This window comes from Streptomyces fradiae (genome assembly GCF_041270065.1).
GTDB lineage: Bacteria > Actinomycetota > Actinomycetes > Streptomycetales > Streptomycetaceae > Streptomyces.
Genome location: NZ_CP065958.1, coordinates 6,657,440 through 6,713,064, shown reverse-complemented (window position 1 = coordinate 6,713,064; position 55,625 = coordinate 6,657,440). Strand labels below are relative to the sequence as shown.

Genomic DNA, 55,625 nt, shown 5'->3' with positions numbered 1-55,625 from the left:
GAGCAGCAGGCTCATCGGGCACTCCCGAGGGCGGTCAGGGGGTCGACGGCGGTGATCCGCCGGATGGACAGGGCCGCGCCGAGCGCACCGAGCACGATCATCACGGCGGCCGGGCCGAGCACGGTCAGCGGCTGGAGCACGAAGGGCACGTCGCCGCCGCTGATGAGCGCGCCGATGCCGGTGGCGAGCCCGGTGCCGAGCAGGGTGCCGGCGGTGAGCATGACCAGGGCCTGCCCGAGGGCGTCCTTCAGGAGGTACGGGGTGGAGGCGCCGAGCGCCTTGAGGACGGCCACGTCGGCGCTGCGCTGGATGGTCCAGACGGTGAAGAAGGCTCCTATGACGAGCGCGGAGATGACGAAGAGGAAGCCGCGCATCAGCTGGAGCGAGCCGTTCTCGGCCTGGTAGGACCCTATGGCGCCGAGGGCCTCGTCGGGCATCTTCGCCGAGGTCTTCAGCTCCGCGTCGCCGGCCGCCCAGTCGACGGTGGTGCCGGAGGCGGTCAGGGCGATGACGGTGGCCTGCTCCTCGGGCGTGGTGCCGCTGTGGCCGAGCTTCTGCCAGTCGGTGAGGGAGGTCCAGACGACGGGGGTGTGGCTGTACGAGGCGTCCCCGGCGACCGCCGCGACGGTGGCGTCCAAGGTGCCGAGCCGCACCGCGTCCCCGGCCCCGACGCCCAGCTCCTCGGCCGCCGACTCGGACAGGATCACCCGGCCCGGGCCGAGCTTCGCCCCGGCGCCGCTCTCCGGCGCGAGACCCGAGCCCGGCTCCGTACCGAAGGCGGAGAGGGCGGCGGTGCGGTCGCCGGCCGCCGCGTTGAGGGTGCGGATGCCGAGCGGCGCGGCGCCGTCGACGCCGGGGCGGGAGGCCCAGGCGCGCCACTGGGACTCGGTGACGGTCGAATTGGTGAAGGAGACCGACTGGCCGGCGGGCGGGGCGGCGAAGGCCAGCCGGTCCGCCGGGAGGCCGGTGATCGCCGAGATGTTCTCGCGTGCGAGCCCGGCGGTCAGTCCCGAAAGAAGTCCGACGAGCAGCGTGATCAGCACGATCACGGTGCCCATCAGGGTGAAACGCCCCTTGGCGAATCTCAGGTCTCTCCATGCCACGAACATGGGACCCAGACTGCTCGGCGAACGTGCCCCCGGGCATCGCGCCACGGATGGCTCCGTCATCAAACTTTCGGTTGACCGGCCGGAAGGGGTCCGCCCGGTCTCCGCCCGCCACTCGATCGACACCTCGACGACTACGTGAGTCGACGCCTACTTGATCAGTGCGTTGGCGACGGCGATCGCCAGACCGATCGTCGCGTCGGCGAGACCCACGAGCACGGCCGAGGTGCGCCGGTAGCCGGATTTCAGCGCGACGAAGGTGCCCCAGCCGCCGAGCAGCAGGGTGTTGAGGGCGAGACCGGCCGTGCTGACCGGGCCTTCGCTCCAATCCGCCGCCCCGGCGAGCAGCAGGAGCGCCACGGTGGGCAGGACGGCGACCACCAGCGGCCACTCGTCGCCCAGCGCGGTGAACAGGCGTCGCCAGCGCACGGCGGCGCTGCCGGTGCGATGGACGGCCATGTGGTGCGCGTATCCGTGCACCAGGCCGGCGGCGACCGCCGTGACCAGGATCCACAGCGCGTCGTAGACCGGCGTGAAGCGTTCGCCCTCGCTCTGCAGCGCCGCGAGCAGCGCGCTGGCCAGCACGGTCCCGTAAATTCCGCCGAACATCCGGTTTTCCATGATTTCGCACCGTACGGCAGATCTGTCCGGCGCCCGAATCGGCCCGTTATCTCCGGCTTACGCGAGACATGACGGGTGTGGGGGCGTGACTGTTTCCAACTTTCGGTTGAGTCCGGATTGTCCGGACCGGTCTCCGGGGCCGCCTACGCTGGACGGGTCATGGATCCGCGTCACCTCACCCCCGCCCTCCGCGCCCTGCGGCTCTGCCTCCACCTGCTGATGGCGGGCCTGCTCGTGCTCGCCGCGCTGCGCGCGCACACCGCCGCCGGAGTGGCGGCGGCCGTCGTCACCGGCGTCGTCTACGCGGCGGGCTCGTTCCTGCCCGCCGTACGGGAGTCGCAGCGGGCCGCCGCGGTGTGGCTGGGCACGCTGTGCCTGGCGTGGCTGGTGCTGCTCTGGGTGACGCCGGACGGGCTGTGGATCGCCTTCCCCCTGTACTTCCTCCAGCTGCACCTGCTGCCGGTGCGCTGGTCGCTGCCGGCCGTCGGCCTGACGGCGGGCGCCGCGATCCTGTCGTACGTGCGGCACGGCGCCGCGCTCAACCCGGGCGTCTTCATCGGGCCGCTGCTCGGCGCGGCGGTCGCGGTGGCGACGGTGCTCGGCTACCAGGCCCTGTACCGGGAGAGCGAGCGGCGCCGGCGGATGGTCGAGGAGCTGATCGCCACCCGGGCCGAGCTCGCGGCGGCCGAGCGGCACGCGGGAACCCTCGCCGAGCGGGAACGGCTCGCCCGGGAGATCCACGACACCCTGGCCCAGGGCCTGTCCTCGATCCAACTGCTGCTGCGGGCCGCCGAGCGGGCGCTGCCGGAGGGCTCGCCGGCCGCCGGGCACATCGACGCGGCTCGGCGGGCCGCCCAGGACAACCTGGCGGAGGCGCGCCGCTTCGTCCGCGCGCTCACGCCGCCCGATCTGGAGCACGGTTCGCTGGCCGGGGCACTTGAGCGGCTGTGCGGGACGGCCGGTCCGGACGGCCCGCGCGTGCGGTTCTCCGTGAGCGGCACGCCGGTGGAGCTGCCCACCCCGTACGAGGTGGCACTGCTGCGGATCGCGCAGTCGGCGCTCGCGAACACGGTCCGGCACTCCGCAGCCTCACGGGCCGAGATCACGCTGTCCTTCATGGGCGGCTCGGTGACCCTGGACGTGGTGGACGACGGCAAGGGGTTCGACCCGGGCGCGCTGCGGGCCGTACGCCCCTCCTCCGAGGGCGGCTTCGGGCTGCCGGCGATGCGCTCGCGCGCGGAGTCGCTCGGCGGTTCCTTCACCGTCGAGTCCGCCCCCGGCCAGGGCGCCGCCGTCGCCGTCTCCCTCCCCCTGCCCCTCACCCTCCCCGCTGGAGCCGACGCATGACCGTCCGACTGCTGCTCGCCGACGACCACCCGGTGGTACGGGCCGGGCTGCGCGCCGTCCTCGACACGGAGCCCGACTTCGCCGTGGTCGCGGAGGCGGCGACCGCCGAGCGTGCGGTCGAGCTGGCCGCCGCCGGGGGCGTGGACGTGGTCCTGATGGACCTGCAGTTCGGCGCGGGGATGCACGGCTCGGAGGCGACGGCGGCGATCACCGCCGTACCGGGCGCGCCGCGGGTCCTCGTCCTGACCACGTACGACTCGGACGCGGACATCCTGGCGGCGGTGGAGGCGGGGGCCTCGGGCTATCTCCTCAAGGACGCCCCGCCGGAGGAGCTGGCGGCGGCGGTACGGACGGCGGCGGCCGGCCAGTCGGCGCTCGCCCCGGCGGTGGCGCACCGGCTGATGGACCGGATGCGCACCCCGGCGGAGGCGCTGACCCGGCGCGAGCTGGAGGTGCTCCAGCTGGTCGGCGAGGGTCTGTCGAACCAGCAGATCAGCAAGGCGCTGTTCCTGAGCCAGGCGACGGTGAAGTCCCATCTGGTGCACATCTTCGCCAAGCTGGGCGTGGACTCGCGCACGGCGGCGGTGGCGACGGCGACGGCCCGGCGGCTGATCCGGCGCTGAAGCGTCCGGACCGGCGGCCGGGCCGTGGGGCCGTGGCCCCGCAGGGTCACCGTGCGGCGCGGGCGCGTCTGGCCCGGCGCTTGGCGCGCTTGCCCTTGCCCTTGCCCTTCGGTTTCGCGGAGGTGCTCTTGGGCTTGGCGGACGCGGCCTTCGGCTTCGGGGCCTTGTCCTTGGGCTTCGCGGCCTTCGGCTTGTCCTCCTTCGGCTTGTCCTCTTTCGCCTCGGCGGGCGGGGGCGCGGGGGCGGCGGACTCGCCGCCCGTTCGCCATTTCAGTTCGAGCTCCATCTCGATCTCGTCGCCGTCGACCTCGATCTCGACCTCGGTGCGGAAGCCTTCGGGGACCTTCAGGCTCAGCGTTCCCCCACCGAAGGCCAGCTCGGCCTCCTCGCCCTTCTTGAACGCCTTGGCGAGCGAGGCCAGCAGGTCCGCCGCCTCCTCGTGGCTCAGCGAACGCTTCTGCTCGAACTTCAGGTCGTTCACGACAGGCTCCCGCCGGAGGCGGCGCCGGTGTCGTCCTTGCGGCTGACGCACAGGGCCCAGATGACGAATCCGGACATCGCGATCATGATGACGGACCACACCGGGTAGTACGGCAGCGAGAGGAAGTTGGCGATGATGACGAGCCCGGCGATGGCCACGCCGAGGACGCGTGCCCAGGTCTGGGTCATGAACAGTCCGGCGCTCACGAGCACGGCGACGATGCCGAGCCCGAGATGGACCCAGCCCCACCCGGTCAGGTCGAACTGGAAGACGTAGTTGGGCGTGGTGACGAAGACCTCGTCCTCGGCGATCGCCATGATGCCGCGGAAGATGGCGAGCAGCCCCGCCAGGCCGAGCATGACGGCGGCGAAGGCCGTCAGCCCCTCGGCCCAGGCGTAGCTGGCCGAACTCTTCCGTGACGTGTGGGTGGAGGCGTGTGCGGTGGCCATCTCGGTTCTCCTTTCCGTCCTCCCGTGACTCAGCTACGGGAGGCGCCGCCGGTGTCTGCCGTGGTCGTGGACGCGGACGCGGACCCCGACGGGGCGTCGTCGCCCAGGACCAGTGCCTTGGCCCGGCGGAACTCCTCTTCGGTGATGTCGCCGCGGGTCCGGAGTTCGGAGAGCCTGGCGAGTTCGTCGGCGTGGCTGCGGGCGGCGCCGCCTCCGGCGCCACCGCCGGAGGCGGTCTCACGGACGTAGTCGTCGAACGCCTTCTGCTGCGCGCGGGCGTGCCGGAGCTCCCGGCCGCCCATGGACTTGCCGCGGGCGATGACGTACACGAGCACGCCCAGGAAGGGCAGCAGGATCACGAACGCCAGCCAGCCGGCCTTGCCCCAGCCGCCCATGTCGTCGTCGCGGAAGATGTCGACGATGATCCGGAAGAGCAGGATGAACCAGAGGATCCACAGGAAGAGCCACAGCATGGTCCAGAAGGCGCCCAGCAGCGGATAGTCGTAGGCGAGATACGTGCCCATCTCTTGCTCCGTTCCGAATCGTCTCCCCGTCACTCGGGCAGGCGGCGCAGTTCCACCACGTGCAGTCCGAGCGACTGGAAGCGGGCCAGCAGTCCGTAGAGGTGCGCCTCGTCCAGGACGGGGCCGTACAGCACCGACTCGTGCGAGATCACCACGTGCTCCAGTTCGGGGAACGCGCTGATCAGCGGCTCCGACATGTGCCCGTCGACGCGGATCTCGTACTGCATACGGCGATCGTGCGCCGCGCGGGGTGTCATCCGCCTCACCCTTCAGGGGTGACCTGGGAGTCCCGGCCGGAGTCCCGGGTCCTCGTGGTCCGGCTCCCGGCAGGGAGTCCGCGGGTCACCAGGAAGCTCGCGAGCGTGATGCCGCCGGTCGCGAAGATCGCCGCCTTCAGGCCGTTCAGCTGCGCGGCGGCGTACGACTCCGTGACGGCGTCCACCTCGCGCGGGGGCAGCCCGGCCTGCTCGGCGGCGGTGCGCACCTGGTCGGTCGAGACGAAGCTGACCCCGGACTCCAGGGCGATGCTCGTCTGCTGCCGGGCCTCCTCCGACAGGCGCGGATTCTCCTCGACCTTCGTGGTGAACGCCTGGACCAGGGCGCCGATCAGGATCGAGCCGATCAGGGCCGTGCCGAGCGCCGATCCCAGGTTCTGCGCGGTGAACTGCAGGCCGCCGACCTCGCTGCGCTCCTCCTCCCCCGCGCTGGACTGGACGACGTTGCCCAGCTGCGAGGCCAGCATCCCCATGCCCAGGCCGAGGAGCGCCATGGCCCCGAAGAACTGGCCGTCGTCGATGACCGGGTCGATGGTGGCGAGGAGCCAGACGATGGCCGCCACGAGCAGCACCAGGGCCACCCGCACGACCCGGCGCGGGCCTGCCCGGCGGCCGAGCCGGGCGCCGCCGAGGGAGGCGACGAGCATGGTCACGGAGACCGGCAGCAGCCGCAGTCCGGTCTCGAAGGCGTCGAAGCCCTGCACGACCTGCAGATACAGCGGGATGGTGAAGAACAGGCCGAGCAGGATCAGGTTCTGGCTCAGCAGGGTCATCAGACCGGACCGCAGGACGGGTCTGCGGAGCAGGGTGAGGTGGACCAGCGGGTCGCGGCCGCCCTCCTCCCGCCGTCTCTCCCAGGCCCGGAACAGGGCGAGCAGCGCCACCCCGGCGGCGACCACGAACAGGGTGGGTGCGAAGCCGAACACCGTGAAGGGCGGATCGCGCGGCGCCACCCAGCCCCAGGTGGTGCTCTGCAGCACCCCGAGGACGCCGATGGCCAGGCCGGCCGCCGACAGCACGGCGCCGACGACGTCCAGGCCGGGGCGCGGACCGGGCGCGGGGTGCTCCTCGATCGCCCGCCGGAAGAGCAGGACGGCGAGGACCACGACGACCTCGCCGGCGAAGACCAGCCGCCAGGTGAGGTACGTCGTCACCCAGCCGCCGAGCAGCGGCCCGACCGCGATGCCGGCGCCGGCGAGGCCGCCGATGACGCCGTACGCGACGGAGCGGTCCTTGCCGCGGTACGACTCGGCGACGAGGGCCGCCATCGACGGCAGCACCAGCGCGGCGCCGAGTCCCTCGACGACCGACCAGCCGACGGCCAGGACCCACAGGGTGGGCGCGACGGCGGTCAGGGCCGAGCCCACGCCGTACACGCCCATGCCGATCAGGAAGACCCGGCGGCGGCCCAGGATGTCCCCGATCCGGCCACCGATGATCATGAAGGCGGCCATGACCAGGGCGTACAGGGTGATGACGGCCTGGATGGCGGTCACCTCGGTGTCGAAGTCCTCGACGAGCTGGCTGATGGACACGTTCATGACGGAGGTGTCCAGGACCATCAGGAACTGGGCCGTGCCCAGGACGATCAGCGCGCGCCACTGTCTCACCGTGTCCACCTCTTCGTGTCCACCCGGGTCGGGCGCCCCCACGCTGCCATCACAGCCGAAAGGCCGGTCCGGTGCCTCACCCGCGGCGGGTGAGGCGGGCCTGGTGCGAGTGCGTCAGAGGAGGCCGAGGTCGCGGGCCCGGCGCACCGCTTCGTTGCGCCGGTGGACCGACAGCTTCCGGTAGACGCTCTTGAGGTGGGTCTTGACCGTGTTGACCGACACGTAGAGATCGGCGGCGATCTCCTCGGTGGACATCGTCCGGGCGAGCCGGCTCAGTACGTCACGCTCGCGGGCGCTCAGCGGCTCGACGGGTGCCTCGGGCACGGGGGCGGGGGCGGGGCCGGGTGCGGGCCCGGGGGCGAGCCAGCCCGCGGCGAGCGGCCGCAGCGACGGCGCCGCCAGGAACGGGGCGATCCAGGGCCCGGCCTCCAGGAACGGGCGCCGCAGTTCCTCCGGCCCGGCCTCCCGGAGGGCCCGGCCGAGCAGCCGGTGTACGGAGGCGAGGTCGCCCTCAAGGCGCGCGACCCGGGCGCGCACCAGCGCGGCACGCACGGACACCGCCGGGCCGGTGTGCCCCGGTCCGGGCAGGCCGTCGAGGAGGCTGAGGGCGGTGGCGCGGTCCCCGGCCGCGAGGTACGCCCGGGCGGCGGCGATCCGGCACAGCGGCTGGTCGTCGGCCACCGCCCGCAGGACCTCGGCGGCGGCTTCGGGGCTGCCTGCCGCCAGATGGGCGGCCGAGGCCGTCAGGGCGGCGTGGCCCCGGTCCCACGGGGAGTCCTCGGCGGCGGGAATGCGTCGCGCCGCGGCGGTGAGGGCGGCCCGGGTGTGCCCCCGGGCGAGGAGCAGCCGGGTGGTGGCGAGACGACGGCCCGCGGCCGTCACGGGGTCGGGGTCCGGGTGCGGGTACGGGGGCAGGTCCGGGGTCGGGTGCGTGTCCGGGTCGCGGTCCGGGGACGGGTGCGGGCCGAAGGTCAGGTCCGGGGTCCGGTGCGAGGTCGGGTCGGGGTACGGGTCGAGGGTCGGGTCCGATGCCGGGCGCGCGTCCGGGTCGGGGTGCGGGCCGGAGTACAGGCCCGGGTACGGGCCGAAGGGCAGGTCCGGGGTCGGGTGCGTGTCCGGGTCGGGGTACGGGCCGAGGTGCGGGCCCGGGTACGCGCCGGGGTACCGGCCCTTGTACGCGCCGGGGTACCCGACGGTGTCCGGCTCCGGGTCCGGGGCGTCGGGCGGGCGCCGCAGCAGGGCCTCGGCCCGGCGCGTGTCGCCGCGCTCCACGGCGACCGCGGCGAGGACGAGCCGGCCGAGTCCGGTGCCGGCCGGCACGGGGGCACCGCAGCGCTCGGCGGCGGCGGTCGCCGCGCGGAGCCGGCGCTCCGCCCGGGCCGGCCAGCCGTCGAGGTAGTCGATGAGGGCCAGATGCTCCAAGGCGTCCCGCAGCGGCAGCGCCGTGGCGGCGACGCCGGGCCCGGCGGTCACGGCGGCGAGGGCGGCCCGTGCCTCGTCGAAGCGGCCGGCCCAGAGCAGGGAGGAGCCCAGATGGGTCTGGAGCAGGGCGAGGAACTCGGGGTGCTCGTCCAGGAGCGGGGCGGGCACCTGCAGGAGCAGGTCCGAGGCGGTCGCGGCGGCCCGTTCCGCCGTACGCGCCGAGCCGGCGAGGCGGCCCGCGAGGGCGGTGAGCAGGGCGCAGCCGAGCCGGGCCGCCGCGTCGTCGCGGGCGTCGTCACGGGCGTCGGCGGCGGTCAGCTGTTCCTCGGCGTGGTGGAGGTGGGCGAGGCCCCGGTCGAGGTCGTTACGGGTCAGGGCGCGCGCGGCGCGGACGAGGTCCGCGGCCGGGCCGGGGGTCCGGGCGTCGAGGCCGGCGAACAGCGCCTCCAGCTCGTCCGAGCGGGGCCCGGTGAAGAGCTGCCCGATCGCCAGGTCGTCGACCAGGGCGCCGGCGGCGAAGGTCCAGTCCCCGGCGGCGGCTCCCTGGGCCAGGGTCTCCGGCAGCGCGCCGGAGCCGCGCAGCCAGCGGGCCGCGCGGCGGTGCAGTTGGCGTTCCAGTCCGGGCGAGCGGCGGCGCAGATGGGCCCGGAGGATCTCCCGGAACAGCGGATGGAGCGCGTACCAGCCGTGGTCGAACTCCTCCACGAACGCGTTGTCGCGGAGCAGTCCGGCGAGGATCGGCGCGGCGTCGCGGCGGCCGGTCAGGGCGTCGGCGAGCTCCGGGTGGAAGCGGTCCAGGACGCTGACGCGGAGCAGCAGGTCCTGGGTCTGCTGCGGCTGCCGTTCGAGCACCTCGGCGAGCAGGAAGTCGGCGATCGTGCCGCGGTCGGCCTCGAACTCCTTGAGGTAGAGCTCCGGGTCCGGGCTGAGCCGGGCGGCCAGGGCGCTCAGCCGGAGGCCCGCCGCCCAGCCGCGGGTGCGCTCCACCAGTGCCGCCGCCGCGGCGGCGGACAGATCGAGCCCGTGCCGCGCGAGCAGCGTGACGGCCTCCTCGGGGGTGAAGGCCAGGTCGGCGTCCCGGATCTCGGTGATCTCCCCGGCCACCCGGTAGCGGTGCAGCGGGAGCAGCGGTTCGGTACGGGTGACCAGGACGAGGCGCAGTCCCGGGCCGGCGTGGTGCAGGACGAACTCCAGCTGCCGCGCCGTCTCGGGCGCGGTCATCCGGTCGAACTCGTCGATGACCACCGTCACCGGCCGGTCGAGTCCGGCGAGCTCCGCGGCGAGCCGGGCCGGCAGCGCCGGATCCCCCCGCCCGGGCCCGGCGGCCGGTCCTGCCTCCGCCCCGACCGGCATCCCGGCGGCGCGCAGCGCCTGCAGGAAGTGCGCCCAGAACATCCCGGGCCCCTGGATCGCCGCGTCGAGCGTGAGCCAGGCGGCCGGCCGGTCCAGGCCCGCGGCCCAGTCCGCGGCCAGCAACGTCTTCCCCGCCCCCGCGCAGCCCTCGACCACGGTGAGCGGAGTCCCCGGCACCCGCCCCTCGCCGCCCAGCCGCTCCGCGAGGCGCGGCCGCCGCAGAAAGGTGGTGGGAATCGCCGGCGGCACGAACCGGGTCCGGAGGAAGGGATCACCCAGCGGGTCGACGCCGGGCCCGGCCGGTGGGCCGGACACGACGGACGAGCTGTGCATGGCGGGTCCGCCTGACCGGGCGGGGCCACCCGGAACGGCAGGTCCGCCGGAGGCGGCCCGGCCTCCGGGTGCGGCCGCTTCCCCGGCCTCCTCCGGTCCGCCAGGCGCACCCGCCGCCCCGTGCGGACGGGTGCCGCGCGCTGCCGGCATGCTCGCCACCGCCCTTCCGTCGGACGGGCCCCGGGGCCCTGGTCCTCTTCAGTCTGACGGCGCAGCGGCGTACCGGCAGAGCCGGACAAACCCCTCCGGGGTACCCGAAGGTCCTACCCGGCCGGTTCCGGGCGGGCGGATCGGGGGCGGGTCAGGCGTCCGGGCGGTCGTGGCCGTCGCGGGCCGGGGGGACGGTCGGGGGGCCGAAGAGGTCGACGGCGCGGCGGACGGCAGTGAGGCCTTCGGCGAGCGCGCTGACCGAGCCGAGGGCGCCGGCGACGAGGAGCAGGGAGCGGCGCAGGCGCCACACCTCGGGGGCGCCGCCGGCGGCCATCGCGTCGAGGGCGGCGAGTTCGTCCTCGGCGATCCCCCGGTCGGTGAACTCCGGGCGGTGTCCGGCGAGTTCGCGACGGAGCCGGGACACGGCGGCGCGCAGTTCGGCCACCCTCGGGTCCACGCCGTCCGCGGTCACTCGCCCGGTCACTCGCCTCTGCCCCACGCTCCGCGACATGCTCCCCCTCGCACGACTCCGTACCGACCCGTCGGGCGGTGGTCAGGCGCCGGGGTCGCGGTCAGTCAACACCTCCGCGCGCCCGCCGCGCCAGCGGCATGACGCGATTTCAGGCGTCCGTGTGGCGGGGTCCGATGCGGTATGCAGTCCTCATGACGCATGAGACACACGAACCCCTGGTCGCCGGGCTTCTGCTGGCCGCCGGCGGCGGACGCCGGCTCGGCGGCCGGCCGAAGGCGCTGCTCCCGCATCGCGGCCGGCCGCTGGTGGAGCACGCGGTGCGGATGCTGCGCGAGGGCGGCTGCGAGGTCGTGCACGTGGTGCTCGGGGCGGCGGCCGAACGGGTGCGGGCGGAGGCGGAGCTGCCGGGGTGCGTGCTCGTGGACAACCCGGAGTGGGCGGAGGGCATGGGGTCCTCGCTGCGGGTGGGGCTCGACTCGCTGCGGGCGGCTGCGCCGGTCCCGGTGGACGCGGCGCTGGTGTCGCTGGTGGACCAGCCGGGGATCGGCGCGGCGGCGGTGGCCCGGGTGCGCGGCGCGTACGGCGGGCGGGACGCGCTGGCGGCGGCCTCGTACCACGGGAAGCGGGGCCATCCGGTGCTGTTCGGCGCGGACCGCTGGGCGGGGATCGCGGCGGGGGCGGTGGGTGACCGGGGGGCGCGGGACTATCTGGCGGCGCACCGGGATGCGATCACCCTGGTGGACTGTTCGGATGTGGCCGAGCCGTACGACATCGACACGGAGGCGGATCTGGCACGCCTGGAGTGAGGGGGGAGTGACGGGAGCGAGGGGCGCGGGCGGTCCGGGACACCGGGAGTGAGGGCGGTGGCACCGAGCGCCACGTTCTGTCGACCCAAAGAATCTCGACATCAACAAACCATTGAACTTCCACCATGAGGAAACTAGTATCCACTGTTCAGAAGCGCCTGATCCCCCGAGACGGCGCTCCCGGCCGTATCCCGGCGCCTGTGGCACCGCGTGCCACACGACGACGCCCGGCGGCCGGGCTGGCACCGCCCGTGAAGTCCGCTGAAGGAAGTGACAGTTCATGTCCGCACCAGCGCCGTCCTCCCTGGTCGTCGTCGAAGCCGAGCCCCTGCCGCGCCAGGAGGAGGTGCTCACCGACGCGGCCCTCGCCTTCGTGGCCGAGCTGCACCGTCGGTTCACCCCGCGCCGGGACGAGCTGCTCGCCCGCCGCGCCGAGCGCCGCGCCGAGATCGCCCGTACGTCCTCCCTGGACTTCCTGCCCGAGACCGCGGCGATCCGCGCCGACGACTCGTGGAAGGTCGCGCCCGCCCCGGCGGCACTGAACGACCGGCGTGTGGAGATCACCGGCCCGACCGACCGCAAGATGACGATCAACGCGCTGAACTCGGGTGCGAAGGTCTGGCTCGCGGACTTCGAGGACGCCTCGGCGCCGACCTGGGAGAACGTGGTCCTCGGTCAGGTCAACCTGATCGACGCCTACACCCGGAACATCGACTTCACCGACCCGAAGTCGGGTAAGTCCTACGCCCTGAAGCCGGCCGGCGAGCTGGCCACGGTCGTCATGCGCCCGCGCGGCTGGCACCTGGAGGAGCGCCACCTCACGGTCGACGGGCGCCCGGTCCCGGGTGCGCTGGTCGACTTCGGCCTCTACTTCTTCCACAACGCCCAGCGGCTCATCGACCTCGGCAAGGGCCCGTACTTCTACCTGCCGAAGACGGAGTCGCACCTGGAGGCCCGCCTCTGGAACGAGATCTTCGTCTTCGCCCAGGACTACGTCGGCATCCCGCAGGGCACCGTCCGCGCCACGGTCCTCATCGAGACCATCACGGCCGCGTACGAGATGGAGGAGATCCTCTACGAGCTCCGCGACCACGCCGCCGGGCTGAACGCGGGCCGCTGGGACTACCTCTTCTCCATCGTCAAGAACTTCCGGGACGGCGGCGCCAAGTTCGTCCTGCCGGACCGCAACGCCGTGACGATGACGGCCCCGTTCATGCGCGCGTACACCGAGCTGCTCGTGCGCACCTGCCACAAGCGCGGCGCGCACGCGATCGGCGGCATGGCGGCCTTCATCCCGTCTCGCCGGGACGCCGAGGTCAACAAGGTCGCCTTCGAGAAGGTCAAGGCCGACAAGGACCGCGAGGCCGGCGACGGCTTCGACGGCTCCTGGGTCGCCCACCCCGACCTGGTGCCGATCGCCATGGCCTCCTTCGACGCGGTCCTCGGCGAGAAGCCGAACCAGAAGGACCGGCTGCGCGAGGACGTGCACGTGGCCGGCCCCGAGCTGATCGACATCGCCTCGCTCGACGCCCACCCGACGTACGAGGGCCTGCGCAACGCGGTCCAGGTCGGCATCCGCTACATCGAGGCCTGGCTGCGCGGCCTGGGCGCCGTCGCGATCTTCAACCTGATGGAGGACGCGGCCACCGCCGAGATCTCGCGCTCGCAGATCTGGCAGTGGATCAACGCGGGTGTCGAGTTCGAGCACGGCGGGGAATCCGTGCAGGCGACGCCGGAGCTGGCCCGCCGGGTGGCGGCCGAGGAGCTGGCCGCGATCCGCGAGGAGATCGGCGACGAGGCCTTCGCGGCCGGAAAGTGGCAGCAGGCACACGACCTCCTGCTGCACGTCTCCCTGGACGCCGACTACGCGGACTTCCTGACCCTCCCCGCGTACGACCAGCTGGTCGGCTGACCGCACAGCGGCCGAACAGCTCGCCCTGACGGGCCGTAGGACCGACCCCGCCCCCGGCGCACGCAGCGCCGGCGGCGGGGTCTTCGCCGTTTGCACGTTTTTCGATCCATGGCGTTTCACAAGTCACGTGACGCAACCGAGATATGCAACTACCTAGCGGTAACAAGCCGGCGCATGCGAAATTCCGCCATGCCACCGGCCGGCGGCTGTCCCCCACTCACTGCGCACCGCATCCCGCAGGAGCACAGCCATGCCTTCGTTCCGCCACCGCGCGCTGCGCGGACTGCTCCCCCTGTGCCTGGCCGCCGGCCTCGTCACCCTGGCGCCCTCCCCCGCCCTGGCCTCCCCCGGCAGCGGTCCCACCGCCGTCGTCACCATGGGCGACAGCTACATCTCCGGCGAGGCCGGCCGCTGGCAGGGCAACAGCCTGACCACCAGCGGCAGCCGCACCGGCACCGACCGGGCCTGGACCGGCAGCACGTACGACCCCAGCCGGGTCTACGGCAGCTCCGAGGCCAACGGCTGTCACCGCTCCGACTCGGCCGAGGTGAACAGCGCGGGCGCGCTCACCACCGAGCAGATCAACCTCGCCTGCTCCGGGGCCACGACGAAGAACGTCTTCCGCTCCGTCTCCGGCGGCGTGTCCTACAAGGGCGAGGCCCCGCAGGCCGACCGGCTCGCGGCCGTCGCCGCCACCCGTGACGTGAAGCTGATCGCGCTCTCCATCGGCGGCAACGACCTGGGCTTCGCCGACATCATCACCACCTGCGCCACCGACTACATCGTCTGGTACTCCTACTGCCACGACGACCAGCAGGGCGTCGTCGACGCGAAGATCGACGGCGTGATGGCGAACGTCGGCAAGGCGGTCGACGAGATCCGCGCCGTGATGTCCGGCGCCGGCTACGCGGCCTCCGACTACCGGATCGTGCTGCAGTCGTACCCCTCCCCCATCCCCCGGTCCTCCGAGAACCGCTACGGCGAGAGCGGCTGGACCCGTACGAACACGGGCGGCTGCCCCTTCTGGAACCTCGACTCCGACTGGGCCCGCGACTCCCTCGTCCCGCAGATCGCGAACCGTCTGAAGGCGGTGGCGACGGCGAAGGGCGCGCAGTTCCTCGACCTCCGCGACATGCTCCAGGGCCGCGAGGTGTGCGCCAAGGCCAGCAAGCAGGTGACGTCGACCGTCCCGGCCTCGGCGACCAGCAGCGAGTGGGCCCGCTGGATCGACCAGAACGAGACCCAGGGCCCCCTCCAGGAGGACATGCACCCCAACTACTACGGCCAGCTGGCGCTCGGCCGCTGCCTGGCCCTGATCAACGCCCGGCCGACCGGGAACTTCGGCTGCCGCAACACGGCGGGCACGGGCGCGTCGGGGATGTACCTGACCACGGGCTGATCGCCGGCAGCCCGGTTCGGACGCAGGCCGCTCAGGGCACGCTGACGCCCAGCGGCTTCAGGACCCGCGCGGTCTCGTGCGGGTCCGCGGCCGTCATGGTGGCGACCAGGGCGGCCGATCCGCCGGGCCAGTGGGCGGCGGCCGTGTCGAAGGCGGTGCGGCGGAACTCCAGGGGCCCCTGCTTCGCCGGGAGGGCGTCCAGGACGGCGAGGGCGCGGGCGGAGGCGGGCACCGCGGCCGGGTCGACCGGCTCGCCGCGGACGGTCAGTTCGGCCGCGGCACGGGCGCCGGCCACCGGGTCGGCGAGGGCGGCGCGGAGGGCGCCCGACGGCACGGCGGACCAGTCGAGGAGGCCGAGCAGCGCGCGGGTCGAGGCGGCGTCGGGGGTGCGGGCGTTGACCGTGCCGACCGCGTCGAAGAGTTCGCTCCAGGCCTGCTCGGCGCCGTCCCGGGCGGTCAGCCAGGCGCCGAGCACCGGGCTCGCGGCGGCCTGCGGCCAGCCCTCGGCGGCGGCGACCAGCCGGGCGGCGTCCCAGCCGGCCGTCTCGGCGGCGTCGGGGACCTCGACGCGGCGCACGGCGAGCAGATAACGGACCGCGGCGCAGCCGCGCGCGGTGAGCCCGAAGGCGTCGCCGTTGCGGAAGACGAGTCCGGTGGCGGCGAGCCGGTCGACGACGGCGGCGAGCTCGCGGGCGGGTTTGTCGAGCCGGGCGCGGTCGGTGTCGGTGAGGCCGGGCGTGCCGAGCAGCCGGGCGAGCTCGCCGGCGGTCGGGGTGGTGTAGCCGGGGGACGCGGGCGGCGGTACGGGGACCGGCGCGTCCTCCAGGGCCGGGTCGACGGTCCAGTCCTCGAACTCGGCGGCGCGGCGGGCGACCGACTCGGCGGAGCAGCCGCGCTGGTAGAGGGTGTAGAGCAGGTGCGCGGCCTCGCCGCCGTACGGCCCGGAGTCCTCCCCGTCGGCGCCTTCGAGGGCGTCGACGGCGCCGGCGAGGAGGTCGGCGTCGGCCTCGACGTCCCCGCCTCCGGCCCCGATCGCGCCCTCGGGCGGCGGGAGCGGCACGGCGGTGTCGCCGTAGTAGTCCAGGTGCTCGTCGAGGAGGGCGTCGGCGAGGACGAGGTGGGGGAAGTCGTCGGGTCCGGGGGCGAGGTGGGCGTATTGACCGGCCAGTTCCTCGGCGAGTCCGGCGGCGGTCCACCGGTCGAGCAGCGCGGCGGCGACGGTGCCGATGCCCTGGGCCACGTCGTGGTCGCCGAGCAGCGGCCCGGCGGCCGGCGGATGCTCGGCGTCCCGGACGTAGGCCCTGGTCAGGACCTCGGCGAGGAGGACGTCGGCGAGCGCGGTGCGGCCCATGAGGTCGGCCCGGCGCATGCCGTCGGGCAGCGGCGGCCCGTCGAGCCGGGCGAGCCAGTCGCGTACGGCTCCGGGGTCGCCGGGGTCGGTGCCGTCGGCGCGCAGCAGCTGGGCGTACCAGCGGGGCCAGGTGAGGTTGCCGGGGTCGCCCATGGCGCGGGCGAAGTCGGGCTCGGCCTCGCCGATCGCCCCTTCGACGCGCCGGCGGCGCTCTCCGTCGAGCCCGGCGACCAGGGCCCGCAGGACGGCCGGGTAGACGTCGAGCTCGGCGGGCGCGGCGCCCACGAAGGCCGGCAGGTCCTCCACGAGGAGCCGTCTGACCAGCGCGGGCGTGGGTTCCGGCAGCCCGCTCGTCCGGTCCGCCCCGCGCAGCGCGAGCAGGCCCAGGACGGCGTCGGCGGCCCGGGCCGCGCCGGGTCCCCGGAACTCGGGGTGCGCTGCCAGGAACGCGTCAAGACCGGTGTTGGTGAGAACGATCTCGGCCACGCTTCCCAGCGTAGTTCGGGGCGGGGCGGCGTGCCGGGTCGGCGACGTCCGTCAGACCGTCACCACCGTGACCGGTGTCGAGAAGTCGCCCCAGGTGCCGTCGGGAAGCTTGGCGCGCAGGGTGAGGGCGTAGCGGACGCCGGGGGTGGCGGGGACGGTGAGGGTGTAGCTGACCGGGCCGGGGCCGGGGTCGGCGCCCCAGACGATGGTGGTGGCGAAGCGGCCGTTCAGGTGGAGCTGGTGCTCCTTGACGGGGGTGGCAGTGCGGGGCGGGGTCCAGGTGACGGTGAGGGTGCCCTCGGCGGCGCGGACCGTGACGCCGGTGGGGGCGGTGGCGGGGCGGTGGCCGGGGACGGCGGGGGTGGTGAGCGGGACCGCGTCGCTGTCGGGTGAGGAGTTCTCGGCGGCGTCGCGGGCGCGGACGGTGAAGGAGTAGGCGGTGGCGGGACGCAGGCCGGTGACGCGGGCCTCGGTGGCGGTGCCGGGGACGGTGTGGATGCGGGAGCCGGACTGGTAGACGTCGTAGGCGGTGACGCGGGTGTCGTCGCGGGCGGGGCGCCAGGCGAGGGTCACGGCGTCGGGTCCGGCGGGGGTGAGGCGCAGGGCGGTGGGGCGGGTGGGTGCGGTGCGGTCCTCGGCGCTCGCGGCGGGGGTGGTGGCGGTGACGGCGGCGCTGTCCGGGGAGAGGTTGCCGGCGGCGTCTCGGGCGCGGACGGTGAAGGTGTACGGGGTGGCGGGGGCGAGGCGAGTGACGTCGGTCATCAGGGTGCCGGCGGGCAGGTCCTTGATCTTGCGGCCCTGGCGGTAGACGGCGTAGCCGGTGACGGCCCGGTCGTCGGTGGCGGCGCTCCACATGACGTGGACGGTGGTGGCGCTGCCGGCGGTGGCGGTGAGGCCGGTGGGGGTGGTGGGGGCGCGGGTGTCCTGGGGGGCCGCGGCGGCGCCGGAGCAGGCGGTGAGGGCGGTCAGGGCGGCCAGGGCTGCGGCCGTGAGGGCGAGTGCGGTGCAGGGGCGGCGCATGGGGGGGTGCCTCCGTCCGGCGGGTCCGGTGAAAGGTCTGGACCTATATCCCACGGCGGGCGGAGCGGGGGCAAGAGGGCGTTGTCAGTGGGGTGCGCTTCACTGGATTCATCACTCTCCGTAGTCGAATCTGGGGGAATCGTGACGGACCGTACGACGTATGTGACGCTGGCCGGGCTGCGCGGGCGCGGCTGGAGCGACGCGATGATCGGCGAGCTGCTCGGCCAGGCCGATGTGCAGGGGCGCGACCCGCGGCGGTGGTCGCTCGCCCCGGTGCTGCTCTATCTCCTCGCGCGGGTCGAGGCGGTGGAGCGCACCCCGGAGTTCCTGGGTGCCTCCGCCGTGGCGGGGCGTGGTTCGGCGGCGGCCGGTGCGGGCGCCGAGCGGCGGCGCCTCGCGGTCCTCGCGTCGATCCGCGCCGAACCCATCGAGGTCCCCCGGCTCCCCGCCGCCGAACTGGAGCGGCGCGCGGTGCGGCACCGGCACCTGCTCGGCGCCCGCAGTCCCGGCGGGGCGGCGGGCGCGATGGTCCGCTGGCAGGTCGGCTATCTCCGGCACGCCCTCTCCCGTTACGACACGCTGCTCGACGGCCTGTACGGCGACACCGGCCGCGCCGAGGCCGAGCGGCTGCTGCGCCGCCGGGTGTACGAGGCGATCGCGGCGGCCTATCCGCATCTGGCCCGCGAGTGCGGGCGGCGGATGGCGGTGGAGCGGTGAGGGCGTGTCAGGAGCGTCGCGGGCCGGAGACGCCCAGGGCGCGGGCGATCCGGCGGCAGGCGGCCGGGATCGGGGCGACCACCGGGACGGCGAGACGCGAGCCGAGGACGTCGGCGGCCTCGCCGAGCGGGCCGCCGCCGATGACGACCACCTCGGCCCCGTCCCGTACGGCGCAGGCGCGGGCGGCGGTCTCCAGGGCGGCGAGCAGCGACTCGGGGCGGGCGGCGAGGAGTTCGGGGTCGCCGGCGGTGAAGCGGGCGCCCGTGTACGAGGCCGCGAGGCCGAGGCGGGCGACCTGGGCGTCGATCGAGCCGGCCAGGAGCGGTGTGGTCGTCGCGACGCCGAACCGCCGGCCGCCCGCGGCGGCCTCGGCGAGGGCCGCCTCGCCGATACCGACCAGGGGTACGGGTGCGGGTGCTGGCGCAAGACCGGGTACGGGCGCGAGCCCGGGTACAGGCTCGGGCTCTGACGCGAGTGCGGGGGCGGGTACGGGCGCCTGCGCGGGACCGGGGGCGGCGCACCGCCCTCGGCCTGGCCCGGGGCGGTGCGGCGGGGTCGGGGCAACCGTCATGGGCCACGGCAGCGCGCGGAGTTCCGGGACTCCCGGGTCGCCGAAGGCCGCGACGATCAGGGCCGCGCAGTCGCCCGAGGTCAGGGCCTGGTGCGCGGCCGCCACGACGTGCGGGGCGGCGGCGCGCAGGGCGGCGGGGTCGGTGAGCATCGGCGGGCCGGTAGCGACTGTGACGCCCCGGACCCGGAGGCCCGTGCCGGCGAGGGCGCGGCGGGCGATGCCGGTCATCATCCGGGTCGTGGCCGCCGAGGTGTTGGGGTTGACCAGGACCACGGCGGGCGGGCGCACGCCCGGCACCCCGGGCCCCGCGGCGTGCGCGGGGACCGGGGCGGCGTGGGGGTGGTGCGGGCGGCGGTTCAGTGGACGTGGGCCGCCTTCGCGGAGGCCGTCTCGGAGATCTCCTCGCCCGGCTCCATCGGCGCGGTCACGGTGTCGGCGTCCCGGCTCCTGCCGAGGTGGTTGAAGACCAGGTTGAGCAGCACGGCGGCCACACAGCCGGTGGAGATGCCGGAGTCCAGGATGATCTGCGCCGTCTCGGGGAAGGCGTGGTAGAAGTCCGGCTTGGTGATCGGGATGATGCCGACCGCCAGCGAGACGGCGACGATCAGCACGTTGTTGTCCTTCTCCAGGCCGGCCTTGACCAGGGTCTGGATGCCGCTCGCGGCGACCGAGCCGAAGAGGACGACGCCCGCGCCGCCGAGCACCGGCCGGGGCACGACCGAGATCAGCGAGGCGGCCACCGGCGAGAGGCCCATCAGGAGCAGGAAGCCGCCGCCGCAGGCGACCACGAAGCGGCTGCGGATCCGGGTCATCGCGACCAGGCCGATGTTCTGTGCGAAGGCGCTGCACATGAAGCCGTTGAAGAGGGGGCTGAGCGCCGAGCCGAGGGTGTCGGCGCGCAGTCCGGCCGCGATGGTCTTCTCGTCGGCCGGCCGTTCGACGATCTCGCCGAGCGCGAGCATGTCGGCGGTCGACTCGGTCATGGAGACCAGCATGACGACGCACATCGAGATGATCGCGGCGAGCGCGAACTGCGGGGCGCCGAAGTGGAAGGGGGCCGGGAAGCCGACGACGTCGGCCTCCGTCACCGGGCTGAAGTCGGTGGCGCCGAACGGGATCGCGATGAGCGTGCCCAGCACCAGACCGACCAGGACGGCGATCTGCTTGAGGAAGCCGGTGGTGAAGCGGCGGAGCAGCAGCACGATCGCCAGGGTGATGCCGGCGAGCGAGAGATAGGTGGTCGAACCGTAGTCGGGCGCCGCGGGGTTGGGGCCCTGGGCCCAGCCGAAGGCGACCGGCAGCAGGGAGACGCCGATCAGGGTGATGACGGAGCCGGTCACGACGGGCGGGAAGAACCGCACGAGGCGGGAGAACCAGGGGGCGGCTATGAAGCCGAGGAGTCCGGCGACGATGATCGCGCCGAAGATCACGGGGAGGGCGTCGGCCTTGTCCTTCGTGGTGTCGACGATGGCGAGCATCGGGGCGACGCCGGCGAAGGTGACGCCGTTGACGAACGGGAGCTTGGCACCGATCTTCCAGACGCCGAGGGTCTGGAGGAAGGTGGCGAGGCCGGCGGTGAAGAGGCTGGCGCCGGTGAGGAAGGTCAGTTCGGTCCCGGAGAGGCCCACGGCCGCTCCGACGATCAGGGGCGGGGCGACGACGCCCGCGTACATGGCGGCCACGTGCTGCAGACCGCTGGTGAGCATTCTCATCGGGGGCAGGGTCTCGTCGACCGGATGCTTGCTCCGGTCGCCGTCGAGGGCGCTGCCTGCGTCTTGTGCATTGCGAACCTGGGGCTTGGCGGCCACGGCGGTTCCTCCGGTCGGGTACACGTCGGCGGTGACGCGGGTGTCAGGGAGGTGGTGCGATGCGGTGCGAGGTGCAGGAGGTGCGGCTCGTTGCGAGGTGGTGCGGTGCGCCGGCGGAGGGGGTGCCGCGCGGGACGGGCGTCCGGTGGGGGTGCGGACACGGGTTCACCGACCCGGGGGGTGCGGTACGACTGGTGCGTACGCACACCCCCCGGTCCGGCAGCCGCGGACCCCGCTCGGGTCCGCGGTGACCGACCGAGGGCCGTCCCCCTCGGTCGGACTCCTTGGGGAGGGGTCAGGCCCGGGCCGCGATGCGGGCCAGGCGCTGCGCCTCCGCGCGCGCGTCACGCGCGATGGCGTCCTCGTCGGCGGTGAGCAGTCGGTTGTTCTCCACGATCTGCCGGCCGTTGACGAAGGAGGCGGTGACCGGGGCCGCCGCGCCGAAGACGATGGCGGTGACCGGGTCGGCGATCGACGAGTGGCCGAGGCCGTCGATCTTCCAGAGGACGAAGTCGGCGAGCTTGCCCGGCTCCAGGGAGCCGATGCTGTCGGCGCGGCCGAGCACCTGCGCGCCGCCGAAGGTGCCGAGGCGCAGGGCCTGGCGGGCGTTGAGCGCGGCCTCGCGGTGGGCGCCGAGGCGGTTGATGAGGAGCGCGTTGCGCAGCTCGGTGTGCAGTTCGCCCGACTCGTTGGAGGCGGTGCCGTCGACGCCGAGGCCGACCGGGACGCCCGCCTTCAGCATGTCGGGGACGCGGGCGATGCCGGCGGCGAGCCGCGCGTTGGAGGACGGGCAGTGGGCGACGCCGGTCTTCGTGCGGGCGAAGGCGGCGATGTCGGAGTCGTTCATGTGGACGCAGTGCGCCATCCACACGTCCTCGCCGAGGAAGCCGGTGGACTCGAAGTAGTCGGTCGGGCCCATGCCGAACAGCTCGTGGCAGAACTTCTCCTCCTCCACGGTCTCCGAGCCGTGGGTGTGCATGCGCACGCCGAGCCGGCGGCCGAGGGCCGCGCCCTCGCGCAGCAGCTCGGTGGAGATGGAGAAGGGCGAGCAGGGGGCGACGGCGACCTGGGTCATCGCGTCGAAGGAGGCGTCGTGGTACTGCTTCACCGTCTCCTCGGTCGCGGCGAGCGCGCCCTCGGTGGTCTCGACGGCGAAGTCCGGCGGCAGGCCGCCGTCCTTCTCGCTGCGGTCCATCGAGCCGCGGGCGAGGGTGAAGCGGACGCCCATGTCGGCGGCGGCGCCGATGATGGCGCCGGACAGGTCGCCGGAGCCCTGCGGGTACACGTAGTGGTGGTCCATCGCGGTGGTGACACCGCCGCGGGCCATCATGGCGAGCGAGCCCTGCGCGGCGGTGCGGACCATCGACTCGTCGATCCGCGCCCACGTCGGGTAGAGCGCCACCAGCCAGTTGAAGAGGTTGTGGTCGGTCGCGAGGCCCCGGGTGATCCACTGGTAGAAGTGGTGGTGGGTGTTGATCAGACCCGGCGTGATCAGATGCCCGGTGGCGTCGATCCGCCGGACCACGTTCTCCAGGCCCTCGGGGGCCCGGCCGGCTCCCAGTGACTCGATCTTGTTGTCGGCGACGACGAGGTAGCCGGTGGCGTACTCGGTGTCGTTCGCGTCCACGGTCGCGATCGCCGCGTTCTCGATGACGATGCGCTGGGGGGCTGCCGAAGGTGCTGCCATGGCGGTGCTTCCTTCATTCCAGGGGGGATCGGTGGGCACGGCAGGACCCTAGGAGGATTTGAGTGCCGGGGCCGGGTGACGGCTCCGGGTGCCGAGATGATGGAAGAACAGGTTCAGCAGAACGGCGACGAGCGCGCCGGCGCTGATGCCGGAGCCGAGCACGGTCTGTGCCCAGGCGGGGAATCCGGCGTAGAAGGTGGGGGCGGCGAGCGGGATGATGCCCGCGCCGAGCGCGACCGCCACCAGGATGATGTTGGAGCTGTCGTCCAGGCCGGCCTCGGACAGCGTACGGATGCCGCTGACCGCGATCGAGCCGAAGAGGACGATGCCCGCGCCGCCGAGGACCGGCATGGGGACCAGCGAGACCACCGCGCCGAGCACCGGGAAGGCGCCGAGGACGAGCAGGGCGCCGCCGGCGACGGCGACCACATAGCGGCTGCGCACCCGGGTCAGCGAGACGACGCCGACGTTCTGGGCGAAGGCCGAGGTGGGGAAACCGCCGAAGACCGGGCCGATGAGGGTGGCGATGCCGTCGGTGCGCAGGCCCCGGGTGATGGTCCGCCCGTCGCTGCGCCGTTCGCAGATCTCGCCGAGGGCGAGCATGCCGGTGCTGGACTCGGTCATCAGGACCAGCATGACGATGCAGAGCGAGAGGATCGCGGCGGGCTGGAACTCGGGGGTGCCGAAGGCGAAGGGCGAGGGCAGTGCGGCGACCGGCGCCTCGCGGAGGGCGGTGAAGTCCGCCATGCCGAAGGGGATCGCGGCGAGGGTGCCGATGAAGAGCCCGAGGAGCAGCGCGATCTGCTTGACGAAGCCCTTGCCGAAGCGCTGGAAGAGCAGGATGACGACCAGCGTGAAGGCGGCGAGCGCCAGGTGTTTCATGGCACCGAAGTCGGCGGCGTTCTTGTCGCCGCCCTGGGCCCAGCCCACCGGGACGGGCATCAGGGTGACCCCGATGAGGGTGATCACGACACCCGTGACGAGGGGCGGGAAGAAGCGGAGCAGCCGGCCGAAGAAGGGTCCGACGGCGAGGCAGAAGACGCCGGCGACCATCACCGCGCCGTAGATGGCGGGGAGTTGGTGGCCCTTGGCGCTGGTCTCGGCGATGGCGAGCATCGGCGCGATGCCGGCCGAGGAGGCGGCGTTGACGAACGGGAGCCGGTTTCCGGCGAAGCCGCCGAGGCCGATGGTCTGCAGGATGGTGGCGCAGCCGGCGATCAGCAGGCTGGCGGCGATGAGCCGGGTCATTCCGGCGGCGTCCAGGCCGACGGCCTGGCCGATGATGAGCGGAGGGGTGACCACGCCGGCGTACATGGCGGCGATGTGCTGGAGAGCCGCGGGGACGAGCCGCGAGGCGGGGAGCTTCTCGTCCACCGGGTGGCAGCCGGCCGCGGACGGGGCCGACGACGGTGCCGGGGTGGACGGGGTGGAACACGGGCCTTCGGCGGATGCCGGCCCCTTTGCGGGCAGTGCCATGCTGGGTTCCCTCCGGTCTGGTGCCGGTCCCCGCCCGACTGCGGGCGGGCGGGGACCGGGTCACTCAGGGCCGCTCAGAGATTGGTCATGTCGACCGGGATCTGCGCCGTGGCGCCGTCCCGCAGGACCGTGGCCTCGATCAGGCCGTACATGCGGTCGGCGGCGTAGTAGACCTCGTTGTCGTTCTTCAGGCCGAAGGGCTCGAGGTCGACCAGGAAGTGGTGCTTGTTCGGGAGCGAGAACCGCACCTCGTCGATCTCCGCGCGGTTGTTGATGATCCGCGTGGCCATCTGGTACAGCGTCTGCTGCAGGGAGTACGAGTAGGTCTCCGCGAAGGCCTCGAGCATGTGCTTCTTGGTCTGCTCGTAGGACCGCTCCCAGTTGGGCATGCGCTGGTCGTCGTCGGTCCAGTTGAACCGCCAGCGGCCCGACACCTGGGTGGCGAGGATCCGGTCGTACGCCTCCTGGAGGGTGGTGTACTTGTCCTTGATGTAGCCCCAGAACTCCGAGTTGGTGGAGTTCATGACGACGAGGTCCTTGAGGCCGGAGATGACCTCCCACTTCTCGCCGTCGTAGGTGATCTGGGTGACACGGGTCTCCTGGCCCTTGCGGGCGAAGGAGTGGTTGACCTCGTCGGCGCCGATGAACTTGGAGTTGGCGTCGGAGCTGGCGATCCGCTCCCAGGCGTACTCCTCGATCCGGATCCGGGCCTTCTTGATCGGCTCCTGGCTCGACACGAAGTGGCGGGCGAGGTGGATGCCGAACTGCTCGGCGGACTCGATGCCGTACTCCTTGGCGAACGCGAAGACGGTGTTCTTCGTCGTGTCGGTGGGGAGGCAGTGGGCGTTGGAGCCGGTGAGGTGGACGTCGTCGAGGTCGCCGGAGAGCGCGACGGAGACGTTCAGGTCCTTGATGTGGTGCGTGCCGCCGTCGCGCGTGATCTTGACGACGCGGTTCTCTGCTTTGCCGTACTGGTTCTGGCCGAGAATCGTGGGCATGTCTGCTAGCTCCCTCGGTAAACGGAGTAGCCGAACGGGTTGAGCAGCAGCGGTACGTGGTAGTGCTCGCCCGGGACGACGGCGAACGTGATCGCCACCTCCGGGAAGAACACACCGGTCGCACCGCTGTCCCGATTCGCGGGGGCGTCCTGCTGCGCCTCGGCTTGCTTGTTCTGCTGTGTCAGGAAGTACGACTCGGTCCGGAAATCGAGCCGTACGTGGGTGGTGCCCTCCGGCAGGGCCGGGAGGTCCTTGCAGCGCCCGTCCGCGTCGGTGGCGGAGCCGCCCAGGGCCACCCACGCGGCGTCGGAGCCGGCGCGGGCCGTGAGCGTGATGGCCACGCCCTCGGCCGGCCGGCCGATGCTGGTGTCCAGGATGTGGGTGGACACCGATGCGGTGGTGTCGGTGCTCATCGGTTCTCTTCCTCGGTGGTCTCGGCGAGACGGTTCAGACGGATGCGGTTGATCTTGCCCAGTTCGGTGCGGACGATCTCCCGCTCCCGCTCGGGCGAGTTACCGATCCGTTCGCGGATCGCGTCGCGCATCTGCTCGCCGGTCTTCCCGGTGGCGCAGATGAGGAAGACATGTCCGAACGTGTCCTGGTAGGCCAGGTTCAGTTCGAGCATCTCGGCCTTGAGGTCCGCGGAGGCGCCGGCCATCCCGCTCTGCTCGCGGGAGGAGGTCGCGTCCCCTTCCTTGGGACGACCGATCGGCGGGTGGCCCGCCATCGCCTCGGCGAGGTCCTCGGCGGTCAGCTCGGCCATGGCGGCGTCGCTGGCCTGGAAGAGGGCTTCGACCGTGGCGTAGGGGCGCTGGGCGAGGAGCTTGCTCGCCCACGCCGAACTCGTGCACACCTCGTGCAGCGCGGCGAGCGCGTCGCCCTCCGCCGAAGTGTTGAACCGGGTGAGACCCGGAGTCGTACCAGAAGTCACGGGAATGCCTCCGTGGCTGTTTTTCGCTGTGCGTCGGACGGGCTGCGGATAGCTAACGCCCTCCGCAACACCACGTCAACACTTTGTTGAAAACTCGGCCACACAAAAGCCGTCGTCCCGACATCTGGACGACGGCTTCCGGCACGGAATGATCAACTAGCCGTTCTTGGGTGCCTTTTCCCTGTTCAGGGCGGTCTCCCGGTTCAGGTAGTTGTACACGGTGAAGCGGCTGACGCCGAGGGCGCCGGCCACCGTCTCCACGCCATGGCGCACCGAGAAGGCACCGCGTGCCTCAAGGATCCGCACGATCTCCTGCTTGGCCTTGCGGTCTAGCTCGGAGAGCGGCACCCCGTGCCTTCTTTCCATGGCGGCGAGAATGTGGTCCAGGGATTCGGACAGCTGCGGCAGCCGTACGGCGAGCACGTCCTCGCCCTCCCAGGCGAGGACCACGTCGTCCGGCTGGGCCTGCTCGGGTACGAGCAGCTCGGCGCCCATCGCGTCCACCAGCGGCTTCACCGCCGACACCAGGGGATGCTCGCTCATCTGTCGCCCTCACCCGTCCCGTCCGCCCCAGCGGCCCCGTCGATCACATTGACCTGGAGCGACACGCGGGTCGCACCGGCCGCCAGGGACTTGCGCAGCAGCGCGTCCACCGCGGTGAGCACGGCGTCCGCGCCGCCCTCGGCCGTGTTGCCGAAGGGCCCCACGTCCACCGCGTCCAGTTCGGCCGACTGGATGACCTCACGTGCCACGACCGCGTGCGCCGGCGCCTCGTCGAGGTCGAACGGCTCGGTCGTGAACTCCACTCTCAAACGCACCATGCCCCCACGCTAAGGCCCACCCCCGACCCTCGGGGAGTCCCGGACCTGCGGGGACCTCTTGACAAGTGGGGCGCCCGCCCTGCAACCTTCCACCAGACAGAAAGTTACTTCCGCAATACGGAAGGAGCGCCGACCCCTCATGGGATACCCGGACCAGCGCTTCGATGTGAACCTGTCGATCCTCTTCACGGAACTCCCGCTCCTGGAGCGCCCCGCGGCCGCCGCCGCGGCGGGCTTCACGGCGGTCGAGCTGTGGTGGCCCTGGATCGACACCGCCACCCCCGAGCAGAGCGAGCTCGACGCCCTGAAGAAGGCGCTCGACGACGCCGGCACCCAGCTGGTGGGCCTGAACTTCTACGCCGGACAGCTGCCCGGCCCGGACCGCGGCGCGGTCTCGGTGCCCGGCCAGGAGTCGGCCCGGTTCAAGGCCAACATCGACATCGCCGCGGACTTCGCGGCCTCGGTCGGCTGCAAGGCGCTCAACGCGCTGTACGGCAACCGCGTCGAGGGCGTCGACCCGGCCGTCCAGGACGAGCTCGCCCTGGAGAACCTGGTGCTCGCCGCCCGCGCGGCCGACCGGGTCGGTGCGATCCTGCTGATCGAGACCCTCAACAAGCCGGAGTCGCCGCTCTACCCGCTGGTGAGCGCCCCGGCCGCGATCGAGGTCGTCGACAAGGTGAACGCGGCCACCGGCCTCGGCAACGCCAAATTCCTCCTCGACATCTACCACCTGGCGATGAACGGCGAGGACGTCAGCGCGGTCATCGCGCAGTACGCCGACAAGACCGGCCATGTGCAGATCGCCGACATGCCGGGCCGTGGCGCCCCGGGCACCGGCGAGCTCCCGCTCGAGCAGCTGCTCGACGAGCTGAAGAAGGCCGGTTACGACGGCTGGGTCGGCCTGGAGTACAAGGCCGCCGACGCCGCCGCGTCCTTCGAGTGGCTGCCGGCCGAGGCCCGCCCGGCCCGCTGACGCCCGACGCCGTAGCCCGGCGTCCCCCTCCCCGTACCACCTTGTTTTGAGAGGCACCCTCACCATGAGCACTCTTCCCAAGATCGCGTGGATCGGTCTCGGCATCATGGGCTCCCCCATGTCCGAGAACCTGATCAAGGCCGGCTACTCCGTCACCGGCTTCACCCTGGAGCAGGACAAGCTGGACCGCCTGGCCGCCGCCGGCGGCACCGCGGCCGGCTCGATCGCCGAGGCGGTCAAGGACGCCGACGTGATCATCACGATGGTGCCCGCCTCCCCTCAGGTCGAGGCCATCTCCTACGGCCCCGAGGGCATCCTGGAGAACGCCAAGTCGGGCGCCCTGATCGTGGACATGTCCTCGATCACCCCGCAGACCTCGGTCGACCTGGCCAAGAACGCCAAGGAGAAGGGCATCCGCGTCATCGACGCCCCCGTCTCCGGCGGCGAGGCCGGCGCCATCGAGGCCGTTCTGTCGATCATGGTGGGCGGCGAGCAGGCCGACTTCGACGAGGCCCTCCCGATCCTGGAGGCCCTCGGCAAGACCATCGTCCTCTGTGGCCCGCACGGCTCCGGCCAGACGGTCAAGGCGGCCAACCAGCTCATCGTCGCCGTCAACATCCAGGCGTGCGCCGAGGCCGTGGTCTTCCTGGAGAAGTCCGGCGTGGACCTCAACGCCGCCCTGGACGTCCTCAACGGCGGTCTGGCCGGCTCCACGGTCCTGACCCGCAAGAAGGACAACTTCCTGAACCGCGACTTCAAGCCCGGTTTCCGGATCGACCTGCACCACAAGGACATGGGCATCGTCACCGACGCCGCCCGCAACGTCGGCGCGGCCCTCCCGGTCGGCGCCGTGGTCGCCCAGCTCGTCGCCTCCCTGCGTGCGCAGGGCGACGGCGGCCTGGACCACTCGGCCCTGCTGCGCGCCGTCGAGCGCCTCTCCGGCCAGCAGGTCTGACCCTGATTTCCGGGCGGTGGCGGCGCTGACAACCTGTCCTGTCGCGCCCAGGCGTCGCCGCCGTCCGGAACACCACACTTCATTTTCAACAAACTGTTGACGTTTTTTGCCGAGCGTACCTACGCTCCAGGCACTTCAGTCTGCTCAGACCACTCAACAGTGCAGCTCCCGTACGGAAGGTCACCATGTCGAAGCGCGTGCTTACGACCGAGTCCGGCGCCCCCGTCGCCGACAACCAGAACTCCGCCACCGCCGGCGTCGGTGGCCCCATCCTCCTCCAGGACCAGCACCTCCTGGAGAAGCTCGCGCGCTTCAACCGTGAGCGGATCCCGGAGCGCGTGGTGCACGCCCGCGGCTCCGGCGCGTACGGCTACTTCGAGGTGACCGACGACGTCACCGCCTGGACCAAGGCCGCCTTCCTCTCCGAGGTCGGCAAGAAGACCGAGCTGTTCCTGCGCTTCTCCACGGTGGCCGACTCGCTCGGCGGCGCGGACGCGGTCCGCGACCCGCGCGGCTTCGCGCTGAAGTTCTACACCGAGGAGGGCAACTACGACCTCGTCGGCAACAACACCCCGGTGTTCTTCATCAAGGACCCGATCAAGTTCCCCGACTTCATCCACTCCCAGAAGCGCGACCCCTTCACGGGCAAGCAGGAGGCGGACAACGTCTGGGACTTCTGGGCCCACGCCCCCGAGGCGACCCACCAGGTGACCTGGCTGTTCGGCGACCGCGGCATCCCCGCCTCGTACCGTCACATGAACGGCTACGGCTCGCACACCTACCAGTGGACCAACGAGGCGGGCGAGGCCTTCTTCGTCAAGTACCACTTCAAGACGAACCAGGGCGTCCGCAGCCTCTCCGCCGAGCAGGCCGCCGAGCTGGTCGGCAAGGACGCCAACTCGCACCAGACCGACCTGCTGCAGTCCATCGAGCGCGGCGTGAGCCCGTCCTGGACCCTCTACGTGCAGGTCATGCCGGCCGCCGAGGCCGCGGACTACCGCTTCAACCCGTTCGACCTCACCAAGGTGTGGCCGCACAGCGACTACCCGCTGCAGCGCGTGGGCCGGCTGGTCCTCGACCGCAACCCGGACAACGTCTTCGCCGAGGTCGAGCAGGCCGCGTTCTCCCCGAACAACTTCGTGCCGGGCATCGGTCCTTCGCCGGACAAGATGCTCCAGGGCCGCCTCTTCGCCTACGCGGACGCCCACCGCTACCGGCTCGGCGTCAACCACACCCAGCTGCCGGTCAACGCCCCCAAGGCGACCACGGCCGACAACTACGGCCGTGACGGCCTGATGGCCACCCGCAACGGCTCGCGCCACGACAAGAACTACGAGCCCAACTCGCACCAGGGCCCGGCGCAGACCGACGCCGCGCTCTCCGCGCCGCTCGCGATCCACGGCTGGACCGGCACCCACGCCGCCCCGGCGCACGTCAAGGACGACGACTTCTTCCAGGCCGGTGAGCTCTACCGGCTGATGTCCGAGGACGAGAAGTCCCGTCTGGTGTCCAACATCGCCGGCAGCCTCTCCCAGGTCGCCCGCGAGGACATCATCGAGAAGAACCTCGCCCACTTCGCCGCCGCCGACGCCGAGTACGGCCGGCGCGTCGAGGAGGCCGTCCGCGCCCTGCGCGAGGACTGAGCCTCCGACACCCAGGCTGCGTACGGTTTCTGACGGGAGGTCAGTGCCGTACGCGGTCCGGATCACCGGCCCGGATGAGGGGTGGTCGGTGGACCGGACAGCGTGAGGACCGCGGTGGCGCCGAGCCAGTGCGGTGGTAAGGGACTGTCGGCCCCCCCTTTCTGACCTGAAGGAAGGGACCGGCCGCAGCACCCGTCGGCACCACCGCGGTCCGACGCACCCCCTTCTCGCACAGAAGGGGGTCAGACTTCACAGACTCCGCCCGGCGGCGCGAACGTCCTGTCGCGCCAGCCTCGCACCGTCGGGCGGTCACCAACGAGAGCGCGGAACCAGGTTTACGGTCCCTGGTTCCGCGCTCTTGCGTTGCTCCGCCCTCCGCAGGCGCGAGCCCTGCACGGACAGGGCCGCCGTCACCGCGAGCGAGGCGACCGCCAGCATCGTCATCGCGGCCGCGGGCGAGGCGAGTTGGGCGAGCCCGCCGGCCACGGCCGCACTCAGACCCTGAAGCGCGAGCATGCCGGAGGCGTGCAACCCGAGGGCGTGCCCGCTCAGTTCGTCCGGCACGAGCGCCGTGAGCCGCTCCTGGTACAGCAGGCTCGCCCCGTACCCGACGGCCGAGACCGTGATCGCGACCACCGCGAGCACCAGCCCCGGCCGGAGGACGAAGACAAGGTACGGGGCGGCGAGCAGGCACTGCAGGGGCGCCGCGAGCCGGGCCCGCCACGACGGCGGTACGAAGCGGCCGACGGCGGTGTCCCCGGCCAGCATGCCCACGGCGGCGCAGACGAAGAGGAGTCCGGCGCGCTCGGGGGCGTACGGCACGAACAGCGACTCGCAGCCGACGATCAGTCCGTTGGGCACCCACAGGGCCAGATAGATCCGCCGCCGGGCGGGCGAGGACCACAGCAGGGCGTTGGTCCGCCAGGTCTCCCCCGGCGAGGGCCGCCCGGCGGCACGCGGGGCCCGCGCGGACAGACCTCGGTACGCGAGCAGCGCCCCGGCCAGATAGAGCGCGGCGCCGGCAAGCAGCGCCCCGCGCGGCGAGAGCAGCGCGAGCAGGACGCCGCCGGTGGCGAAGCCGGCGATCTGGCAGACGCCGACGGACATGTTGAGGACGGACCGGCCGAGCAGGAAGCGGTCCCGGGGCAGGATCTCGTTCAGGAGTCCGTAGCGCACGCCGCCGGTGACGGAGCCGGCCAGACCCTGCAGGAAGAGCAGCGCGAAGGCCGCCGCGACCGGCAGGCCGGGCAGCGCCTGGGCGGCGGTGCCGGCCGCGAAGAGCAGGGCGACGCCGCTCAGGGCCGCGCGCGGCGGCAGCCGGTCGGCGGCGGACAGCAGGGTCGTGGCGCCGACGAGCTGGGCGAGCGCCGGTCCGAACATGGCGAGGGCGGAGAGCAGCGGCGAGCCGGTGGCCCGGTAGACGAGGGTGGCGAGGCCGAGGCCGGCCAGGGTCTGGGCGGCGGACTGCGCGGAACCGCTGAGGAAGAGCGGGGTGAACTCGGGGACGCGGAAGACGTCGCGGTAGCGGGGCATGCCGCGGAGTCTCGGTGAGCGCGGTGCGGCGCCGTTATTGTTTCGCGGGGAGGCGAAAGATCACGGCGGGCGGGGGCGGGGGCGGATCATGGGCTGGTGGCATCTCGGTACGGACGCGCTCGCGAGCAGCCGGTTCGTGGTGTCGCCGCTGGCCGAGACGGTCGCGGCGCTGATGACCCTGCACGCGGGCGGGGGCGCGCACCCGGGCGAGCGGGCCTGGCTGGCGGCCCGGCTGCCGGCGTATCGCGCGCGGCTCGCCGCCGATCCGGTGGACGCGCTGCTCGTCCGGGCCGCGATCGGTCCCACCTGGAACGCGGACTTCCTCACGCCGACGCCGCTGGGCGAGGGCGAGCCGTCCTTCGAGGAGGAGCTCGCGGCCGTCCGGGACGCCGAACCGGGCGACGCCGTCCCGCAGTTGGAGGTGGCGGTGGGCGGTCCGGTGCCGGAGCCGCTGCGCCGGGCGCCCGATCTGCCGGGGCGGATGGCGGGGATCCTGGAGTGGGTGTGGCGCGAGACGGTGCTGCCGGAGTGGCCGCGGCGCCGGCGGGTCCTGGAGGCCGATGTGGTGGCGCGGACGGCCCTGTTGGGCCGGGGCGGCTGGGCGGCGGCGCTCGACGAGCTGTGTCCGGGGAAGATGCGCTGGCTGGGCGACGGGCGGCTGCAGATCAACACCCGTGACTATCCGCCGCGTTCACTGGACGGGGCCCGTCTGCTCTTCGTGCCGGTGACGCCGGCCAAGGGCTGGTCGTCCTGGGAGGGCACGGAGCGGTACGCGGTGACGTACGCGTGCTCCGGCGCCCTGGCGGACGTGTCCGGGCCGGCCGTGCCGGAGGCCCTGGGCGTGCTGCTCGGCCGGGCCCGCGCCGGGGTCCTCGTGCGCCTCGAATCCCCGGCGTCCACCACGCAGTTGGTGGCGCTGACCGGGCAGGGGCTCGGGTCGGTGGGGCGGCATCTGAGGGTGCTGCTCGACGCCGGCCTGGTACGGCGCCGGCGGGCGGGCCGCTCGGTCCTTTACGACTGGACGGAGGCGGGCGCCGCCCTCGTACGGGCGCAGACGCCGTGAGGCCCCCGTCCCGGTGCTCAGCGGGACGGGGGCCTTGTCACGGCAGCCCGGTCAGACCTTCAGGGCCGGACCTGAAGCTCGGACCTTGAGGGTCAGACCTTCAGGGCCTTGATCGCGGTGGGCGCGTGGCCCGGCTCGGTGGCCAGGTCCTCGAACTCGGTGACGTCGCTCATGTCGACCGTCTTGCTCATCGCGATGTTGGTGATGCGCTCCAGGATCGCCTCGACGACGACCGGGACCTGGAACTCGACGGCCAGCTTCTTGGCCTCCTCCAGCGCCTCGCCCAGCTTGTCCGGGTCGGTGACGCGGATGGCCTTGACGCCCAGGCCCTCGGCGACCTTGACGTGGTCGACGCCGTAGACGCCGATCTCCGGGGTGTTGATGTTCTCGAACTCGAGGTTGACCTCGAAGTTGATGCCGAGGCCGCCCTGCGCCTGCCGGATCAGACCGAGGTAGGCGTTGTTCACGAGGACGTGGACGTAGGGGACCTTGTGCTGGGCGGCGACCGCCAGCTCCTCGATCATGAACTGGAAGTCGTAGTCGCCGGAGAGCGCGACGACCGGGGTCTCCGGGTCGGCGGTGGCGGCGCCGATGGCGGCCGGGATGGTCCAGCCGAGCGGGCCGGCCTGACCGCAGTTGATCCAGTGGCGCGGCTTGTAGACGTGCAGGAACTGCGCGGCCGCGATCTGGGAGAGGCCGATGGTGGTGACGTAGCGCGTCTCCTTGCTGAAGGCCTTGTTCATCTCCTCGTAGACGCGCTGCGGCTTCATCGGGATGTTGTCGAAGTGCGTGCGGCGCTGCAGGGTGGCCTTGCGCTCCTGCGCGGAGGCGGCCCAGGCGGAGAAGTCCGGCAGGGTGCCCGCAGCCTTCCACTCCTTGGCGATCTCGACGAAGAGCTCCAGGGCGACCTTGGCGTCGGAGGCGATGCCGTAGTCCGGGGCGAAGATCTTGCCCAGCTGGGTGGGCTCGATGTCGACGTGGACGAACTTCCGGCCCTTGGTGTAGGCGTCGAGGTTGTAGCCGGTGTGGCGGTTGGCCCAGCGGTTGCCGATGCCGAGGACGAGGTCCGACTCCAGGAAGGTCGCGTTGCCGTAGCGGTGCGCGGTCTGGACGCCGACCATGCCGGCCGCGAGCTCGTGGTCGTCCGGGATGGTGCCCCAGCCCATGAGGGTGGAGATGACCGGGATGTTCGTCAGCTCGGCGAACTCGACCAGGAGGTCGGTGGCGTCGGCGTTGATGATGCCGCCGCCGGCGACGATCAGCGGGCGCTCGGACTCCAGGAGGAACTTCAGCGCCTTCTCGGCCTGGGCGCGGGTCGCGGACGGCTTGTAGACCGGCAGCGGCTCGTACGTCTCCGGGTCGAACTCGATCTCGGTCAGCTGGACGTCGATCGGCAGGTCGATGAGGACCGGGCCGGGGCGGCCGGAGCGCATCAGGTGGAAGGCCTGCTGGAAGACGCCGGGGACCTGCGCGGCCTCCAGGACGGTCGTCGCGGCCTTGGTGACGGGCTTGGCGATCGTGGCGATGTCGACGGCCTGGAAGTCCTCCTTGTGGAGCTTCGAGACCGGGGCCTGGCCGGTGATGCACAGGATCGGGATGGAGTCGGCGATCGCCGAGTACAGGCCGGTGATCATGTCGGTGCCGGCGGGGCCGGAGGTACCGATGCAGACACCGATGTTGCCGGCCTTGGCGCGGGTGTAGCCCTCGGCCATGTGGGAGGCGCCCTCGACGTGGCGGGCCAGCGTGTGGCTGATCCCGCCGACGTTCTTGAGCTCGCGGTAGAAGGGGTTGATCGCCGCGCCGGGCACGCCGAACGCGTTGGTGACGCCTTCGCGCTTGAGGATCTCAACGGCCGCTGCGGCGGCGGTCATACGAGGCATGGGAGTGCTCCTGCTTCGGCCAGGGGACACAGGCGCGGCGGCTCCGGCAGGAGCGCCAGCGGCTTGTTTCCATAATGCGGAAGTACTGTTCTGCTATACGGAAGCAATGTAGGTCGGGGGGTGGAGGGGCGTCAAGAGACGTCCTGGCGCGCGATGGCCGAAGTTGCTCCCCCGGACGGCCGAATTGGTGGACGATGGGGGCGCACGTCGCAGAGGGGGTACGTCCGTGGCCGAGTCGGTAGAGGTGCGCTGTCCGGAATGCCTCCGCGCGCTGCGGTACGCGGCGCCCGCCTTCCCCTGCTCCTGCGGCAGGCCGCTCGCGCCGCAGGTGATCGCCGGCGCCGAGGCGGTGCCCGTCACCCACCGCAACTGGTCCGACGAGTGGGTCACCGTCCAGTGCCCCGACTGCGCCCGCCGCTCCGACTGGCCGCACCCCGAGGTGGGCTGCGCGTGCGGGGCGGTGCTGCGGGTGCCGGTGCGGGATCCGGGCGAGGAGTACGGGAAACCGGTCGTGCCGCCGCAGCGGCCGGGGGGCGGGACCGCGGCGCCGAGGCCGGAGCGCGGGGGCGGGGCGCAGCCCGTGGGCGGGGGGCGGGGGCGCGTCGCCGCACCGGGCGCCCGGGGCTCCCCCGCCCTTCGCGCTGCGGCACCCGGCGCCGCCGGCGTCCGGGGCCAGGTCCGGGTCGGGCGCCGGGGCCGCCCAGGGGCGGCCGGTCCCCGAGGCCCCGCGGCCGTCCTTCCGGCCGGTGACGATCAGGACCGCGCGGGACGCGGTCGCCGCGTCCGCCGGATATCTGCGCTGGCTGGGCTTCCGGGACGTGGTCCAGCCGGAGGAGCGCTCGGCCTCCGCCGTCGACCTGCGGGGCCCGGGGCTCGTCGCCCAGGTCGACCCGAGCACCCGGCCGACCGGGCTGCGGGCGGTCGAGTGCCTGTGGCTCAACGGGCTCAGCAACGCGGCGACGAGCGTCTGCTTCTCCCTCGCCGGCTACACCGCCGAGGCGCACGAGCGGGCGGACGGGCTCGGCGTCCCGCTGTTCGTGCTCGACCTCACCGGCACGCCGCAGCCTGTCAACACCCCGGCGGGCGCGCTCCTGGCCGCCGGCGCACCCTGACGGTTTCGGCCATTCGCACGTGAGGACGGGCGCTCCCCCGGGCACAACACCTGTGGGGGTGGACGTCATGACAACGGGGATGTGGTGGTTCCTGGGGGCCGCCGTGGGTCAACTCGCTCTGGCGGCACTGCTGTTGCGTGCCCGCAGCCCGGAGCGCCCTGAGCTGCCGCCGCAGGCGCTCGCGCTGTTGCGGGGCGGGCCGCGCGCGGCGGTCGTGGTGGCGCTCGTCGCGCTGCATCAGCGCGGGGCGGTGGCGGCCGGGCGCCGGGGCACGATTCGCGCCAACGGCGGCGCCGGGCGCGTCCGCGATCCGCTGCAGCTCGGAGTGCACCGTTCGCTGCAGCGCGCGCTCACCCTGCGGCTGCTCGCCACCCGCCCCAAGGCCCGGCAGGCCCTCGACGCGCTCCGCGCCGAGCTCGGCCGGACCGGGCTGCTCCGCCCGCCCGGCCGGCACCGCGCGGCCCGGGTGCTCCTGGTGTGCGTCCCGCTCACGGTCGGCGGGGGCCTCGCCGCGACCGGCCCGACCGCCCCCGGGCTCGCCCTGGGCGCGGTCCCGGTCCTCGCGGCCCTCGCCCTCCTCTGCGTCCCCCCGACCACCCGCGCCGCCCGCCGCCTGTTGGCCGGCCTGCGCTCCCGCCACCCCCTGCCGTCCCACCGCCGCGAGGTCACCGACGCCCGCGACGTCCTCCTCTACGTCGCCCTCTACGGCGACCCCGCCCTCGCCCTCTTCCTCCCCCACTTCTCCCGCGACGGCGGCCTCCTCACCCGCCACCCGCACCACGACGACGCCTACGCGACGGGCCGCGGCACGACGGAGACCCCGTTCACGTGCGGCAGCACGACGCCGGAGTGAGGGGGCGTCTCATCAATCAGCCCGGGCACGCCCCCCACCCGGGCGAAGCCCAAGGCGCCGTTGCCGGACGGCGAGACCCCTAGAGGGGTCGGGGCGGGGGCCGGACCCCGGGCTTACGGCCCGGGCCGGGAACCAGGTTCCGGGCGCCGCCGCCCGGCCGGAGACGCGGCCGGCACCGCGGCCCGGCGGCCACGCCGGCCCGGTGTTTGCGCCTGGCCCGAGGCCGGTTCCTGGGGTCCGGGCCAGACCTCCGGCCCGAGGCCCGGGCCGCGGGCCCCTACTCGGCGGCGCTGCGCCGCCGGCCCGGGGAGGTCCGCGCACGCGCCCGCCCGGCGCCACCGGGGATACGCCCAGCCGCAGAGGCCGGCAAGCGTCGGGCGCCGCCGGCGTCACGCAACACTGACGCCCTTCGGCGCCGCGGCGCGCCATACTGGCGTATGCGCATCCGAGCGGCCGCACCGGCCGAACTCCCCCTGCTCCAGGACATCGAACGCGCCGCGGGCGAGGCCTTCCGGCTCCTCGGCATGGGGGAGATCGCCGATGACGACCCCCTGCCGCTGGACGTCCTTGAGGGGTATCGCGACGCGGGGCGGGCCTGGGTGGCGGTGGACGCGGGGGATCGGCCCGTCGCGTATCTGCTCGCCGACACCGTCGACGGGGCCGCCCACATCGAGCAGGTGTCGGTGCATCCGGACGCCGCCCGGCAGGGGGTCGGGCGGGCGCTGATCGAGCATCTGGCGGAGGGCGCCCGGGCGCAGGGGCTGACGGCGCTGACGCTGACGACCTTCACCGAGGTGCCGTGGAACGCGCCGTACTACGCCCGGCTCGGCTTCCGGCGGCTCGACGCGGGCGACCCCGCGCTGACCGAGGGCCTGCGGGCGATCAGCGCGGCCGAGGCGGCGCACGGGCTGGCCGCCTGGCCGCGGGTGTGCATGCGCCGCGAGCTCACCGTCCGGACGGTCAGCCCGCCCCGTAACGCTCCCGCAGTTCCACCTTCCGCACCTTCCCGCTGACCGTCATCGGGAACTCGGCGAGGATCTCCACCCGGCGCGGGATCTTGTAGTGGGCGAGGCGGTCCCGGCAGAAGGCCGTGACCTCCTCCAGGGTGGGCGGGTCCGCCGGGTCGCGCGGGATCACGCAGGCGAGGATCTCCTCCCCGTACCGCTCGTCCGGCACACCCACCACCTGCACGTCGGCGATCTTGGCGTGCCCGTACAGGAACTCCTCGATCTCGCGCGGATACACGTTCTCACCGCCGCGGATGATCATGTCCTTGATGCGGCCGACGATCTGGACATAGCCGTCCTCGCGGAGCACGGCGAGGTCGCCCGTGTGCATCCAACGGCCCGTGTCGATCGCCTCGGCGGTCTTCTCGGGCTCGTCCCAGTACCCCAGCATCACGCTGTAGCCCCGGGTGCACAGCTCGCCGGCGGTGCCGCGCAGCACGGTGAGGCCGGTGGCCGGGTCAACGATCTTCACCTCGACGTGCGGCAGGACACGGCCGACGGTGCCGGTGCGCCGCTCCAGGTCGTCGTCGCGGCGGGTCTGGGTGGAGACCGGCGAGGTCTCCGTCATGCCGTAACAGATGGACACCTCCGCCATGTTCATCTCGGCGACCACCCGCTTCATGACCTCCACCGGGCACGGCGAGCCCGCCATGATGCCGGTGCGCAGCGTCGACAGGTCGTACGTGCCGAAGTCCGGCAGGTTGAGCTCGGCGATGAACATCGTCGGCACCCCGTAGAGCGAGGTGCAGCGCTCCTCCTGCACCGCGCGCAGCGTGGCGGCCGGGTCGAAGGACGGGGCCGGGATCACCATGCAGGCGCCGTGCGAGGTGGCCGCGAGGTTGCCCATCACCATGCCGAAGCAGTGGTAGAAGGGCACCGGGATGCAGATCCGGTCCTGCTCGCTGTAGGCGATCATCTCGCCCACGAAATAGCCATTGTTGAGGATGTTGTGGTGGGAGAGGGTGGCACCCTTCGGGAAGCCGGTGGTCCCCGAGGTGTACTGGATGTTGACCGGCTCGTCGCAGGACAGCTCGGCGGGCCGGACGCCCTCCGGGACGGTGCGGGCGAGGAGTTCGTCCCAGGTCGGGTCGCCGAAGTAGACCGTCTCGCGCAGCCGCGGACAGTTGCCGCGCACGTCCTCGACCATGGCCCGGTAGTCGCTGGTCTTGTGGGTGAGCGAGGCGAAGAGCAGCGTGATGCCGGCCTGGTTGAGCACGTACTCCAACTCGTGTGCCCGATAGGCCGGGTTGATGTTGACCATGATGGCGCCGATGCGCGCCGTGGCGTACTGCACGAGCACCCACTCCGCGCAGTTGACCGCCCAGATGCCGACCCGGTCGCCCTTCACGACCCCGCTGCCGAGCAACGCGTCCGCCAGCCGGTCGACGTCGGCGCCGAACTCCGCGTACGTCCAGCGGCGGCCGCTCGGCACGTCGACCAGGGCCTCGCGGTCCGGCCAGGCGGCGACGGCCCGGTCGAGGTTGGCGCCGATGGTGTCGCCGAGGAGCGGCGTGGTGCCGGTCCCGTGGTCGTACGAGAGGCTGCTCGTGCCCGCCGTACCCGCAGCGCCCGTCGTGCCCGTCGTGCCCGTCGTCGCGGTCATGCCACGTCTCCTTCCGTGTACTCCGTGCCGGTCCTGCCCTCCGCCGTGAGCTTGCGCAGCTCGACGCGGCGGATCTTGCCGGAGACGGTCTTCGGCAGGTCGGCGAACTCGATCCGGCGGATCCGCTTGTACGGGGCGAGCACCTCGCGCGAGTGCGCGAAGAGCGCCTTCGCCGTCTCGGGGCCCGGCTCCCAGCCCGCCGCGAGCACCACGTACGCCTTGGGGACGGCGAGCCGCAGCGGGTCGGGGGCGGGGACGACGGCGGCCTCGGCGACCGCCTCGTGTTCGAGCAGCGCGCTCTCCAGCTCGAAGGGGCTGATCTTGTAGTCGCTCGCCTTGAAGACGTCGTCCGCGCGCCCCACATAGGTGATGTAGCCCTCGGCGTCGCGCGCGCCGATGTCACCGGTGCGGTAGTAGCCGCCGGCCATCGCCTCGGCCGTGCGCTCCGGGTCCCCGTGGTAGCCGGTCATCAGGCCCACCGGGTCGGCCGCCAGGTCGAGGCAGATCTCGCCCTCCGCGACGTCCGGCTCACCGCTGACCGGGTCGACCAGGGTGACCCGGTAGCCGGGGCTCGGCCGCCCCATCGAGCCCTCCTTGAGGCGCTGACCGGGGCTGTTCGACACCTGCACGGCGGTCTCGGTCTGTCCGAAGCCGTCCCGGATGGTGACGCCCCAGGCGCGCCGGACGGACTCGATGACCTCCGGGTTGAGCGGCTCGCCGGCCGCGACGACCTCGCGGGGCGGGGTGGTCAGCTGGGTGAGATCGGCCTGGATCAGCATCCGCCACACGGTGGGCGGGGCGCAGAAGCTGGTGACGCCGTGCCGGTCCATCTCGGCCATCAGGCGCGCCGGGTCGAAGCGCGTGTAGTTGTGGATGAAGACGGTCGCCTCCGCGTTCCACGGGGCGAAGAGGTTGGACCAGGCGTGCTTGGCCCAGCCGGGCGACGAGATGTTGAGGTGCACGTCGCCGGGCTTCAGCCCGATCCAGTACATCGTCGCGAGGTGGCCGACCGGGTACGAGGTGTGGGTGTGCTCGACCAGCTTGGGGCGGGCGGTGGTGCCGGAGGTGAAGTAGAGCATGAGGGTGTCGTCGGCGAGGGTCGCGCCGCCGGGCGTGAACTCCGCGGACGCGCCGTACGCCTCCTCGTAACCGAGCCAGCGCACCCCGTCGCCGCCGACCGCGATACGGGTGTACTCCCCCGGCACGTCGTCGAACTTGGCGGTGTCCTCGGCCCGCACCAGCACGTGCCGGGCCCGGCCGCGGTCCACCCGGTCGCGCAGGTCGGCGGGGCCGAGGAGGGGGGTGGCGGGGATGACGACGGCGCGCAGCTTCATCGCGGCGAGCATGGTCTCCCACAGCTCGATCTGGTTGCCGAGCATGACGATCATGCGGTCGCCGGCGCGGACGCCCTGCGCGCTCAGCCAGTTCGCCACCCGGTTGGAGCGCTCCGACATCGCGGCGAAGCTCAGCTTCGTCTCGGTGCCGTCCTCCTCGACGATGTGCAGCGCGGTGCGCTCGTTGCCCGCGGCGATGACGTCGAACCAGTCGAGCGCCCAGTTGAACCGGTCGGGGCGGGGCCAGGCGAAGCCCGCGTACGCCGTCTCGTAGTCCTCCCGGTGCTGGAGCAGGAAGTCACGGGCGGCCCGGAACCGCTCCGTCGCCTCCGTCGCACTCGTCGTGGTCATGCGTCCTCGTCCTCCTCGTCGCGGCACCGGTCCATTGCGGGACCGGTCCCCGACATCGTGTAATCAGTGACCCAGGTCTCACTACCCCCGTTCGGGGGTGATGGACGCGACGAAGGAGAACAACGTGCCGGAGCGGGTCGAGGGGGCTGCGGAGGACGGGGCGGTGGAGGCGGCCGGGCTGCGCGACGCGCTGCTGCGGCTGCGGCGCGCCACGGGCCTGCAGGTGGCCTTCGGCGGCCTGCTCCACGACGGCTCCGCGATGCGGATCGCCGAGCTGACCGGCGCGGTCACCCCGGCCCTGCGCGGCCTGGCCATCTCCACCGGTTCCGGCCTCGGCGGCAAGTGCCTGGCGCTGTCCCGGCCGTGCGCGGTCACGGACTACCCCTCGGCCCGGCACATCACCCACGAGTACGACGGCCCGGTCTCGGCGGAGGGCCTGCGCTCCGTGATCGCGGTGCCCCTGGTCGTACGACGAAAGGTGCGCGGCGTGCTGTACGGCGCGCTGCGCGACGCCCTGCCGATCGGCGAGCGGGTCTTCGACGCGGCGGTCGCGGCGGCCCGCGACGTCGAGCAGGCCCTCGCCGTGCACGACGAGGTGCGGCGGCTGGTGGCTGAGCGGGAGGAGATGCGCCAGGCGTACGGGGAGCTGCGCGAGCTGGCTCCCCGGGTGACCGACCCCGAGGTCCGCGAGCGCCTGTGGGCCGTGTGCGGGCGCCTGGAGACGGCTTCGGGCACCGATGTGTCAGGGTCGGCCCCCGAGGTGACCCTGACGCCGCGCGAGACGGACGTCTTGGCCGCGGTGGCCTCGGGAGCGACGAACGCCGCGGTGGCGGAGCGGCTCGGCCTCCGTCCGGAGACGGTGAAGGGCTACCTCCGCTCGGCGATGCGCAAGCTGGGCGCGCACACCCGCCTGGAGGCGGTGGTGGCGGCGCGCCGGGCGGGGGCGCTGATCTAGGGCGTGCTGATCCAGGTCTAGGCCGTGTCCTGTGGATCCTCGTACCGGATCGCGTACGGGAGGGCGGCGGGGGCGAGGAGGCGCAGGGTCCGCTCGGCTTCGGCGGTGAGGGCGTCGCGCTGGGCCTTGGTGAGCCGGGTGAACGGCTCGATGGTCAGCGTGGTGCGCTCCTTGCCCTCGTCCAGGTGCCAGATCCCGGCGAGGAAGCCGTCGACGAGGAAGGTCCGGTGGGCCTGGTTGCCGGTCCAGGTGCGGGTGCGGTGGGCGGCGGGGACGACGCGGGTGCGGTCGGCGTGCGAGAGCAGCAGGTTGTCGAACTCGGGCAGCAGGCGGGGCGGGGCCGGGGTGTCCGCGTCGGGGCGGGGCGCGTCGGGGAGGTCGAAGAGCTCGGTGCCCTGCTCGTCGCGGAAGACGAGGAGGCGGGGGCGGAGGCGTTCGAAGGCGGGCCGGAGCCGGGTGAGGCCGCACCAGGTCTGCATGTCCTTGACGGAGGCGGGCCCGAAGGCGGCCAGATAGCGCAGGACGGTCTCGTCGAGGTCGGCGGGCCGGTCGCTCACCGGGGCGGAGGCGGACTCCGGCCCGCCGAACCAGCTGGTGGCGCGGGCCAGGGCCACCTGCCCGCTCCGGCCCCAGAGCCCGCGGGGCGTGACCTGGACCATGGGCAGGAGGCAGCGCGCGGCGATCCCGAGGGCCTGCGGGTCGGCGTCCGGCCACTCCTGGAGCAGCCGCTCGCGCAGCTCCTTCGGGGTGCGCGGCCGCTCTTCGACCTCGGCGGCGGTCAGCTCGGTGAGCCGGTCGAGGTCGACGCCGGCCAGCCCCTTGCCGAACATCCTCAGCTCGCGGTCGATCGCCCCGTCCTGGACGAGCCGGCGCAGCGGGACGGCGTCGGCGGCGGTGTGGGTGTGCACGGTGGAGCGCAGCGAGACGATACGGGCGACCCGGCGCGACTCCATGAGCCCGGACAGGTCCTCGGGGCGGAAGCCGTCGAGGCGGGCGGCGAGCGCGTAGTACGGCGGCTTGGTGTTCTGCGCCTGGAGGCCCACGAGGTGGTGGACGGCCTGCTCGGCGGTGAGCGGCGCGGGGCGGAGCAGGAGCTGGCGGTGGAGGGTGGCGCGGTTGAGGGCGCGGGTGGAGAGGACCGGGGGCATCGGCTTCGTCGTCTTCGGCGTCTTCGGCGTCTTCGGCGTCTTCGGGGCCATGGTCAGCACGCTAGCGAGAATCGCGGACAGGACAGGTCCGCATTCGGCGCCGGAAAGGGAGGGCCGGGTGCCCCGGCGCCGCACGATTCCCCCCGTTATCCTGCGAAACGACCGTCTGATCCCGCGAGGAGACCGCCCGATGTCCGACCGCCGCCCGCGCGCGGCCCGGCGCCGCACGCCGGAGCCGCCGGCCGCCGCCGCCTCCTCGCAGTCACCCTCGCCGTCGCCGTCGCCGTCGCCGAGCGTGGTGCAGGCGACGCTCTACCGCGACGGGCGCCGGGTCGCCTCGCCCGCCACCCTCGCGGAGACCTTCCGCCAGCTGCGCGAGCACCCCGACGGCATGGCCTGGATCGGCCTGCAGCGCCCGACGGCGGACGAACTCCACTCCCTCGCCGCCGAGTTCGACCTCCATGAGCTCGCCGTCGAGGACGCCATGGAGGCCCACCAGCGCCCGAAGCTGGAACGGTACGGCGAGACCCTCTTCGTCGTCCTGCGCGCCGCCCGCTACCTGGACGCCCCGGAGGAGGTCGAGTTCGGCGAGCTCCATGTCTTCGTCGGCCCCGACTTCCTCATCACCGTCCGCCACGGCGCCGCCCCCGACCTCTCGGCGGTCCGCACCCGCATGGAGGCCGACCCCGGCCTCCTCGCCCTCGGCCCCGAGGCGGTGCTCTACGCGATCCTGGACGCGGTCGTGGACGGCTACGCCCCGGTGGTGGCCGGCGTCCAGAACGACATCGACGAGATCGAGACGGAGGTCTTCGGCGGCGACCCCGCGGTCTCCCGCCGCATCTACGAACTCTCCCGCGAAATGGTCGAGTTCCAGCGCGCCACCCGCCCCCTCGTCGGCATGCTCCACGGCCTGATGGCCGGCTTCGCCAAGTACGGCACGGACGAGGAACTCCAGCGCTACCTCCGCGACGTCGCCGACCACGTCACCCACACCAGCGAACGCGTCGACGGCTTCCGCCAGGCCCTCACGGAGATCCTCACGGTCAACGCGACCCTGGTCACCCAGCAGCAGAACGCGGAGATGCGCGCCCTGGCGGAGGCCGGCTTCGAGCAGAACGAGGAGATCAAGAAGATCTCCTCGTGGGCGGCCATTCTGTTCGCACCCACGCTGGTGGGAACGATCTACGGCATGAACTTCGACAACATGCCCGAGCTGCACTGGGCGGGCGGGTATCCGTTCGCGGTGCTGCTGATGGCGGTGGTGTGCACGAGTCTGTACGTGGTCTTCAAGCGGAAGGACTGGCTGTAGTCACCTATCCCGGCACCTTGATCCACTTGGCATGAGCAAACCTTAGGGATCGCCCTCAGAGGCGTCCTGGGGAGAATCTGGGGAGAATGCGCGGGAGACGGCCGGTCGAGCACGGTATCTCCCCCTCACCGGGGGGCGGAGACCGGCGCAGTGGCCACCAACCGCGCTCCACGGGAACAGGCCATTCGGCGCGCCCCGCATTTCCGCAGCATGGCACCCAGCCATGCGGCTTCGACGCAGGCCAGAGCTCCGTAAGAGTGGGCAGACACTCACGCAAGCGTGGCCGACTCGCCCCCTTGCCGTCTGCTCGATCATGACGATGCATCAGGTTCTGTCGGTGGTCACCGCTACAACCGATCTGGAGGTCCGCACGGTGCGGGCCGATGGGGAGGGATGCACCATGCCGAAGGTTCCGGACGGGTACGTGCGCGTACGGACCCACCTCCGCCGCAAGCCTGGACCGAAGTCCGCCAAGGGCCTGAGCGTGTGGGCCGTGGCCGGCCTGTGCGCGGCGGTGTGGCTCTGGGGTCAGGTCTTCGGGTTCGGTGACGACTCCACCGCACAGCAACCGACGCCAAAGCCCGCCGTCTCCGCGCCGGCGGGCGGGCAGTGACGCCCCGGCCCCGGCCTCGACGCAAGATCCGATGGCGACCACGTGGCACCACGGACGTTCTGGGTGCGGCAGCCGTCGTCCTCGCGCTCGCAGTCGCCCTGGTGCAGGCCACGGCGCACCTGGCGACCAGAGCCGCCGAGTCCTGGCCTCTGCTGCTCCTGGCCGGCCTTGCCGGTGCCGCCGTCCTGGCCGGCCTCCGCGTACGGGACCGTCTCCGGCGCCGCGCGGACGGCGAGAGGCTGGCCCGCCTGCGCATCGCCTTGTCTGAGCTGGACACGATGGGCGACCAGGAGTTCGAGTACGCATTGCGCGATCTCCTCGTACGTGACGGCTGGGCGGCCAGGAAGGTGGGCGGCGGCGGGGACCAGGCCGCAGACGTGATCGGCGTCCGGCCGCCCCTCGGGCGGATCGTGGTGCAGGCGAAGCACACCCGCGTCGGTGGCAAGGTCGGCTCATCGGTGATGTACCAGGTGAAGGGCACCGCCGGTCCTGCCCACAGGGCGGACCACGCGGTCGTCGTCACCAACGGCACGTTCACGCGCGACGCCATGGCCTGGGGTGACCGCCACGGTGTGCGGTGGGTGGACCGTGACCGGCTGCACTGCTGGGCCCACGAGGGCAAGGCGTTGCACGAACTGCTCGGCCTGCCCGCAAGACGATCCCGTCCGCCCTGGCGTCGAACAGTCTGAAGCACAGCGCTCGCCCCACCGACGAGAACGGGTGGCACAGCGCGTGCTGTGCCACCCGTTCTCAGGTGAGGACGAGGTCTTCCGGGACGTAGGCGGGGGCCACCCCAAGCAGCGCGTCGACTGCCGCTCGCCCCTTGCCGCCGGCCTCGGGCATGAAATGGGCGTAGTGGTCGAGGGTGATGGTCGGACTGGAGTGGCCGAGCCAGCGGGCGAGGGTGACCACAGACTCCCCGGCTTCGAGGATGACCGAGGCGTACGTGTGCCGGAGGACGTGGAAGCCGTCCTTGCGGGACGCCTTCCAGCGCCCGCCCTTCTCCCGCATGGGAATGACGCCGGCCTTCGCGAGCGCGGGCTTCCACACCTCGACGTTGAAGATGTTCGCCCGGATCGCGTTGCCGTACGTCGTGGTCAGGACGAGCGGAAAGGCCCGCCTCTCCCGCTCGGGCTCCGGACCGCCCCACGGCAGCTCGACCTCCACGGCCGGATGCCGCAGGAAGTGGGCGGCCAGCTCTGTGGCGACCGAGCGGGGCATGTCGACGACACGCGTCTTACCACCCTTGGGCAGTGTGAAGTACAAGCGACCATTGAGCAGTTGCACCTGTCGTCGCACGCGGATGACACCGCGCTCGAAGTCGACGTCCTGCGGCGAGAGGCCGAAGACCTCGCCTTGGCGCAGACCGCACCCGAGGGCGACGACCACCGCGATCCGGTAGCGCGGGTTGATGACGTCCCGTACGCGCTGTGCGGTTTCCAGGGCCCATGCCTCCCGCTGGTCGTCGGGCGCCTTGGGCCAACGCACCGACTTGGCACGCATGGGGTTGCGGACGAGCCGCTTGTCGTCGATCGCCGTCTCGAAGATGTTCGAGAGGGTGGTGAGGACCTGCCGGGCGTACCGGGGCGCGCATTCGCCTTCGAGGGTGGCTATGTAGCCGCGCAGGACGGTCGCGGACACGTCCCTGAGCGCCACCTCGCCGAGGTGGGGAAGGACATGGAGCCGTACGCGCTCGTCGATCCGCTTGATCGTGCCCGGCGCACCCCGTACGCCCGTCTTCCAGTAGCGGGTGACGTAGCCGGCGACGGTGATGGACCCGTCGCGTGGGTCGACGAACTCCCCGCGTTCGCTGTCGGTGCCGGCGCGGCGCAGCCACGCCTTGGCGTCCTCCAAGGTGTCGAACGACATGTTCCGGACGCCGGGGATTCCGGCGACGCGATATCGGGCGCCCTTCCCGTAGCGGGCGGTGCGCTCCCGCCTGCCGGTGAAGGGATCCTTCTTCTTGTTGACCCAGCGGTCTTCGATGTAGCCGGCCAAGTACTTCCTTGCGTGTAGGGGGTCGAGCCGTCTGCCAGGCAGGATCAGGCAGTTGCCGTGTAACCGTCGCGGCGCTGCGGCGCGGCGTTCACGGGGTTCAGGACGGGGTTGCAGCGGGAGTCCGCTTCTTCCTGCTCACGTATCCACGCATCAAGAGCATCGAGCCGGTACGTCACTCGTCCACGGGCTCCTAGCCGGAAACTCGGCGGCCCCTGGCGACGGTGACGCCAGACATACAGGGTGCGCGGTGAAATTCCCAGATACACGGCTGCCTCTTTCACGCCGAGAAATGCGCGACCGATGGAATGCGCGTCTCCGTCTGCAGAATCAATCTGCGGGGCCGTATGGGCGGCGAGAGACAAATTGGACTCCTTGCGTGGGGAAGTAGAACGGACCCCACACCCTGATGGCAGGGCGCGTCGGGGTGACCAATGATCCGGAGAATCCCCGGTTAGGGAAACCGGGGATCGTCGGCTATATTTCGCCCGCCGTGGCCGCCCCCGGGGGTGCGAGGGGGTCGGCGAGGAGGGTCTGCGGCGCGATTCCGAGGGCTGCGGCGATGGCGACGAGGTCGTCGATGTCGCAGCGGCGGACGGTGCGTTCGATGCGGGAGAGCGCGGTGAAGGTCATGGGGCGGCCGAGCGCGGTGACGCGGGCGGCGAGCTGGCGCTGGGAGTAGCCGCGGGCGGTGCGGGTGCGTTCGATGGCGTGGGCGGCGGCGTGTCCGGCGGGTCCGATGGCGAGGGGGCGTGGCGGCATGGGTGGTGTTGTAACTTGCGCGCCGGCCGGTCCGGAAGGGCATTCCTGTCTGCCGTGAGCGATGCGGACCGCATAGCGATTTCCGGCGATGATTTCGCCAACCGGGAATTCGGCCCTACAGTTGCGGGACTCGCCGACGCGGCATGCCGACGGGCTGTACGGAATTCCAGTGCAAAGTCTGGACTTCTGCACACCGGGTGTGGCTGTGTTGGCCATGCACCCGGCGCCGCCGGATTCCCCTGCCCCCTCCTGAAAGGTGGTCGATCGCCATCGCCCGTATCCGCACCGTCAAGCCCGAGGCGTTCTCGTCCGAGTCCCTCGCGGCGGTGTCCCTGTCCGCCGAGCGGACCTTCTTCGGGCTGCTCACCCAGGCCGACGACCAGGGCCGGTTCCGCGACCAGGCCGCGGTCATCGCCGGACAGCTGTGGTCGCTGCGCCGCGAGCACGGGCCGGAGGCGGTCGAGGACGACCTGATCCAGCTCAACGATGCCGGGCTGATCTGCCGTTACGAGGGGGCCGACGGCAAGCGGTACCTGCACATCGTCACCTTCGCCCAGCACCAGAAGATCAACCGGCCCAGTGTCGCCCGCACTCCCCCGTGCCCACACCACGATCTCGGGATTCCGCGCGAGCCCTCACCGCAGACGCAGGGAGCCCTCGCGGAAACTTCCGTGACACGACCGGGAGGACTCACGGAGCCCTCCGTGAACGGCGAATCCGCAGGTCAGAGCCCATTCCGTGAGCACTCGCCGCAGCCGCGCGGAGTGCTCACCGAGCCCTCCGTGAGCCCTCACCGTCCGGATCTAGGACCTAGGAACAGGGATCTAGGATCTACCCCGTTGGGGGGCGCAAGCGCCCCCGCGCCCCAGTCGGTCTCGGCGAAGGACCTGATCGGCGAGTACGCCGCCGGGTGCCCCCACCGCCCGCCGCAGGACGTGCTCAACCACCTCGGCCGCGAGGTGAAGAAGCTCCTCGCCGAGGGCATCTCTCCGGACCACATCCGCACCGGCCTCGACCGCCACCGCGCCAAGGGCCTGCACCCGAGCACCCTGCCCAGCCTGGTGCACGAGGCCATGAACGCCGCCCCCTCCCTCGCCGCTGCCCACCGGCCGTGGACCAACCCCGCCGACACCGCTGCCGCCTACGGAGGCGACCTCTGACCGCCACCACCCTCACCCGCGATCCGCGCCAGCCCGCCCGGATCTCCAGCCGACTCGGCGACATCCTGGCCCAGCGCGGCATCGCCCCCGACACCGCCGCCCAGGAGCCGGCACCTGAGCCGGTCACCACGCTGGAACGGGCTGAAGCCCGTATCCCCGCCCGCTTCCGCCACGCCCTAGCCAACCACCCCCAGGTCACCGCCTGGGCGGACGCGATCGCCCGCGCCGGACGCCCCGGCCCCGGCGGCGCCCCGGGCATCGCGGAGGGCCCCTCGCTGCGGATCGTCGGCCCGACCGGCACCGGCAAGACCCACCAGGCGTACGGCGCCATCCGCGCCCTGCTCGCCGCCGGGGTCCGCCTGCGCTGGGAAGCCGTCACCGCCGCCGACCTCTACGCCCGGCTGCGCCCGCGCCCCGGGTTCGACAGCGAGCGCGACCTCCAGAGCCTGATGCGCTGCCCGCTGCTGCTCCTGGACGACCTCGGCGCAGCGAAGACCAGCGAGTGGACCGAGGAGCTCACCTACCGGCTGATCAACCACCGGTACGAGCACCTGCGCCCCACCCTGATCACCACCAACCTCACCACCAGGCATCTGCGCCAGGTCCTCGGCGACCGCGTCGCCTCCCGACTGGCCGAGATGACCGAACGCGTCATCCTCGAAGGCGAGGACCGCCGTCGCCGGAAGCCCGTCGTCTGACCACCGACACCACCGCCCCCCTCGTACGACACCGCGGAGATCCCTGCCCTTGCCCTCCCCTGCCCCGATTCGCCCCGCTGCCGAACGCCGAGGCCGTCCCCTCCTCATGGGTGTCACGCTGATCGCCGCCGTCGGCTTCGTCCTCTCCTACGACGCCCTGCGTCAGATGGCCGTCGCCGCCCACATCAGCGAACCGCTGACCTACCTCTTCCCCCTCGTCATCGACGGCTTCATCGCCCTCGGCGTCACCGCCCTGCTCATCCTGCGCACCGCCCCGCTCCGCTCCCGCCTGTACGTGTGGACGCTCGTCACCCTGGCGACCGGCGCCAGCATCTGGGCCAATGCCCTGCACGCCATCCGCCTCAACGAACAGGCCCGCCTCCACCTCAACAACGCCACGGTCGGAGTCCTATCCGCCATCGCCCCGCTCGCCCTCGCCGGCGCCGTCCACCTGTACCTCGTCATCAACCGCCACCTCACCGCCAACAAGGTGACGGCGGCGGAACCGCCAACCGCCAAGGCGCCCAGTGGCGGACCACAGCCGCCAGGCGCCACGTCCTCCGCCACTGCCACCGACCGCCACGCACCACCGGCCGCCAAGCCCGCGCCGAAACCGCCAATTCCGCCGGCCGCTTCACCTGCGGCCCCCGCCGCATCCGTCAAGGCGCCGGTCCCCACCGCCGCGCCGTCGCCGAGGGCGACGCCAAAGCCCGGCGAGCGCAAGACGAAGGCCACCGACGCCTACCTCCTGCGGCTCGCCCGCCAGATCCACAGCGAGACGGGCCACGTCTCCCGAACCCCCGTCGAAAACGCGGCTCGCGCCCAAGGCTTCACCGTCGACAGGGCCCGCGCCAAAAGGGCTGTCGACGCCGTCATGGAGGAAGCGGCCACCACCAAGAACCTCGCCGTCACGCCCTGACGCCCTCTCGTCCCGCACCTGCGCAGCAATGACTCCAAGGAACCCCCGATGTACGACGACCACACCGAAGCACCCACCCACCTGCAGATGACCGCCGGCCCTGCCCCGGGCGGAGCAAGTTGGAGGTTCGGACACTCCCCCGTCGGGGGTGCGTCCGAACCCGTGCCCGCCCCGGGGGTGGCGGGCACGCTCCCGCGCCAGGGGGCGCAGGAGGGAGGCGCTGCGGCCGAGGGCGGACCGCAGCCGGTGCGGCGTCGCCGGGGCAAGTCCCGCGTACGCGCCCGTACGCAGCGCCGCGCGCACAGCGTCCGTCTCAGCGACGCCGAGCACGCGACCATCGCCGCCGGCGCCGAAGCGGTCGGCATGAGCATCGCCGGCTTCCTGGCCCACAGCGGACTCGCCGCCGCCCGCGACCTCGACCGCACCGCGGCCGCCATCGCCGCCCGCCAGGACACCCTGACCGCCCTGTTCGCGCTCCGCCGCCAGCTCGGGCACGCGAACAACAACCTCAACCAGGCCGCTCACGCGCTCAACAGCGGTACCTATCCGGACGGCCTGGAGGACACCATCGCCGCGGTCCGCCACGCCGTCGACGATGTCAGCCATGTCACCGCTCGCCTCACCGACCCGAACTTCGAAGGCACCGCCGCTTGATCCCCCGCATCCACAAGCAGGGCCGCAACACCGTCCGCCTGCTCGCCTACCTCTACGGTCCCGGCCGCCGCGAGGAGCACACCGACCCCCATCTCGTCGCCTCCTTTGACGGCCTCGCCCCCGACCCCGGCCGCGACCGGAGCACCACCATCGTCGACCTCGCCCAGCTCCTGGACGAGCCCCTGCACCTCCTCGACGAAGACGCCCGCCCCACCACCCACGTGTGGCACGCCTCCGTCCGTGCCGCCCCCGGCGACCGCACTCTCGCCGACACCGAATGGGCGGACATCGCCCGCCGCGTCATCGCCGCCACGGGCATCGACCCCGGCGACGGCGCGGGCTGCCGCTGGGCAGCCGTCCGCCACGCCGACGACCACATCCACCTCATCGCCACGCTCGTCCGCGAAGACGGCCGCCGCCCCGACCACCACCGCTCCGGCAAGCGCGCCCAGACGGAATGCCGCCAGATCGAAGTCGACTACGGCCTCCACCGTGTGGCGGCGGGGGACGGTACCGCCGCCAAGCGGCCCACCAGCGCCGAGCGCCACAAAGCCGAACGCCTCGGTCGGCAGCGCACCCCACGCGAGGAGCTGCGCGAGGCGGTCCGCCGCTCGGCGGCCGGCGCAGCCAGTGAGGAGGAATTCTTCGGCCGCCTCGCCTCGGCCGGCCTGCTCGTCCGGCGTCGCATCGCGCCCTCGGGCGACACCCTCGGCTACACCGTCGCCCTCCCTGATGACCGCAACGGCAAGGGCGAGCCGGTCTTCTACTCCGGTTCCAAGCTCGCCCCAGACCTCTCGCTGCCCCGGATCCGTGAACGCTGGACCACATCCGCAGAAGCCCTCTCCTCGGAGCCCTCCCAGCCGTGGGTGACCGGGCCCGCGTCCGCACGCCGACGTGCCACCACGGCCGCCTGGCAGGCCCTGCTCGTCATCGACCACGGCGACGACGGTGTCATCGCCGCGCAGATCGCCGCCGCAGGGGAGGTCCTGGACGCCCTCGCTAAAACCTCTGCCGTCCACACCCGCCACGAACTCCAAGCCGCAGCAGCCGCCTTCGAACGCGCCTCCCGCTCCCACGTCCGCGCTGCATGCGGCCACGATCACGCCTTGCGCCAAGCCGCCCGCGACCTCGTGCACAGCGGCCCGGCCCTCGGCCGGGGCGAGGACGGCGCCACCACCGCAATGGTCATCGACATGCTGCTCTTCCTGACCACCGCTGCCGCCCACTGGCACGCCAGGAAGCAGCACGACCAGCAGGCCGAAGCCGCCCACCAGGCAGCCGCACACCTCCGCGCCGCCTACCCAGCCGCTGCCGGGCACTCCATGACCCTGCTCCGCCAACAGGGCAGCCGCCTGGCTTCCGCCCGGCAGCGCCACCACGCCACCGCCGTACGCCAAGCCCTGCCCGAACTGGCCGACCGCATCCTCGCCGAACCCGGCTGGCCCGCCCTCGCAGCCACCCTCGACGAAGCCCGGACCGCCGGTCACAACTCCACCGACCTGCTCGCACAGGCAGCCGCCCGACGGGAGATGGACACGGTGGAGCGCATGAGCGACGTGCTCGTGTGGCGGCTACGACGGATGGCCGCCCTCCCCGCCGAGCCCCTGTACTCCCGGAGCCGGCAAGCACGAGGCACCGCTGCCGTTTCCTCGCCGGAACGGGCGGCACACATCGATATCGGGTCGGCGAACTCTCCTCGCCGACGGCGGTGATCCGGGAAACGAGGCGGAAGGGTATCCCAGAATCGCCGGTTAGCCTAACCGGAGATTCTCCCAACAATTGACCTTCCGACCCCCATCTGGAAGGACTCCCACATGCCCCAGCCCGAAGCACATCCCGAGATCGTCGCCCTGCTCTGGAACACGAATGCCCGACACCTGCACGACACCAACACCTGGACTCACCGGGACGGCCGTCCCTTCACGGAAGAAGAAATAGCCCTGATCTCTCGGGTCACCCGAGCCGACTTCAAAAAACTGAAGGCACAGCAGGCCCGCTATCTGGAATACATCCGTGAGTGCGAGGAAGCGCCCGAGACCATCCAGGTTTTCCTCGCCCCGTTCATGGAGCAGCTCGACGAGAAGAACCTCGGCAATGCCCACGCGCTTATGACGGAGGACGAGCGGGCCGAGTTCAACCGACTGCTCGGGCTCATGATCGACCCTGTCCGCCCGTTCACCCCGTACGCCTTCTGACGAGAAGACACCGACGATCGGCGGACCGACTACCCCAGTGGATGCCCACCGTCCCGGCCGGCCGAGCGCCAACCACCCCACCCCGAAACCCTCAGGAGATTCCTCATCCCCGCCTCTGCTCCCACCCCTCGCCCCCACGTCATGGCCTTGCTCTTCGACACGGATTTCAACCGGCCTTGGGAGTCCCGCAGGTTCCGCCACCTCGACGGCCGGCCCTTCACCGACAAGGAACAGACGCTCGCCGATGACGCCCCCTCGAAGAATTCCAGGCCGCCGGTGTTCGCGTCCACAACTCCGAAGCCGTCGCCGAGGCCGAAGCGGCCGCGACCGAACTCGTCAAGCTGGTGCATTCCTACGCCCTCCGGAATCACCGGTCCCTCGTCCAGTTCATGACCCACGAGGACATGCTGGAGTACGACCGCCTGTGCGGAATCATCGTCGCGGGCACCGATTCGTAATCCGCAAGCACTGAGAAAACAACCCATAGACCCATACGGAAAAGCTGGCCGGTGGCGGGGAACTTCCCGCCGCCGGCCCTCCGGCGTCCAGAAGCCGCCTGGCTTCAGGCGACCAAGCCCTGGGGCAAATCACGCCAGCATCGAGTTGCCGGAGCAGACTCAACGCGGGACGCGCTGACACCCGATCTGGCGACCCCCAAGATGCAAGGATCTTGCACCCTTCAGCGGGGGATGATCAGATCGCTAAGTTGCCCAGCAGTTGGTATCCGGCCGCGATTGAAGACCACTGCGACGAACAACACCACCACTGGCAGAAGTGGGACGAGCGCCGCCTCAGGCAAGCCAAGGGTTGCCGCACCGGCCATAACCAGCACGACGACGGCGCCCACCGTCAGCATCCGCGTTCGCTCCCGCGGCGTGGCCGGAGCCGCACCGGCGAGTTGATCAGCGTCGAGCAGGTCGTCGATGCGGCCTTCGGCATAGCGCTCGGCAATCGTCAGCAGCATCACGATGAGGTCTTCCAGGGCGCGCCCCGGTTCAGAATCCTGCCGGGCCTCGGCTCTTCGTAGCGCTCCTACCACCAGGGCGGCGTGCGCCTTGAACTGACGTTCGTTGTGTCGTCGGGCCCTGGCACGGCGGGTGCGGTGGGCCCTCCAGATGACCTGCTCGACTGGTTGCATGGAAACTCGTGGAATCTGGCAGTCCGGCTGGGTCTCCTCCCAACGCCGGAGGACTGTGGCGCACTGTGCTGCGACCGTCAACAGAGCAACGGTCGGCCAGCAGCGCCGGTACTCCATTCGGGCGCTCGTCTTGTCGGGGTATCCCGTGAGAGATTCCAGGTCATATGCCGCGTAGGTTGCGGCACTGCCGGAGCTGGTCAGGTTGCTGCGCTTGATGACCCACATCTCGGCGGCCAGAAACAGGGCAAATGCCGCGATCCCGGCTGCCGGACCGATCACCCCCAGGTTCCAGGTACGCACCGCGGCCGGCACTGCGATCAAGCTGCTGAGCAGCTCCTGAACCACGCCGGGCGTCGGCCCCGGGTCCGCACTCAACCGCAGATGCTCCCAGTCGGCCATGTCGTCGACGTTCATCAAGACGATTTCCAGCAGGATGAACTGGAGTGTCCTGATTGGCATCGCCAGCGGGGCGGCGCGCCACCAGCGCACGACGTACAGCGGGGCCAGCCCATGACCGTCAACACGGTCTTGTATTCGAGCAGGCAGTACCAGTATCTGCGTCAGAAGCGGAGCGGCTCGACGCACACCTGAAGCGTGGCGTATCCGCTCGAAGCGTTCCAAAGAGCGCACCCCCCAGCGTTGGACGGGCCCGGGAATCAGGAAGAGGGGGACTGCGACCAAGGCCGCAAGCTCAACGGCCAGGATGAGATAACCGATTGACGACACCTCGACAGTCTCACGTACCCCACCGACAGTGGCTCTCGAATCGCATCCTCAGCCGATCGCCACGAAGTACACGTTGGCCCACTTACACCTCGGGGTGGCCATCGTCGGGTCGAATTCCCACGGCTCGACGCTCTCGCGAAGCCGGCCTCCGCGAACAACTGGCGGATCTTGTCCAGAACCTGGGCCAGTGATGAGGCGCGTACGTCACGTGGTCGTCCTGGTCGCGGAAGACGTAGTTGATCAGGTCGAGATAAGTGTTGATGTCCTCGCGGCAGGCGCCCTTCGTGTACCAACACT

Annotated in this window: 53 protein-coding genes (1 of these 53 cut by a window edge); 23 read left to right on the top strand and 30 right to left on the bottom strand. The window is 72.3% G+C overall.

The features are described 5' to 3' along the window. The 3 genes from JAO84_RS30430 to JAO84_RS30420 all read right to left on the bottom strand — a co-directional run. Positions 1–15 carry the 5' end (the start) of an ABC transporter ATP-binding protein gene (locus JAO84_RS30430; RefSeq protein WP_265867808.1) on the bottom strand. It extends 675 nt beyond the left edge of the window, so 15 of the gene's 690 nt are visible here — the first part of the coding sequence; the start codon lies at positions 13–15; the stop codon falls past the left edge of the window. Further along, the gene (locus tag JAO84_RS30425; RefSeq protein ID WP_370415701.1) at positions 12–1,109 is read right to left on the bottom strand and encodes an ABC transporter permease; all 1,098 of its coding nucleotides are present in this window, start codon (positions 1,107–1,109) and stop codon (positions 12–14) included. Before JAO84_RS30425 ends, JAO84_RS30430 begins: the two co-directional genes overlap by 4 nt. 147 nt (positions 1,110–1,256) lie before the next feature. Beyond that, positions 1,257–1,727 carry a hypothetical protein gene (locus JAO84_RS30420; protein ID WP_370415700.1) on the bottom strand — a complete coding sequence of 157 codons (471 nt, stop codon included), beginning with the start codon at positions 1,725–1,727 and terminating at the stop codon, positions 1,257–1,259. A 159-nt stretch (positions 1,728–1,886) separates the two neighbouring features. Here JAO84_RS30420 and JAO84_RS30415 point away from each other — a divergent pair, with 159 nt between their 5' ends. Next, the gene (locus JAO84_RS30415) at positions 1,887–3,074 is read left to right on the top strand and encodes a sensor histidine kinase (protein ID WP_370415699.1); all 1,188 of its coding nucleotides are present in this window, start codon (positions 1,887–1,889) and stop codon (positions 3,072–3,074) included. Continuing rightward, positions 3,071–3,697: a response regulator gene (locus JAO84_RS30410; RefSeq protein ID WP_370415698.1), complete on the top strand. Its 627-nt coding sequence runs from the start codon at positions 3,071–3,073 to the stop codon at positions 3,695–3,697. Before JAO84_RS30415 ends, JAO84_RS30410 begins: the two co-directional genes overlap by 4 nt. Before the next feature lie 46 nt (positions 3,698–3,743). Here the strand turns inward: JAO84_RS30410 and JAO84_RS30405 are convergent, their stop codons facing one another. The 7 genes from JAO84_RS30405 to JAO84_RS30375 all read right to left on the bottom strand — a co-directional run bounded on the left by JAO84_RS30405 (position 3,744) and on the right by JAO84_RS30375 (position 10,805). Continuing rightward, positions 3,744–4,178, bottom strand: coding sequence for an amphi-Trp domain-containing protein (locus tag JAO84_RS30405; RefSeq protein WP_370415697.1), 435 nt, complete (start codon positions 4,176–4,178; stop codon positions 3,744–3,746). Beyond that, on the bottom strand, positions 4,175–4,627 hold the full coding sequence (locus JAO84_RS30400) for a hypothetical protein (RefSeq protein ID WP_370415696.1): 453 nt from the start codon (positions 4,625–4,627) through the stop codon (positions 4,175–4,177). The genes JAO84_RS30405 and JAO84_RS30400 overlap by 4 nt, the downstream gene beginning before the upstream one ends. A 29-nt stretch (positions 4,628–4,656) precedes the next feature. Next, complete coding sequence (locus tag JAO84_RS30395; RefSeq protein ID WP_370415695.1) at positions 4,657–5,151, bottom strand: SHOCT domain-containing protein; 495 nt, start codon at positions 5,149–5,151, stop codon at positions 4,657–4,659. Between the two features lie 29 nt (positions 5,152–5,180). After that, positions 5,181–5,378, bottom strand: a complete 198-nt coding sequence (locus JAO84_RS30390) for a hypothetical protein (RefSeq protein WP_265867800.1) — start codon at positions 5,376–5,378, stop codon at positions 5,181–5,183. Between the two features lie 35 nt (positions 5,379–5,413). Continuing rightward, positions 5,414–7,036 (bottom strand): MFS transporter, encoded by a 1,623-nt coding sequence (locus tag JAO84_RS30385; protein ID WP_370415694.1) that lies wholly within the window; start codon positions 7,034–7,036, stop codon positions 5,414–5,416. A 114-nt stretch (positions 7,037–7,150) separates the two neighbouring features. Continuing rightward, positions 7,151–10,144, bottom strand: a complete 2,994-nt coding sequence (locus JAO84_RS30380) for a LuxR C-terminal-related transcriptional regulator (protein ID WP_370415693.1) — start codon at positions 10,142–10,144, stop codon at positions 7,151–7,153. 301 nt (positions 10,145–10,445) lie between these two features. Next, positions 10,446–10,805, bottom strand: a complete 360-nt coding sequence (locus JAO84_RS30375; RefSeq protein ID WP_370415692.1) for a DUF5955 family protein — start codon at positions 10,803–10,805, stop codon at positions 10,446–10,448. 152 nt (positions 10,806–10,957) lie between these two features. On the opposite strand from JAO84_RS30375, the gene JAO84_RS30370 reads away from it, so the two are divergent. The 3 genes from JAO84_RS30370 (at position 10,958) to JAO84_RS30360 (ending at position 14,883) form a co-directional block, all read left to right on the top strand. Further along, positions 10,958–11,572, top strand: coding sequence for an NTP transferase domain-containing protein (locus JAO84_RS30370; RefSeq protein WP_265867795.1), 615 nt, complete (start codon positions 10,958–10,960; stop codon positions 11,570–11,572). Between the two features lie 280 nt (positions 11,573–11,852). Further along, entirely contained in the window at positions 11,853–13,484 is a 1,632-nt protein-coding gene (gene aceB, locus JAO84_RS30365; RefSeq protein ID WP_370415691.1) for a malate synthase A, read from the top strand. A gap of 250 nt (positions 13,485–13,734) precedes the next feature. Then, complete coding sequence (locus JAO84_RS30360; RefSeq protein ID WP_370415690.1) at positions 13,735–14,883, top strand: GDSL-type esterase/lipase family protein; 1,149 nt, start codon at positions 13,735–13,737, stop codon at positions 14,881–14,883. A gap of 31 nt (positions 14,884–14,914) precedes the next feature. On the opposite strand, the gene JAO84_RS30355 is transcribed toward JAO84_RS30360, so the two are convergent. Next, positions 14,915–16,720 (bottom strand): hypothetical protein, encoded by a 1,806-nt coding sequence (locus JAO84_RS30355; protein WP_370415689.1) that lies wholly within the window; start codon positions 16,718–16,720, stop codon positions 14,915–14,917. Between the two features lie 51 nt (positions 16,721–16,771). Further along, positions 16,772–17,740, bottom strand: coding sequence for a fibronectin type III domain-containing protein (locus JAO84_RS30350; RefSeq protein WP_370415688.1), 969 nt, complete (start codon positions 17,738–17,740; stop codon positions 16,772–16,774). Positions 17,741–17,881: 141 nt separating this feature from the next. Here JAO84_RS30350 and JAO84_RS30345 point away from each other — a divergent pair, with 141 nt between their 5' ends. After that, complete coding sequence (locus tag JAO84_RS30345) at positions 17,882–18,457, top strand: hypothetical protein (RefSeq protein ID WP_370415687.1); 576 nt, start codon at positions 17,882–17,884, stop codon at positions 18,455–18,457. A gap of 7 nt (positions 18,458–18,464) precedes the next feature. Here the strand turns inward: JAO84_RS30345 and JAO84_RS30340 are convergent, their stop codons facing one another. From JAO84_RS30340 to JAO84_RS30300, 9 genes are all read right to left on the bottom strand, one after another. Continuing rightward, positions 18,465–19,316, bottom strand: coding sequence for an aspartate/glutamate racemase family protein (locus JAO84_RS30340; RefSeq protein WP_370415686.1), 852 nt, complete (start codon positions 19,314–19,316; stop codon positions 18,465–18,467). A 68-nt stretch (positions 19,317–19,384) separates the two neighbouring features. After that, positions 19,385–20,740, bottom strand: a complete 1,356-nt coding sequence (locus JAO84_RS30335) for a nucleobase:cation symporter-2 family protein (protein ID WP_370416905.1) — start codon at positions 20,738–20,740, stop codon at positions 19,385–19,387. Between the two features lie 391 nt (positions 20,741–21,131). Further along, positions 21,132–22,523 carry an 8-oxoguanine deaminase gene (locus JAO84_RS30330; protein WP_265867787.1) on the bottom strand — a complete coding sequence of 464 codons (1,392 nt, stop codon included), beginning with the start codon at positions 22,521–22,523 and terminating at the stop codon, positions 21,132–21,134. A gap of 48 nt (positions 22,524–22,571) precedes the next feature. Then, a complete protein-coding gene (locus JAO84_RS30325; protein ID WP_370415685.1) occupies positions 22,572–23,999 on the bottom strand; it encodes a nucleobase:cation symporter-2 family protein in 1,428 nt (475 codons plus the stop codon). 74 nt (positions 24,000–24,073) lie between these two features. After that, positions 24,074–24,997 (bottom strand): factor-independent urate hydroxylase, encoded by a 924-nt coding sequence (pucL, locus tag JAO84_RS30320; protein ID WP_370415684.1) that lies wholly within the window; start codon positions 24,995–24,997, stop codon positions 24,074–24,076. Positions 24,998–25,002: 5 nt separating this feature from the next. After that, entirely contained in the window at positions 25,003–25,410 is a 408-nt protein-coding gene (gene uraH, locus JAO84_RS30315) for a hydroxyisourate hydrolase (RefSeq protein ID WP_265867783.1), read from the bottom strand. Beyond that, positions 25,407–25,928, bottom strand: coding sequence for a 2-oxo-4-hydroxy-4-carboxy-5-ureidoimidazoline decarboxylase (gene uraD / locus JAO84_RS30310; protein WP_370415683.1), 522 nt, complete (start codon positions 25,926–25,928; stop codon positions 25,407–25,409). The genes uraH and uraD overlap by 4 nt, the downstream gene beginning before the upstream one ends. A gap of 156 nt (positions 25,929–26,084) precedes the next feature. Then, positions 26,085–26,471 carry a helix-turn-helix domain-containing protein gene (locus tag JAO84_RS30305; protein ID WP_370415682.1) on the bottom strand — a complete coding sequence of 129 codons (387 nt, stop codon included), beginning with the start codon at positions 26,469–26,471 and terminating at the stop codon, positions 26,085–26,087. Beyond that, the gene (locus JAO84_RS30300) at positions 26,468–26,746 is read right to left on the bottom strand and encodes a hypothetical protein (protein WP_365762291.1); all 279 of its coding nucleotides are present in this window, start codon (positions 26,744–26,746) and stop codon (positions 26,468–26,470) included. Before JAO84_RS30300 ends, JAO84_RS30305 begins: the two co-directional genes overlap by 4 nt. Before the next feature lie 142 nt (positions 26,747–26,888). Here JAO84_RS30300 and JAO84_RS30295 point away from each other — a divergent pair, with 142 nt between their 5' ends. The 3 genes from JAO84_RS30295 (at position 26,889) to JAO84_RS30285 (ending at position 30,320) form a co-directional block, all read left to right on the top strand. Beyond that, complete coding sequence (locus tag JAO84_RS30295) at positions 26,889–27,722, top strand: TIM barrel protein (RefSeq protein ID WP_370415681.1); 834 nt, start codon at positions 26,889–26,891, stop codon at positions 27,720–27,722. Positions 27,723–27,786: 64 nt separating this feature from the next. Next, entirely contained in the window at positions 27,787–28,677 is an 891-nt protein-coding gene (locus tag JAO84_RS30290; RefSeq protein WP_370415680.1) for a 2-hydroxy-3-oxopropionate reductase, read from the top strand. Between the two features lie 185 nt (positions 28,678–28,862). Beyond that, the gene (locus tag JAO84_RS30285; protein WP_370415679.1) at positions 28,863–30,320 is read left to right on the top strand and encodes a catalase; all 1,458 of its coding nucleotides are present in this window, start codon (positions 28,863–28,865) and stop codon (positions 30,318–30,320) included. A 309-nt stretch (positions 30,321–30,629) separates the two neighbouring features. Here JAO84_RS30285 and JAO84_RS30280 read toward each other — a convergent pair whose 3' ends face one another. Then, positions 30,630–31,853 carry an MFS transporter gene (locus tag JAO84_RS30280; RefSeq protein WP_370415678.1) on the bottom strand — a complete coding sequence of 408 codons (1,224 nt, stop codon included), beginning with the start codon at positions 31,851–31,853 and terminating at the stop codon, positions 30,630–30,632. An 88-nt stretch (positions 31,854–31,941) separates the two neighbouring features. Between JAO84_RS30280 and JAO84_RS30275 the strand changes: the two genes are divergently transcribed. Then, positions 31,942–32,916: a transcriptional regulator gene (locus tag JAO84_RS30275; RefSeq protein WP_370415677.1), complete on the top strand. Its 975-nt coding sequence runs from the start codon at positions 31,942–31,944 to the stop codon at positions 32,914–32,916. 92 nt (positions 32,917–33,008) lie between these two features. Here JAO84_RS30275 and gcl read toward each other — a convergent pair whose 3' ends face one another. Then, positions 33,009–34,796, bottom strand: coding sequence for a glyoxylate carboligase (gene gcl / locus JAO84_RS30270; protein ID WP_370415676.1), 1,788 nt, complete (start codon positions 34,794–34,796; stop codon positions 33,009–33,011). Positions 34,797–35,542: 746 nt separating this feature from the next. Here gcl and JAO84_RS30265 point away from each other — a divergent pair. From JAO84_RS30265 to JAO84_RS30255, 3 genes are all read left to right on the top strand, one after another. Beyond that, positions 35,543–35,908: a hypothetical protein gene (locus JAO84_RS30265; RefSeq protein WP_370415675.1), complete on the top strand. Its 366-nt coding sequence runs from the start codon at positions 35,543–35,545 to the stop codon at positions 35,906–35,908. A 67-nt stretch (positions 35,909–35,975) separates the two neighbouring features. Continuing rightward, positions 35,976–36,761: a TIGR04222 domain-containing membrane protein gene (locus JAO84_RS30260; RefSeq protein WP_370415674.1), complete on the top strand. Its 786-nt coding sequence runs from the start codon at positions 35,976–35,978 to the stop codon at positions 36,759–36,761. A 437-nt stretch (positions 36,762–37,198) separates the two neighbouring features. Further along, positions 37,199–37,774, top strand: coding sequence for a GNAT family N-acetyltransferase (locus JAO84_RS30255; RefSeq protein WP_265868668.1), 576 nt, complete (start codon positions 37,199–37,201; stop codon positions 37,772–37,774). Here JAO84_RS30255 and JAO84_RS30250 read toward each other — a convergent pair. Together JAO84_RS30250 and JAO84_RS30245 are read right to left on the bottom strand one after the other, a co-directional pair. Continuing rightward, positions 37,722–39,371, bottom strand: a complete 1,650-nt coding sequence (locus JAO84_RS30250; protein ID WP_370415673.1) for an AMP-binding protein — start codon at positions 39,369–39,371, stop codon at positions 37,722–37,724. The genes JAO84_RS30255 and JAO84_RS30250 overlap by 53 nt on opposite strands. Further along, the gene (locus JAO84_RS30245) at positions 39,368–41,056 is read right to left on the bottom strand and encodes an AMP-binding protein (protein WP_370415672.1); all 1,689 of its coding nucleotides are present in this window, start codon (positions 41,054–41,056) and stop codon (positions 39,368–39,370) included. The genes JAO84_RS30250 and JAO84_RS30245 overlap by 4 nt, the downstream gene beginning before the upstream one ends. A 100-nt stretch (positions 41,057–41,156) precedes the next feature. Between JAO84_RS30245 and JAO84_RS30240 the strand changes: the two genes are divergently transcribed. Then, positions 41,157–42,011, top strand: a complete 855-nt coding sequence (locus tag JAO84_RS30240) for a LuxR C-terminal-related transcriptional regulator (RefSeq protein WP_370415671.1) — start codon at positions 41,157–41,159, stop codon at positions 42,009–42,011. A gap of 17 nt (positions 42,012–42,028) precedes the next feature. On the opposite strand, the gene JAO84_RS30235 is transcribed toward JAO84_RS30240, so the two are convergent. Continuing rightward, positions 42,029–43,210 (bottom strand): winged helix DNA-binding domain-containing protein, encoded by a 1,182-nt coding sequence (locus JAO84_RS30235; protein WP_370415670.1) that lies wholly within the window; start codon positions 43,208–43,210, stop codon positions 42,029–42,031. A 139-nt stretch (positions 43,211–43,349) separates the two neighbouring features. Between JAO84_RS30235 and JAO84_RS30230 the strand changes: the two genes are divergently transcribed. The 3 genes from JAO84_RS30230 to JAO84_RS30220 all read left to right on the top strand — a co-directional run bounded on the left by JAO84_RS30230 (position 43,350) and on the right by JAO84_RS30220 (position 45,770). Beyond that, complete coding sequence (locus tag JAO84_RS30230; protein ID WP_370415669.1) at positions 43,350–44,468, top strand: magnesium and cobalt transport protein CorA; 1,119 nt, start codon at positions 43,350–43,352, stop codon at positions 44,466–44,468. A 400-nt stretch (positions 44,469–44,868) separates the two neighbouring features. Then, entirely contained in the window at positions 44,869–45,081 is a 213-nt protein-coding gene (locus tag JAO84_RS30225) for a hypothetical protein (protein ID WP_370415668.1), read from the top strand. Between the two features lie 59 nt (positions 45,082–45,140). Further along, entirely contained in the window at positions 45,141–45,770 is a 630-nt protein-coding gene (locus JAO84_RS30220; RefSeq protein ID WP_370416904.1) for a restriction endonuclease, read from the top strand. A 61-nt stretch (positions 45,771–45,831) separates the two neighbouring features. On the opposite strand, the gene JAO84_RS30215 is transcribed toward JAO84_RS30220, so the two are convergent. The 3 genes from JAO84_RS30215 to JAO84_RS30205 form a co-directional block, all read right to left on the bottom strand. Further along, positions 45,832–47,079 (bottom strand): tyrosine-type recombinase/integrase, encoded by a 1,248-nt coding sequence (locus JAO84_RS30215; protein ID WP_370415667.1) that lies wholly within the window; start codon positions 47,077–47,079, stop codon positions 45,832–45,834. Positions 47,080–47,123: 44 nt separating this feature from the next. Beyond that, on the bottom strand, positions 47,124–47,441 hold the full coding sequence (locus JAO84_RS30210) for a helix-turn-helix transcriptional regulator (RefSeq protein WP_370415666.1): 318 nt from the start codon (positions 47,439–47,441) through the stop codon (positions 47,124–47,126). 112 nt (positions 47,442–47,553) lie between these two features. Then, positions 47,554–47,838 (bottom strand): helix-turn-helix domain-containing protein, encoded by a 285-nt coding sequence (locus JAO84_RS30205; protein ID WP_370415665.1) that lies wholly within the window; start codon positions 47,836–47,838, stop codon positions 47,554–47,556. Between the two features lie 269 nt (positions 47,839–48,107). On the opposite strand from JAO84_RS30205, the gene JAO84_RS30200 reads away from it, so the two are divergent. From JAO84_RS30200 to JAO84_RS30175, 6 genes are all read left to right on the top strand, one after another. Beyond that, positions 48,108–48,998, top strand: coding sequence for a hypothetical protein (locus JAO84_RS30200; protein WP_370416903.1), 891 nt, complete (start codon positions 48,108–48,110; stop codon positions 48,996–48,998). Then, positions 48,995–49,696 carry an ATP-binding protein gene (locus JAO84_RS30195; protein WP_370416902.1) on the top strand — a complete coding sequence of 234 codons (702 nt, stop codon included), beginning with the start codon at positions 48,995–48,997 and terminating at the stop codon, positions 49,694–49,696. The genes JAO84_RS30200 and JAO84_RS30195 overlap by 4 nt, the downstream gene beginning before the upstream one ends. Positions 49,697–49,802: 106 nt before the next feature. Beyond that, positions 49,803–50,615 (top strand): DUF2637 domain-containing protein, encoded by an 813-nt coding sequence (locus JAO84_RS30190; RefSeq protein WP_370415664.1) that lies wholly within the window; start codon positions 49,803–49,805, stop codon positions 50,613–50,615. A gap of 48 nt (positions 50,616–50,663) precedes the next feature. Beyond that, on the top strand, positions 50,664–51,269 hold the full coding sequence (locus JAO84_RS30185; protein ID WP_370415663.1) for a plasmid mobilization relaxosome protein MobC: 606 nt from the start codon (positions 50,664–50,666) through the stop codon (positions 51,267–51,269). After that, positions 51,266–52,981: a relaxase/mobilization nuclease domain-containing protein gene (locus JAO84_RS30180; RefSeq protein ID WP_370415662.1), complete on the top strand. Its 1,716-nt coding sequence runs from the start codon at positions 51,266–51,268 to the stop codon at positions 52,979–52,981. Before JAO84_RS30185 ends, JAO84_RS30180 begins: the two co-directional genes overlap by 4 nt. A 102-nt stretch (positions 52,982–53,083) precedes the next feature. Then, on the top strand, positions 53,084–53,464 hold the full coding sequence (locus JAO84_RS30175) for a hypothetical protein (RefSeq protein WP_370415661.1): 381 nt from the start codon (positions 53,084–53,086) through the stop codon (positions 53,462–53,464). Between the two features lie 679 nt (positions 53,465–54,143). Here the strand turns inward: JAO84_RS30175 and JAO84_RS30170 are convergent. Continuing rightward, on the bottom strand, positions 54,144–55,328 hold the full coding sequence (locus JAO84_RS30170) for a hypothetical protein (protein ID WP_370415660.1): 1,185 nt from the start codon (positions 55,326–55,328) through the stop codon (positions 54,144–54,146). Positions 55,329–55,625 lie beyond the last annotated feature (297 nt).

Bases quoted from the DNA above. Each gene is read 5' to 3' on its own strand.
- JAO84_RS30425 (WP_370415701.1), bottom strand. From the start codon at position 1,109: ATGTTCGTGGCATGGAGAGACCTGAGATTCGCCAAGGGGCGTTTCACC.
- JAO84_RS30420 (WP_370415700.1), bottom strand. From the start codon at position 1,727: ATGGAAAACCGGATGTTCGGCGGAATTTACGGGACCGTGCTGGCCAGC.
- JAO84_RS30415 (WP_370415699.1), top strand. From the start codon at position 1,887: ATGGATCCGCGTCACCTCACCCCCGCCCTCCGCGCCCTGCGGCTCTGC.
- JAO84_RS30410 (WP_370415698.1), top strand. From the start codon at position 3,071: ATGACCGTCCGACTGCTGCTCGCCGACGACCACCCGGTGGTACGGGCC.
- JAO84_RS30400 (WP_370415696.1), bottom strand. From the start codon at position 4,627: ATGGCCACCGCACACGCCTCCACCCACACGTCACGGAAGAGTTCGGCC.
- JAO84_RS30395 (WP_370415695.1), bottom strand. From the start codon at position 5,151: ATGGGCACGTATCTCGCCTACGACTATCCGCTGCTGGGCGCCTTCTGG.
- JAO84_RS30390 (WP_265867800.1), bottom strand. From the start codon at position 5,378: ATGCAGTACGAGATCCGCGTCGACGGGCACATGTCGGAGCCGCTGATC.
- JAO84_RS30380 (WP_370415693.1), bottom strand. From the start codon at position 10,144: ATGCACAGCTCGTCCGTCGTGTCCGGCCCACCGGCCGGGCCCGGCGTC.
- JAO84_RS30375 (WP_370415692.1), bottom strand. From the start codon at position 10,805: ATGTCGCGGAGCGTGGGGCAGAGGCGAGTGACCGGGCGAGTGACCGCG.
- JAO84_RS30370 (WP_265867795.1), top strand. From the start codon at position 10,958: ATGACGCATGAGACACACGAACCCCTGGTCGCCGGGCTTCTGCTGGCC.
- aceB (WP_370415691.1), top strand. From the start codon at position 11,853: ATGTCCGCACCAGCGCCGTCCTCCCTGGTCGTCGTCGAAGCCGAGCCC.
- JAO84_RS30360 (WP_370415690.1), top strand. From the start codon at position 13,735: ATGCCTTCGTTCCGCCACCGCGCGCTGCGCGGACTGCTCCCCCTGTGC.
- JAO84_RS30350 (WP_370415688.1), bottom strand. From the start codon at position 17,740: ATGCGCCGCCCCTGCACCGCACTCGCCCTCACGGCCGCAGCCCTGGCC.
- JAO84_RS30335 (WP_370416905.1), bottom strand. From the start codon at position 20,740: ATGAGAATGCTCACCAGCGGTCTGCAGCACGTGGCCGCCATGTACGCG.
- JAO84_RS30330 (WP_265867787.1), bottom strand. From the start codon at position 22,523: ATGGCAGCACCTTCGGCAGCCCCCCAGCGCATCGTCATCGAGAACGCG.
- JAO84_RS30325 (WP_370415685.1), bottom strand. From the start codon at position 23,999: ATGGCACTGCCCGCAAAGGGGCCGGCATCCGCCGAAGGCCCGTGTTCC.
- pucL (WP_370415684.1), bottom strand. From the start codon at position 24,997: ATGCCCACGATTCTCGGCCAGAACCAGTACGGCAAAGCAGAGAACCGC.
- uraH (WP_265867783.1), bottom strand. From the start codon at position 25,410: ATGAGCACCGACACCACCGCATCGGTGTCCACCCACATCCTGGACACC.
- JAO84_RS30305 (WP_370415682.1), bottom strand. From the start codon at position 26,471: ATGAGCGAGCATCCCCTGGTGTCGGCGGTGAAGCCGCTGGTGGACGCG.
- JAO84_RS30295 (WP_370415681.1), top strand. From the start codon at position 26,889: ATGGGATACCCGGACCAGCGCTTCGATGTGAACCTGTCGATCCTCTTC.
- JAO84_RS30290 (WP_370415680.1), top strand. From the start codon at position 27,787: ATGAGCACTCTTCCCAAGATCGCGTGGATCGGTCTCGGCATCATGGGC.
- JAO84_RS30285 (WP_370415679.1), top strand. From the start codon at position 28,863: ATGTCGAAGCGCGTGCTTACGACCGAGTCCGGCGCCCCCGTCGCCGAC.
- JAO84_RS30280 (WP_370415678.1), bottom strand. From the start codon at position 31,853: ATGCCCCGCTACCGCGACGTCTTCCGCGTCCCCGAGTTCACCCCGCTC.
- JAO84_RS30275 (WP_370415677.1), top strand. From the start codon at position 31,942: ATGGGCTGGTGGCATCTCGGTACGGACGCGCTCGCGAGCAGCCGGTTC.
- gcl (WP_370415676.1), bottom strand. From the start codon at position 34,796: ATGCCTCGTATGACCGCCGCCGCAGCGGCCGTTGAGATCCTCAAGCGC.
- JAO84_RS30260 (WP_370415674.1), top strand. From the start codon at position 35,976: ATGACAACGGGGATGTGGTGGTTCCTGGGGGCCGCCGTGGGTCAACTC.
- JAO84_RS30255 (WP_265868668.1), top strand. From the start codon at position 37,199: ATGCGCATCCGAGCGGCCGCACCGGCCGAACTCCCCCTGCTCCAGGAC.
- JAO84_RS30250 (WP_370415673.1), bottom strand. From the start codon at position 39,371: ATGACCGCGACGACGGGCACGACGGGCACGACGGGCGCTGCGGGTACG.
- JAO84_RS30245 (WP_370415672.1), bottom strand. From the start codon at position 41,056: ATGACCACGACGAGTGCGACGGAGGCGACGGAGCGGTTCCGGGCCGCC.
- JAO84_RS30240 (WP_370415671.1), top strand. From the start codon at position 41,157: ATGGACGCGACGAAGGAGAACAACGTGCCGGAGCGGGTCGAGGGGGCT.
- JAO84_RS30235 (WP_370415670.1), bottom strand. From the start codon at position 43,210: ATGGCCCCGAAGACGCCGAAGACGCCGAAGACGCCGAAGACGACGAAG.
- JAO84_RS30230 (WP_370415669.1), top strand. From the start codon at position 43,350: ATGTCCGACCGCCGCCCGCGCGCGGCCCGGCGCCGCACGCCGGAGCCG.
- JAO84_RS30225 (WP_370415668.1), top strand. From the start codon at position 44,869: ATGCCGAAGGTTCCGGACGGGTACGTGCGCGTACGGACCCACCTCCGC.
- JAO84_RS30205 (WP_370415665.1), bottom strand. From the start codon at position 47,838: ATGCCGCCACGCCCCCTCGCCATCGGACCCGCCGGACACGCCGCCGCC.
- JAO84_RS30190 (WP_370415664.1), top strand. From the start codon at position 49,803: ATGGGTGTCACGCTGATCGCCGCCGTCGGCTTCGTCCTCTCCTACGAC.
- JAO84_RS30185 (WP_370415663.1), top strand. From the start codon at position 50,664: ATGTACGACGACCACACCGAAGCACCCACCCACCTGCAGATGACCGCC.
- JAO84_RS30175 (WP_370415661.1), top strand. From the start codon at position 53,084: ATGCCCCAGCCCGAAGCACATCCCGAGATCGTCGCCCTGCTCTGGAAC.